This is a genomic window from Brevundimonas vesicularis NBRC 12165 (assembly GCF_001592205.1).
Lineage (GTDB): Bacteria > Pseudomonadota > Alphaproteobacteria > Caulobacterales > Caulobacteraceae > Brevundimonas > Brevundimonas vesicularis.
In genome coordinates this window covers 1-54956 of sequence record NZ_BCWM01000017.1, presented here as the reverse complement: position 1 = coordinate 54956, position 54956 = coordinate 1, and the positions used below count along the sequence as shown (strand labels likewise).

The window sequence follows — 54956 nt, the reverse complement described above, 5'->3', positions numbered from 1 at the left end:
GCTATCCGGGATCGAACTATCTGACGCTGGGCGCGCCGCGGACCTTGCGTCTGTCGGTCTCGACCGAGTTCTGATCCGCGCCGGCCGATGCACGCCCGGACGATCCGCGCCTGGACCTGGACGCACAAGTGGTCGAGCCTGATCTCGACCCTGTTCCTGCTGATGCTGTGCGTCACAGGGCTGCCGCTGGTGTTCAGCCACGAGCTGAACGCGGCGCTGCTGCATGAGCCGTGGGCGCCGAAGAACCCAGACGGCCGACTGCTGACGCTGGACGAGGTGCTGGCCGCGGGTCTGGCCAAACATCCGGGCGAGGTTCCGGCCTTCATGAGCTTCGACGACGAACGGCCGGTGGTGAACGTCACCAGCCGCGCCCCGGACGCCCCGGCCGGCAAATACAGTTTCGAGCCCATCGACCAGACCAGCGGCGATGGCGCGCCGCTGGTCGCCGGTCATCCGGTGATGGAGTTCCTGCTTCAGCTGCACACCGACATGTTCCTGGGTCTGCCGGGAATGCTGTTTCTGGGCGCGATGGGGCTGTTGCTGGTCGTGGCGGTAGTGTCGGGCGTGGTGCTGTATGCGCCCTTCATGCGTCGGCTGCCGTTCGGGACGGTGCGGGTCAAAAAGGCGGCGCGGACGCGGTGGCTCGACTACCACAATCTGCTGGGCGTGGTGACAGCGGCCTGGGTGCTGGTGGTGGGGCTGACAGGGGTCGTGAACACCCTGGCCACGCCCATACTGGCCTATTGGAAAGAGACGGCGCTGAAGGAGTTGACGGTCGCCTATGATGCGCCGGCCCCCGCCCAAGGCCGGGCCTCGCTGGATGCGGCGGTGGAACGGGCCAAGGCGGCGCTGCCGGGCATGAAGCTGCAGTTCGTGGCGTTTCCGGGAACCGACTATTCGACCGACCACCACTATGCCGTCTTCTTCCACGGCGACACGCCGCTGACGACGCACATGACGACGCCGGCCCTGATCGACGCGCGGACGGGCGAACTGGCGGCGGTGGCGCCGATGCCCTGGTATGTGAAGACTCTGTCGCTGTCGCAGCCGCTGCATTTCGGCGACTATGGCGGGCTGGCGCTGAAGATCCTGTGGGCGCTCCTGGACATCGCCACCATCGTGATCCTGGGGTCCGGTCTTTATCTGTGGCTGGGCAAGGGGAGGCGGAAGGCGTGAGCCGTCGCCGTCACAACCCGAGGGATTTGACCCTGTGGGCCATCTTCCGCGCGCCCATCGTCCTGTTTGCGCTCAGCCTGATCGGGCTGGTGGGCGCGCTGTTGCAGGATGGGGTTTGGGACTGGGTGTTTGCGACCTTACTGGCCTCGCCGATCTTGGCGACCGGCTGGGCCGTCGTCAGATCGAGAAGCTGACGCCGCAGCCGCAGCTGGAGGCGGCGTTGGGGTTCCTGACCACGAACTGGGCGCCGGCCAGTTCATCGACGTAAGCGATCTCGGAGTTCTTCAGGAAGGGAATCGAGACGGGGTCGATGAGGGCGGTCTGGCCGTCGGCCAGGATGCGCAGATCGTCGTCCTCGGCCGTCTCGACCAGTTCGAACCGATACTGGAAGCCCGAGCAGCCGCCGCCGTCCACCGCGACCCGCAGCATCAGGGTCTTGCCCTCGGCCGCCCCCAGTTTCGCCAGCCGCTTGGCGGCGCTGGCGGCTAGGACGATGCCTTCCGGCGCGCGCGTGGCGACGGTGAAGGCGGGTGTGGACGGTTCTGTGGATTGGACGGTGCTCACGGCTGTCTATATGAGGCGGGCAGGGCCGTTCGCAAAGGCCCCCCGCATCAAAGCAGCCTCAAAGTTGATGACTTGAGCCACACAGACCTCGCTTCCTATGCCGAACGGGCCGACCTGACCCAGGGCCGCCGCGTTTTCGAGCCCGCCAGCCGCACGCGCACCGCCTTTGCGCGGGACCGTGATCGCATCATCCATGCGACGGCGTTCCGGCGGCTGAAGGAAAAGACCCAGGTCTTCGTGGCGCATGAGGGCGATCACTACCGCACCCGCCTGACCCATTCGCTGGAGGTGGCGCAGATCGCGCGGTCGCTGGCCCATGCGCTGAGGCTGGACGACGACCTGGCCGAGACCATCGCCCTGGCCCACGACCTGGGCCATCCGCCGTTCGCCCACGCCGGCGAGGACGAGCTGGTGGTGCAGATGCGCGATCACGGCGGGTTCGATCACAACGTCCAGAGCTTCCGCGTCGTGACCGAGCTGGAGAACCGCTATCCGCAGTTCGACGGGCTGAACCTCAGCTGGGAGACCGTCGAGGGCGTCATCAAGCACAACGGCCCGGTGTCGCATCGGCTGGACGAGCCGGCCTGGTCGGTCGTGCGCCCCTATGCGGCAGGCGGCGAGGCGGGGTGGGACCTGCGGCTGGGGACATTCGCCTCGCTGGAGGCCCAATGCGCGGCGATCGCTGACGACATCGCCTATAACAATCACGACGTGGACGACGGGGTGCAGGCGGGTCTGATCACCCTGCGCGATCTGGATCAGGTGCCGCTGATCGGGCCGATGTTGGCCGAGGTGCGCCGCGACTGGCCCACGATCGACGACCGGATGCTGCGGATCGAGGCGGTGCGGCGAATGATCGGCGTCATGGTCGAGGACGTGCTGGCCGAAACGGCGCGGCGGCTTGAGGAAGACCGGATCGTCACGACCGAGGACGTGCGGATGGCCAAGCGCACGATGGTGGATTTCTCGCAGGCCATGCACGTCGATCTGGCGGTGCTGAGAAAGTTCCTGTTCGAGCGGATGTATCGCCACTACCGCGTCAACCGCACCCGCAGCCAGGCGCGGCGCGTGCTGTCGCAGCTGTTCGAACTGTTCATGGCCGAGCCGGAGGTGATGCCGCCGGAATGGGGAGAGCCGGCGATGACCCCGGACAAGACGCAGCGGGCGCGCGCCGTGTGCGACTACATCGCCGGCATGACCGACCGTTACGCCATAGAAGTGCACCAGAAGCTATTCAGCCTCGACCTCGCCCTCGATCTGTGATTCGAAAGATGCACGCGGGGGCGTAGAGTGATCGTTCGGCGCGCCGATTCGCGCCGACAGACGGCGGAGCGCGACCATGTCCTTTGAAGACGACAACAAACCCGGCCGGGGCGCCTATACGCCGCCGACCGACGACGACCTGCCGTTCCGCCGCAACAGCTATGACCCGCGCAGCGGCCGCAATGTCGGCGCGGGCGGGGGCAAGGCGCCGCCGGTGACGTTGATCATCAGCGCGGTGGTCCTGCTGCTGCTGATCGTGGCGGTGATCTTCTTCTATCGTTCCGGCATGCGCGCCTCGACCGACGCGCCGCCGGCCGTGGGTCAGCCCGTCGGCGAGATGAAGACCGCCGCGCCCATCGACGCCCAGCCGATCGACCCGGCCGCAGGCGTTCGCGTCTATCGCGACGAGACCGAGACGACCGATGCGCCGGTGACCTTCACCCCGCCGCCCGAGGCGCCCCAGCCGCGTCCGGCCGCGCCGCCGACCGCCGCACCGACCGGACAGGGCCTGCCGCCCGCCAAGACGGCGACGCCGGCCGCGCCTGCGCCGCGTCCGACAACCCCGGCGCCCGCGCCCGTCGCTGCGCCGGCGACAAAGGCTCCGGCCGCGACCGGCGGATCAGCCTCGGTGCAGATCGGCGCCTTCTCCTCGACCGAGATCGCGGACCGCGAGTACGCTGCGGTGGCCGGCCGGTTCGGCGCGTTCGCCTCGGGCGCTGAAAAGCGCGTGACCGAAGTGACCTCGTCCAGCGGATCGACCCTGTACCGCACGGCCTTCTCGGGCCTGTCGCGCGAACGGGCGGTCGCCTTCTGCAACGCGCTGAAGGCGGCGGGCCGGGACTGCATCGTCCGGTGACGTCCGCCGCCATCTATGGCTGCCTGGGACATCGGCTGACGGAGGCCGAAAAGGCCTTCTTCGCCGAGGTCCGACCCTGGGGCTTCATCCTGTTTCGGCGCAACATCGACACGCCGGAACAGGTGCGGGCCCTGACCGACGAGCTGCGGGCGTGCATCGGCGATCCCGAGGCGCCGATCCTGATCGACCAGGAAGGCGGTCGGGTCCAGCGCATGGGGCCGCCCCACTGGCCCAAATATCCGCCGGGTAACGCCTATCTGAAGGCGACGAACGAGCTGGCTCAGGCGCGTGAGCTGACGCGGCTGGGCGCACGTCTGATGGCGCACGATCTGCGCGAGGTCGGCGTGACCGTCGATCTGCTGCCGGTGCTGGACGTGCCGGTTCCCGGCGCCCACGACATCATCGGCGACCGCGCCTATGGCGTCGATCCCGAGACGGTCGCCGTGCTGGGCCGGGCGGCGGCGGAGGGGCTGCTGGCGGGCGGGGTTCTACCCTGCATCAAGCACATGCCGGGCCACGGCCGGGCCTTTGCGGACACGCACAAGGACCTGCCCACGGTTCATGCCGATCTGGACACGCTGGACGCCTGGGACTTTGCCCCGTTCAAGGCCCTGTCGGACATGCCGATCGGCATGACGGCGCACATCGTCTTCACCGCGATCGATCGCAAACATCCGGCGACGCAATCCAAGAAGGCCATTCGCCTGATCCGCGAGCGCTTGGGATTCGGCGGTCTGCTGCTGTCCGACGATCTGGTGATGAACGCCCTGTCCGGCTCGCTGACCCAGCGGGCGTACAAGGCCCTGAAGGCGGGGTGCGATCTCGTCGTCCACTGGAACGGCGACATGGACGAAATGCGCCAGGTCGCCGAGGGCGTCGGACCGCTGAAGGGCGGGGCGCGCCGCCGGGCGGAAGCCGCGCTGGCCCGAATTGTGCGGACGCCCGAACCGCTGGATCCCGTCGCGGGGCACGATCGCTTCTTCAAGGCCATGGGCGGTCGGATGGACGCCGCCAAGGGGCCGGACGTTGGTGAGGCGCAGGCCTGAAGACCTATGACGGAGTCTTTCCAGCCCAATCTGGATTTCAACGCCGAGGAGGTCGAGGAGCGCGAGGCCTTCGTCGTCGATCTGGAAGGCTATGAGGGACCGCTGCATGTCCTGCTGGCCCTGGCGCGAAACCAGAAGGTCGATCTGCTGAAGCTGTCGATCACCCAACTGGCGGAACAGTATCTGGCCTTCGTGCACGAGGCGCGCAGGCGCAACTTCGCCCTTGCGGCGGACTATCTGGTGATGGCGTCGTGGCTGGCCTATCTGAAGTCGCGTCTGCTGTTGCCGCGCACCGACAAGGGCAAGGCCGAAGAGCCGCCGGCTGAGGAAATGGCCGCCGCCCTGGCGTTCCGGCTGCAGAAGCTGGAAGCGATGCGAAAGGCCGTCGAACAGCTGATGGCGCGGCCCCAGCTGAAGCGCGACGTCTTCACGCGCGGCGATCCCGAGGCGACGGTGATCGTGCCGTCGGATCGCATCGACGCCAGCCTGTATGAACTGATGAGCGCCTATGTGGTGCAGCGCCGGCGTGAGGAGGCCCGGCGCTATGCCCCCGGCCAGCGGGTCGAAGCCTTTCCATTGGAAGCCGCCCGCGACTGGCTGCGCGAGATCATGCCGAAGTTGGCCGACTGGACGCCGCTGGAACAGGTCGCGCCCCATCGTGAGGACGAGGAGGGGCCCAGCCAGGCCAGCTTTACGGCCTCGACCCTGTCGGCCAGTCTGGAGCTGGTGAAGGAGGGGGCGATGGACATTCGGCAAAGCGAGGCGTTCGCGGACCTGTATCTGAAGCGGCGCGGACCGGGCCAGCCGCTGGAGCTGACGCCGTGAGCGACCTGTCGTTCCAGCCCGACGAGGCCGAGATCGAGCGGCGGGTTGAGGCCCTGTTGTTCGCCGCCGCCGGGCCGTTGACGGCGGCCGAGATCGCCGCGCGCCTGCCCGAGAACTGCAATGTCGCCCGCGCCATATCGGGTCTGCGCGCCCGCTACGAGGGGCGGGGGGTCGAGCTGGAGTGCGTCGCCGACCGCTGGCGCTTCCGCACCGCGCCGGACCTGGCCTTCATGATGACGCGGGAGCGCGAGGAGCCGCGCCGTCTGTCCAAGGCCGCGCTGGAGACCCTGGCCATCATCGCCTATCACCAGCCCATCACCCGCGCCGAGATCGAGAGCGTGCGCGGCGTCAGCATCTCCAAGGGCACGCTGGACCTGTTGCTAGAGATGGGGTTCGTGCGGCTGCGCGGACGCCGGCGCACGCCGGGGCGGCCCGTAACCTATGCGACCACCGACCGGTTCCTGGAGCATTTCGGCCTTGCGACCCTGTACGATCTGCCGGGCGTGCAGGAGATGAAAGCGGCGGGCCTGCTGGACCTGTCGCTGCCGGTCGGATTCGAGGTGCCCGACCCAAGCCGCGCCTCCGAGGCGGACGACGAGGACGGCACATTGCCGCTGGACGACGAGGCGCCCGAGTTCGCCCAGGATTTCGTCGGCGAACGCAGCTGAGCTGGATGATGTTCACGACGTCTTAGTCTGCGCACCCTAAGCCAGACCGTATGAGTGGCGTGACATCGAAGACGGGTTGGCGGGCGTGGAGCACGTTCAGGATCGCGTTGATCCTGATGCTATCGTCCATCATCGGCATGGCTGGGGTTCTGGCGATCGTCAGTCGCGGCATCGACGCCCACCAGGCGCGCAAGGAAGAAGGTCTGGTGCGGCTGCGTCTGACGCGCGCGCTGGAAACCATCGGCGAAAACCTGACCACCGCCTCGGTCTGGGACGAGGCCGTCGATCGGATGACGGCGGGCGATGTAGCCTGGTACGACCGCAACTTCGGCGCCTTCTACGCCGCGCAACACAAGCATCAGTTCACACTGGGTTATGACGGGACCGGGCGGCTGTTTCGCATCAGCACGCTGGGCCGACCGGCCGAGACGCAGGTCGGCGAGCCATTCGGCCAGGCGGCCCGGCCGCTGATCGACGCGCTCCGGGCCGAGGCCGCCGGGCGCGACCGATCGGTCACCGCTGATGCCGGGGTGCGGCTGAAGGCGGCGTTTGTTCGCGTCGGCGACGACGTCTATGTGCTGGGGGCCTCCACCGTCGTGCGGCATACGGCAGGCGGATCGACGCCGGCGTCCGATCCGATCGTCGCGTCGTTCAAACCGTTCGCCGGCGAGCTCAATCTCTTGCGAACGCGGCTGGCGCTGGACCGAATTCACTTCCAGCCCGGCGATACAGAGCCGCCCAAGGGCATGATCGGCGTCGATGTTCGCGACGTCGGCGGCGCCCTGTTGGGGCGTGTCGTCTGGGCGCCGGAGCAGCCCGGCTATCAGATCCTGACCAAGGCCGGGCCGCTGCTGCTGCTGCTCTTCATCGTGCTGCTGATCGGCACGGGGTCGCTCCTGTGGAACACGACGGCCGACGTTCGGCGCCTCAAAGCCTCGGAGGTCGCCCTGTCCGCGGCGCTGGAGCGGGCCGAGGCGGCGAACCGGGCCAAGACGCGGTTCTTGTCCAACGTCAGTCACGAACTGCGCACACCCCTGAACGGGGTTCTGGGCATGGCCGAGATCATCGGGGCCGATCTGGTAACGCCACAGCAGCGCGAGCGGCTTGAAATCCTGAAGGCGTCGGGGCGTCAGCAACTGAGGCTGGTCGAGGAGCTGCTAGACGTGGTGCGGCTGCGCGACGGGGCCGTGGCGCTGGAAACCCGGCCGTTCCGGCCCGATAACCTGCTGCAGCGGGTCGCCAACGACTTCCGGGGCGCGGCCGAGGCCAAGGGGCTGAAGATTTCGGTCGAGGCGGCCGAAGGCGAGTGGCTGGGCGACCCGGTTCATGTCGAAAAGCTGATGGCGGCGCTGACGGACAATGCGGTGCGGTTCACACGCACCGGCGGCGTGATGCTGCGCGCCGTTGCCGGCGCGGGCTTGGCCTTGGAAGTCGAGGATACGGGGCCGGGCATGGAGCCGGCGGAAGCGGCGCGCCTGTTCGAGGCTTTCACACAGGGCGATGAAAGCGCGACGCGCACCGCCGAAGGGCTGGGACTGGGATTGACGGCGGCGCACGGTCTGGCGGCCCTGATGGGCGGCAAGATCGAAATCGTCACAGCGCCCGGCGCCGGCAGCACCTTCCGCGTCGTTCTGCCGTTAAAAGCGGTCGCCTAGGCCGTCAGCAGGCGCGGCAGTTTGAAGGTGACGGTTTCGCGCGCGCCGTCGTCTTCGGTCACGGTGGCGTCAAAGCGCGCCCGGATGGCGTCGACCAGTGCCTCGATCAGCGGCTCGGGCGCCGAGGCGCCGGCGGTGACGCCGACGGTGTTCACGCCGTCAAACCAGGACCAGTCCACCTGGGACGCATCGTCCACCAGATAGGCGGCTGGGGCGCCGGCGCGCATCGCGACCTCGACCAGGCGCACTGAATTGGACGAGTTCTTGGACCCCACGACCAGTACGAGGTCGCAACCCTCGCCCAGCGCCTTGACGGCGTCCTGGCGATTGGTCGTGGCGTAGCAGATGTCTTCCTTGTGCGGATCGGGCAGTTCGGGGAAGCGGCGCTTTAGCACCTTCAGGATGCCCGCCGTGTCGTCCACCGACAGGGTGGTCTGGGTCGCATAGGCGAGGGGCGCGTCGCCGGGGCGTTCGAACGATTCGGCGTCGGCCTCGGTCTCGACCAGGGTGATGGCGCCGGGCGCCAACTGGCCCAGGGTGCCGACGACCTCGGGGTGGCCTGCGTGGCCGATCAGGATGATGTGCCGGCCGGCCGCATGGTGACGTTCGGCCTCGACGTGGACCTTGGACACCAGGGGGCAGGTCGCGTCCAGGAAGACCAGTTCGCGCGCCCGCGCCGTCGCCGGCACGGACTTGGGCACCCCGTGGGCCGAGAAGACGACCGGCCGGTCGTCGGGGCATTCGTCCAGTTCCTTGACGAAGACGGCGCCCATGGCCTTCAGCCGCTCGACCACATGTTTGTTGTGGACGATCTCGTGGCGCACATAGACGGGGGCGCCGAACTTTTCGATCGCGCGCTCGACGATCTGGATCGCCCGGTCGACCCCGGCGCAAAAGCCCCGCGGGGTGGCCAACCTCACCGAAAGCGGGCGAAGCGGAGCGTTGGGGGCAGGAACATGCGCATTCATGGCGGCGAACCTAGTCGTTTGCGGCGCTGACCGCCATCGGAGCCGAAGGGCGGATGCGACGGATTCTGTCGCCCGCAGCAGCGGCGCATCGTCACGGCGGGCGGGCGTGAATGGAAAGTCGATATTCTACAATGCGTTAGCGCATGGTCACGACGCCTTGACCTGTAGGCCGCTCACGATTAGTTTCCGCGCCGAATTCAGACCCGTCCGGACGCACTGTCTGGACGCCGAACGCACAGGTCCTATCCCCCATGTCGGAATCGCGCGAAGAGGCGATCAAACGCCTCCAAGACAGCGCATCCGCATTGGAGGCGCGGACCACGGCGGAGAAATCCGCCGAACTGACCGGCCATCAGGTGTCGGGTCAGGCCTACAAGATCATCGCCGAACTTCTCGGCGGCGTCTTCGTGGGGCTGGCGTTCGGAGCGATCGCAGACTGGGCCCTCGGGACCCGTCCGTGGGGTTTGATCGGCGGGGTCCTTCTGGGCTTCGCCTTGTCGATTTACATGGCGCGTCGCACAGCCAACCGGCTGATGGCGCAGGCCAAGGCGCAAGGGACGACGGCTCCGGCCGAACCCTACGTCGAGGCCGACGAAGACGGGGAACGATAGGGCTTCATGGCCGATCCGATTCATCAGTTTGCGATTCAGAAGGTCGTCGACCTTGGCGACGTCACCCTGCCTGTGCTGGGGACGGTCGATCTGGCGATCACCAACTCGCACATCGCCATGACGGTCGCCTTCGTGCTGATCGTCGGCTTCCTGGCCGCCGTAACCGCGAACGCCCAGGTCGTGCCCGGCCGGCTGCAAGCCGCCGGCGAGGGCCTGTTCGGCCTGATCGACAATCTGGCCGATTCCATCATCGGTCACGAAGGCCGCAAGTATTTCCCGTTCATCTTCACCCTGTTCATCCTGATCCTGGGCATGAACATTCTGGGTCTGTTCCTGACCTTCACGGCGACCTCGCAGCTGGCGATCACCGCCACCTTCGCCCTGATCACCTTCGGTCTGGTGCTGGTCGTCGGCTTCGCCAAGAACGGCCTGGGCTTCTTCAAGCTGTTCTGGCCGATGGGCGCGCCGCTGGCGCTGCGCCCGGTGGTGGGCCTGATCGAGTTCGTCTCCTTCCTTCTGCGTCCCGTCACCCTGGCGCTTCGCCTGTTCGGCAACATGCTGGGCGGCCACGTCGCGCTGAAGATCTTCGCCGGCTTCGTGGTGTCCCTGGGCATCGTCGGACTGGGCGGCGGCGTCGGCCTGCTGGCCTTCCCGGTGGCGGCCCTGTCGCTGGGCATGGTCGTGGCCCTGACTGCGCTGGAGTTCCTCGTGGCCTTCCTTCAAGCCTTCGTTTTCGCTGTTCTGGCCTGCATCTATCTCAATGATGTGGTCAACCTGGACCACGCCCACTAAGGGCCGGACCAGTCTCTTCACCCCAACCACCAACGACTTTAATCTAGGAATACAATCATGGACGCTGAAGCCGCGAAGTACATCGGCGCTGGTCTCGCCACCCTGGGCATGATCGGTTCGGCCCTGGGCGTGGGCAACATCTTCGGCAACTTCCTTGCCGGCGCCCTGCGCAACCCGTCGGCCGCCGCCGGCCAAGTCGGCAACCTGTTCGTCGGCGCCGCTCTGGCCGAAGCCCTGGGCATCCTGGCCTTCGTGCTCGGCATCCTGATGATCTTCGGCTGATTTCAGTCGATCACGGCGCGCGGGGTTCGCCCGCGCGCCGCTTCATCTGATCCTGCAGTAGACGGTTCATGGCCAGCACCCACACCATCGACGCGGTCCCGCCTTCGGTCGAAGCGGACCTGCACGCCGAGACGGCGACCCCCGCCGAGCACGGCTCGGGCGGCCTGCCGCAATTCCAGTTCGAACACTGGGCGGGCCAGATCGGCTATCTGCTGATCCTGTTCGTCATCCTGTATGTTCTGGTTTCCAAGGTCTTCGCGCCACGCCTTCGCAAGGTGATGGACGAACGGGCCGACACCATTTCCACCGCCGTCGCGACCGCGCGCCAGGTTCAGGCCGAAGCCGCCGAACAGGCCGCCCAGGCTCAAGCCGAAGTCGCCAAGGCTCGCGCTGACGCCCGCGCCACGGCCGCCGCCGCCAAGGCGCGCGTGACCGAAGAAGCGAACGCCCGTCAGGCCGCCGAAGAAGCCGTGGTCAACGCCCGCATCGCCGAGGCGGAAGCCTCGATCGGCAAGACCCGCGACGCCGCCATGGCCAATGTCTCCACCATCGCCTCCGACACGACCGCCGCCATGGTCGAACGTCTGACCGGCAAGGCCGCGACCGCCGCCGAGCTGGCCGCCGTCAAGGGAGCCGCCTGATGAACCTGATCTTCGAACACGGCATCTGGAGCTTCGCCAATGCGGAGATCTGGGTCGGCATCGGCCTGATCATCTTCTTCGGCATCCTGATCGCCGCCGGCGTGCCCAAGATGGCCGGCAAGGCGCTGGACGCCAAGGCCGTCAAGATCCAGGCCGACCTGGACGAGGCCGCGCGCCTGCGCGCCGAGGCCGAAGCCCTGCTGGGCCAGATACGCAAGGAGAAGGCCGAGGCTGAAGCCCAAGCCGCCGAGATGATGGCTCAGGCCGAGGCCGACGCCCGTCGCCTGGAAGTCGAAACCAAGGCCAAGCTGGAAGAAACTCTGGCCCGTCGTCAGAAGATGGCCGAAACCCGCATCGCCCAAGCCGAAGCCCAGGCCTCGGCCGAGGTGAAGGCCGCCGCCGCCGATCTGGCCGCCAAGTCGGCGGAACAGGTTCTGGCCGCACGGCTCGCCAGCGGCGCCAAGGATCCGCTGCTCGACAGCGCCATCGCCCAGATCGGCGATCGCCTGAACTGATCAGGGCTGATCCTGAATGAAACAAGGCCCCCGACGTCGCCGTCGGGGGCCTTTTTCTTGGGCGATCAAGCCGTGATCAGTGGGCGTGGGCGCCGCCGATGATGGTCGCGCCCATCCGTTTGTCGCGCGCCACCAGACGAGCATAGACGTTGCCCAGCACGATGCCGAAGACCGCGTGGGTGATCAGCAGCCAGGCGAAGGTCCCGAACCCCGCGCCGGCCGTGAATGTCCGATAGTTCCCGAACATCACGATGGCCGCCATCATGAGGATCCAGGCGCCGACGGCGAAGACGATGCCCTTGGTCTCGGGCGTGTCCGTCGGCAGGCGGGGACACAGGATGGCGAACAGCGGCCCCAGGATAAAGACGCCGCTGATGACATGGACGACCCAGCCGACGGCCAGATTGCCGGGCATGCCCATCATGCTGGCGATGACCCCCTGGAAGGGATCGAACCAGTTCAGGAACATATTGGGGATTTCGAGCAGTGAGACGGCCACGGTCGCCGCAACTCCGGCGATCAGACCTTTTTGTACGCGTGACATCATGACCTTAGCGCCTCCCAACGCCTAAGTGGTTCTCTGATAACGCGCAGACAGGATACGCCTGACTTGGGAGAGCGGTGTTCACGATACTGTGGTTAGCGGTTGCAGCAACGCAACCGCGAAATCAGGCGCCAACTAGCGGAAAAGCTTGCGGAAATAGCGCCGAACGCTCTTGCGGCCGCGCGAGAGGCGACGGCTGGAGCGTTTGGTCACGATCTTCTCGGCGCGGAGCGCCTGTTGCCAGAAGACGGGCGCGAACTCGGGCTTCTTCCGCATCAGGCGACGGAAGGGATAGACCCATTTCGGCCGCGCATATTGGGCGCGAATGAACTGTCGCTTGGCCCAGAATGAGCTTTTTAGGATCAGCATCAGGCCGACGGCGATGACGGGAATGCCGCCGGGCCCAGGCAGGGGGGCGATCAGAATGCCCAGCAGCACGACGAACAGACCCCCGATCATCAGCGCCCAGCGCTTGACGACCCGCAGCGTCGAGGCGCGCGGTTTGTCTGAACGGACGAAGGGAACGGGGAGAGAGGTCACGAATACGCCAGATGGGGAGGAGGATCGTCATGACAACGATCGCCACGGACGCGCGATCCCTCGTCGGGAAAGGAAAAGGCGACCGTGACGACCTTGCCACAAGACCTCTTAACGCCCTGCGTCCATGGCGGATGGATGTCCGGCGGGTGAAGCTTTGGTCATGAAGAGACGATCGCTCCGCACCGTGGCGCGACGGACACGTCTCGCGACATCAGCCGTAGGCGACCCCCGTCAGACGCTCTGATTCCGTCCAGAGACGCTTGGCCACGTCTGCGTCCCTGGCCTGGCGCTTGATCACCGCAACGCCGGGCGGCCCCTTCATCTCCTGAAAGCCGGTGGGGCCGTAATAGCCGCCGGGCGTCGGATCCGGCAGGGTTGCGGCCATCAGGATGGGCAGGGCGCCGTCCGCGGCCGAATGGCTGAGCACGGCCTCCAGGAGCCGGGCGCCGCGCGCGAACAGGCCGGGCTTGCCGGCATGGCCGTTGGCGATCAGGTCGGTGCGGGCGAAGCCGGGATGGGCCGCCACGCTGGTCAGGCCCCAGCCGTTGGCGTCGTTGCGGCGCTGAAGCTCCAAGGCGAACATCAGCATAGCCAGTTTGGACTGCTGATAGACAGGCCACGGGCTGTAGTGGGTCTGATAGTTCAGGTCGCCCAAGCGGATATGGCCGCTGCGGTGGGCGACGCTGGACAGCTGCACCACGCGGGCCTTTGCCCCAATCAGCAAAGGCAGCAGGCGGCCGACCAGGGCGAAGTGGGAGAGGTAGTTGGTCCCGAACTGCATCTCGAAGCCATCGACGGTCGTCTGGCGTGTCGGCAGGGCCATGACGCCCGCGTTGTCGATCAGGATGTCGATGGGGCGTCCCGTCGCCAGATACCGCTCGGCGAAGGCCTGGACAGAGGCTAGGCTGGCGAGGTCCAGCAGCTCGAACCGCACGGCCGCGTTCGGATGACGAGACCGGATCAGCCGTTCGGCCTCGGCCCCCTTGTCGGGATTGCGGGCCGCCAGCACGACCTCGGCGCCCTTGCCGGCCAGCACGATGGCGGTTTCCAGCCCCAGCCCGCCGGTCGCGCCGGTGATGATGGCCAATCGGCCGGAAAGGTCGGGGATGTCGTTTGTCGTCCAGGTCATGGCCATGACCTAGCGATGGATCAGCCCCGCGTCAGCCCCTTCCCGCAGGAAGGGGCGACTAAGGGGTCAGGCCGCTTTGTTGGAGCCTTCCGGCGCGGTCCAGCGCAGAACCGGCGAACGGGCGGCGCGGGTTTCGTCGAGGCGCTTCAGAGGCGCGTGGAAGGGCGCGCCTTTGAAGCGATCGACGTCGCCGGCCTTGGCCGCCTCGGCCAGGGCACGCATCGCCTCGATGAAGCGGTCCAACTCGGCCTTGGACTCGGTTTCCGTCGGCTCGATCAGCATGGCGCCGTGGACGACCAGAGGGAAATACATGGTCATCGGGTGGAAGCCCTCGTCGATCATCGCCTTGGCGAAGTCGAGCGTGGTGATGTCCGTGCCCTTCAGCCATTCGTCGTCGAACAGGGCCTCGTGCATGCAGGGGCCGTCGGGGAAGGCGGCCGACATCAAATCACCGAGCCGGGCCTTGATGTAGTTGGCGTTCAGTACGGCGTCCTCGGCGACCTGACGCAGGCCGTCGGCGCCGTGCGACATCATGTAGGACAGGGCGCGGGTGTACATGCCCATCTGGCCCTGGAAGGCGCACAGACGGCCGAAGGCTTGCTCGGCCTCGTCCTCCTCGCGCTCGATCAGGCGATAGCCGCCGTCGTCATGCACGACCCAGGGGGCCGGGGCGAAGGGCGCCAGGGCTTCGGAGAGGACCACCGGACCCGCGCCCGGACCGCCGCCGCCATGCGGCGTCGAGAAGGTCTTGTGCAGGTTGATGTGCATCGCATCGACGCCCAGGTCGCCCGGACGAACCCGGCCGACGATGGCGTTGAAGTTGGCGCCGTCGCAGTAGAAATAGGCGCCGGCCTCATGCGTCAGGCGGCTGATCTCCAGGATGTCGCGCTCGAACAGGCCGCAGGTGTTGGGGTTGGTCACCATGATGGCGGCGACGTCGTCGCCCAGCTTTGCGGCCAGATCGGCCACATCGACGCGGCCGTCTTCGGTCTGGGCCACTTCGACCACCGAATAGCCGACGAAGGCGGCGGTGGCGGGGTTGGTGCCGTGGGCGCTAGTTGGCACCAGAACCTTGCGACGCTTCTCATGCTGGCCCGAGGCCTCGTGGGCGGCGCGGATGGCCATCAGGCCGCACAGTTCGCCGTGGGCGCCGGCCTTGGGCGACAGAGCGACGGCGGGCATGCCGGTCAGGGTCTTCAGCCAATGGGCCAGGGTGTCCATCAGCTCCAGCGCGCCCTGAACGGTCGAGATCGGCTGCAGCGGGTGAATGTCCGAGAAGCCGGGCAGGCGGGCCATCTTCTCGTTCAGGCGCGGGTTGTGCTTCATCGTGCACGATCCCAGCGGATAGATGGCCAGGTCGATGGCGTGGTTCTTTTGGCTCAGGCGCACATAGTGGCGCATGGTTTCCGGCTCGGACAGGCCGGGCAGGCCGATCGGATCCTTGCGGACCAAGTCGCCCAGGTCGGAGCCGTCCGTCTTGGGTTCCGGCAGATCGACGCCGGTCTTGCCCCAGCCGTCGCCCTCGAAGATCAGGGCTTCGTTCTGCAACAGGCCGCGGCCGCCAGTCAGAGTGGCGGGCTTGGTCTGGACCTGGTTCGGGGCGGTCGGGCGGCCGACGGTGTTCATGGTGCTCATGGTCAGTATCCCTTACGCGCCGAGGACTTTGGAGAGCGACTTGGCGAGAATCTGGATGTCGGCATCCAGGGTCGTCTCGGTCGCAGCGACCAGCAGGACATCGTCCATGCCGGCGTCGGGGGCCAGGCGGCTGTAGGGCACGCCAGCCAGGACGTGATGGGCGGCCAACTGATCCACAACCTCGGCCGCGTTCTTGGGCAGGCGCACCGCGAACTCATTGAAGAAGCGGTCGGTCAGGACTTCGACGCCTGGAATGGTGGCCAGGGCGTCGCGCGTGGCGACGGCCTTTTCGTGGTTCAGCAGGGCCAGTTTGCGCAGGCCCGTCTCGCCGAGCAGGCTCATGTGGATGGTGAAGGCCAGGGTGCACAGGCCCGAGTTGGTGCAGATGTTCGAGGTCGCCTTGTCTCGGCGGATGTGCTGCTCGCGCGTGGACAGGGTCAGGACGAAGCCGCGTTCGCCGTCGGCGTCCACGGTTTCGCCGGTCAGGCGGCCGGGCATCTGGCGGATCAGCTTCTCGCGCGTGGCGAACAGGCCGACATAGGGACCGCCGAAGTTCAGGGCGTTGCCGATCGACTGGCCCTCGGCCGCGACGATGTCGGCGCCCATTTCGCCGGGCGACTTCAACAGGCCCATCGACACGGCCTCGGTGACCACGACGATCAGCAGGGCGCCGGCGGCGTGGGCGGCCTCGGCGATCTTGGTCACGTCGGTGGCCGTGCCGAAGACGTTTGGGGTCTGGACGACGACGCAGGCGGTGTCGGGACCGATCTGGTCGATCACGGCGGCCTCGGCGTCCACGGCGGCGGGCAGGGCCAGGGTTTCGACGCCGACGGCGTGAACCACGGTCTCGGTCGCCTTGATGTAGTGCGGGTGCACGCCGCCCGAGATCACCGCCTTGTTGCGGCGGGTCACGCGGGTCGCCATCAGCACGCCCTCGGCCATGGCGGTCGATCCGTCATAGAGGCTGGCGTTGGCGACCGGCATGCCGGTCAGGTTCGCGACCTGAGTCTGGAACTCGTACAGGTACTGCAGCGTGCCCTGCGCGATTTCCGGCTGGTAGGGGGTGTAGCTGGTCAGGAACTCCGAGCGCTGGATCACGTGGTCCACCGTCGCCGGGACGTGGTGCTTATAGGCCCCTGCGCCGCAGAAGAAGGGCACGGCGCCGGCGGTGGCGTTCTTTGCCGCCATGGCGGACAGGGCGCGCTCGACCTCCAACTCGCCTGCGACGCGCGGCAGATCGACGGGGCCGTCCAGACGGGCGGCCTGGGGCACGTCCACGAACAGATCATTGATGGATTTCGCGCCGATGGCGGCGAGCATCGCCGTGCGGTCGTCGGGCGTCAGGGGGAGGTAACGCATTGCCGGTTTCCTTCACCCGTCATCCTCGGGCTTGACCCGAGGACCGGATGTTGTGCGGCTCGTGCGTCAAAGGCTTCGCACGAGTGGTTGATCGTCCGGCCCTCGGGTCAAGCCCGAGGGTGACGGAGTTTGAGATTAGAGGGTGGCGAGGAAGGCGTCGTAGGCGGCCTGGTCCATCAGGGCGTCCAGTTGCGAGGCGTCCGAGACCTTGATCTTGGCGAACCAGCCGTCGGCCTCGGCGCCCGAGTTGACGGTTTCCGGGGCGGTCGACAGGGCGTCGTTCGCCTCGACCACTTCGCCCGAGACGGGGGCGTAGACGTCCGACGCCGCCTTGACGCTTTCGACCACGGCGAAGCTGTCGCCCTTGGAGACGGTCTTGCCGACTTCAGGCACTTCGACGAACACCACGTCGCCCAGGGCGTCGGCGGCGTGTTTGGAGATGCCGACGGTGGCGATGTCGCCGTCCAGGCTGACCCACTCGTGATCCTTGGTGAACTTCATGGTCTGATCTCTCAGGCTTTGGGTTTGCGGTAATAGCGTTGAGCCACGAAGGGCATGGCGACGACTTCGGCGGAGGCGGTCTTGCCGCGCACAATGACCTTCAGCGCCGTGCCCAGGGCGGCATGGGCCGGCGGGACGTAGCCCATGGCGATGTTCTTGCCCAAGGTGGGGGAGGGGCCGCCCGAGGTGACCTTGCCGATCACGGCGCCGTCGGCGTCGGCGATCTCGGCGCCCTCACGGGCCGGGGCGCCTTCCTTGACGATCAGACCGACGCGAACGCGGGCGGGGCCGTCGGACAGTTCCTTGAGGATACGGTCGGCGCCGGCGAAGTCCCCGCGTTCCTTGCGCGACTTGGACAGGGCGAAGGTCAGGGCGCCTTCGACCGGCGAGGTGGACGGGTCGATGTCGTGGCCGTGCAGCGGCAGGCCGGCTTCCAGACGCAAGCTGTCGCGGGCGCCCAGGCCGATCGGCTTGACGCGAGCGTCTTCCAGAATGGTGTTCCAGATGCGCTCGGCCTGGTCCGCCGGGACCGAAATCTCATAGCCGTCTTCGCCGGTGTAGCCCGAGCGAGACACATAGCAGTCGGCGCCGAACAGCATCAGACGGGCGCATTCCATGAAGCCCATTTCGGCCAGGATCGGCTCGTGCGCGGCCATGACCTCGGCGGCTTCCGGCCCCTGGATGGCGATCAGCGCGCGGTCCAGCACCGTCAGCTTGGCGTCGCCTTCGAGGTTGGCCTTCCAGAAGGCGAAGTCCTCGTCCTTGTTGCCGGCGTTGACGACGACGAACAGGCCGTCGTGATCCGGCCGTCCGGCCATCAGGTCGTCGATGACGCCGCCGTCCTTGTTCAGCAGCAGCGAATATTTCTGTTTGCCGGCCTTCAGGATCGCGTAGTCGCCGGGCACGAACCGCTCGAACTGGGCGGTCGCGTCCTCGCCGGTGATCTTGCACTGGCCCATATGGGAGACGTCGAAGAGACCGGCGTGTTCCCGCGTCCAGCGATGCTCGGCCAGAACGCCTTCGTACTGGACCGGCATGTCATAGCCGCCGAACCCCACCATGCGGGCCCCCAGCGCGCGGTGCGCGGCGTTCAGGGGCGTGGTCTTCAGGGTCTGGTCGGTCATGGTTCAGGCTTTCACGGTCGCGTGTTGTGGCGGAGCTCCGCCGTCCTCGCGCCCCCGCTGTCCTGAAGCCTGAGAGATTCCGGCGACCAAATCATGTCGCCTTGCTCCGTCGGCGCGCCCGAATGGGCGACTTTCCAGCGTCCGTGTGCTTCGCGGTCCGTTTGCCTGAGCGTTTCCGGGGCGGTTGCGCCTTCGGCGTCGAACCCTGTTTCCAGCGCCCGATCTCTCCCGCGAGAGCGTGCGACCTAAGGCATCGACTCAAGCGCCAAGTCAAGCGGGCCGGGAACAAGGTTGCGTGCGGCGGGTTGTCGTTCCGGACCCCGAAACCAGACCCAGGAATGCGAAAATGTCCATTATTGACAAGCTGTTCGGCGACGACGACAAGCCGCGCGACACCCCCGCCAAGGCCGACGGCCCGATGCAGAAGGTGTTGGACGAACTGGCGTCTCTCGGCGGCAAGCCGATTGAGACCCTGTCGCCCGAGGAGGCTCGTCAGCAACCGACCCCGACTGACGCGGTGAAATCGCTGTTGCGCAAGGACGGCAAGGACCCCAGCGACGACATGGGCGTCAAAACCAGCGACATCACCATCCCCGGCGCCGCCGGCCCGATCCAGGCGCGCATCTACAAGCCGCACGACCATTCCGAAGACAAGCTGCACCCGGTCGTCGTCTATTTCCACGGCGGCGGCTTCGTGATCGCGGATCTGGACGTCTATGACGGCGGCCCGCGCGGCGTGTCCAAAATGGCCGATGTGATCGTGGTCTCGGTCCATTATCGCCAGGCCCCGGAACACCATTTCCCCGCCGCGCACGACGACGCCCTGGCCGCTTATCGCTGGGTGCTGGAGAATGCGCAGACCTTCCGCGGAGACCCGCAGAAGGTGGCGGTGATGGGCGAAAGCGCAGGCGGCAACCTGGCCATCGGCGTGTCGATGATGGCGCGCGACGCCGGCCTGGCCGCGCCCAAACATCAGGTGCTGGTCTATCCCGTCGCCGGCGTGGACATGGACAATGAGTCGTACGTCGAGAACGCCGACGCCAAGCCGCTGAACAAGCCGATGATGAAGTGGTTCGTGAAACACATCTTCGCCAACGAGGCCGATGCTCAGGACCCGCGCATCAATATCGTCGAGAAGGCGAACCTGGCGGGCCTGCCCTCGACGACGGTGATCTGCGCCGAGATCGATCCGCTGCGCACCGAGGGCGAGCTGCTGGCCGAGAAGCTGGAGCAGGCGGGCGTCGATGTGCGTCACAAGACCTTCCACGGCTCAACGCACGAGTTCTTCGGCATGGCGGCGGTCGTGCCGGATGCGGCGGCGGCCCAAACCTTCGCCGCCCATGAATTGAAGCGGGCGTTCGGTACGGCGATCCTGCCGATCTGATCGACAACGCCGAAGGATAAGGAAACGCCCCGGTTTCGCCGGGGCGTTTTTGTTGTCGCCTCGCCCTGCCGCCTTGCCCTAGGGCCTGTCCCCCGCCAAAACGGCGCAACGCCCAGAACCGGACCGACCGCATGACCCGCACACGCCTCGACGCCCATATCGCCGCCCTGGATGCGCCCGAGGGGCTGAAGACGGTTCTGACCGTGGTCGCCGCCACCTGCGCGGACATCAGCAAGGTCGTTGCGGGCGGCGCCCTGGCCGGGGCGCTGGGCGCATCGGGACAGATCAATGTGCAGGACGAGGAGCAGAAGAAGCTCGACGTCATGACCAATGACATGCTGACCGAGGCCCTGCTGGCCAGCCCGGCCGTCGCCGGCGTCGCGTCCGAAGAGATGGACGAGGTCCAGCCGGCCTCTAATCCGGCCGGCGAATATCTGGTGCTGTTCGACCCGCTGGACGGCTCGTCCAACATCGACATCAACGCGCCTGTGGGCACCATCGTCTCGGTGCTGAAGTCCGCGACGGCGACCCCGACCGAGGCCGATTTCATGCAGTCTGGCCGCCATCAGGTCGCCGCCCTCTACGCCGTCTATGGGCCGCAAACCATGCTTGTGCTGACGACCGGCGCGGGCGTGAAGGGGTTCACCCTGTCGAACGACGGCGACTGGATCCTGACCCACGACGAGATCGCCATTTCGCCGGACACCAAGGAGTTCGCCATCAACATGTCGAACCTGCGCCACTGGGCCGAGCCGGTGCAGACCTATGTCGGCGACCTGCTGAAGGGCGAAGAGGGGCCTCGGGCCAAGAACTTCAACATGCGCTGGGTCGCGGCCATGGTCGCGGATGTTCACCGCATCCTGATGCGCGGCGGGGTCTTCCTCTATCCCTGGGATCGGCGCGAGCCGAACAAGCCGGGCAAGCTGCGGCTGATGTACGAAGGCAATCCGATGGCCTTCCTGGTCGAGCAAGCGGGCGGCAAGGCGACGACGGACGGACGCCAGGCCATTCTGGACGTGCAGCCCGAGCATCTGCACCAGCGCATCCCCGTCGCGCTCGGTTCGGCCAACGAGATCGACGCCTACGCAGGCGTCTGATGAGCGACGCCCTTCTGGTCATCGATCCGCAGAACGACTTCTGTGAAGGCGGCCGTCTGGCGGTAGCCGGCGGCGCGGGGATCATGCCGCTGATCAACCGGCTGTCGGCTCGGTTCGACCGGGTGATCGTGACCCAGGACTGGCATACGTCGGACCAGATCAGCTTCGCCTCCAACCACCCCGGCACGGCGCCCTTTACTGAGATCGAGGTCGCCTATGGTCGCCAGATGCTGTGGCCGGATCATTGTCTTCAGGGCACGCCTGGCGCCGACTTTCATCCTGATGCAGCGCCGACGGTCGAGAAGGCCATGGCCGTGATCCGCAAGGGTTATAATCCGGCGGTCGACAGCTATTCCGGCTTTTTCGAGAACGATCGCCGCACCCCGACGGGGCTGTCCGGCCTGTTGCGTGAACTCGGCGTGACGCGCGTTTTCCTGTGCGGTCTGGCTTTCGACTACTGCGTCCGCTTCACCGCCGAAGACGCGGTTCGCGAGGGGTTCGAAGCCGTGGTGATCGCCGACGCCAGCCGGGCCATCGCGTCGCAGACCGAGACGGCGGCCCAAGACAGTTTCCGGGCCTTGGGCGTGGCGGAAATCGCGGCGGCGTCCCTGCTGAGCTAGGTGGGCCTCACTCCCAGAAATCCTCGGCCTCGGGGATGCGGGTGAAGGCGATCTTGGCGCCGATATAGTCGGGCAGGCCGGCCTTGGGGCCGATGCTGACGGTGTCCTTGCCGTAGCGGCGGTTCAGCGCATCCAGCGCCTGGGACAGGCGCAGGGACGGAGCCTCGCCATCCTGATCCGGACCGGCGGCGAACAGGTCCGTCTCGAAGGCGTCGCGGGCTTTCAGGCCGTGTACACCGACTCCGACATAGCTCAGGCGTCCCGCCTCCAGCTCCGGCTCGACCTTGCGCCACAGACTGTCGAGCGCGGCCAGAAGGGCGAAGGTGTCCTGCGTCGGCGCGATGGGACAACTCATCGCCGCCGTTTCCCAGCCGCGTCGACCGCTTCGGGGCGTCGCCTTCGGCCCCATGTCCAGATGCAGGGTCAGGCTGGCGCCGGTCAGGCCCATGCGCCGCAGGCGGGCTCCGCACTTGACCACCAGCCGCCGCGCCACGGCCCGCGCCTTGTCCGGGGTCCGCATGGCCTGGGCCAGGACGTGGCTGTGGCTGATCGAGGCGGGCGGTTTTTCCGGCGTCGGCTCGCTGTCCAGACCGTGCAGGCCGCGCCAGATGCGTTCGCCCTCGATGCTGTTCCAGACCGCCCGGGCCTGTTTCGCGCTCATGTTCCAAAGGCCGGCCGTGTCGGTGACCCCCGCCGCCTGCAACCGGACCTGCATGCGCGAGCCGATGCCCGGATATTTCGACAGCGGCACGTCCAGCAAGGGACCGGGCAGCTCGTTGGCGCGCAGCACCGTCAGTCCGGCGGGCTTCTGCATGCCGCAGGCGGTCTTGGCCAGGAACCGCGATGGCGCCAGCCCGACGGACGACCGCAGACAGTCGCCGACGTTTTGCAGGATGCCCGCCTGAATCCGGCGGGCCAGGGCGACGGCGTTCGCCTCCAGCCGTTCTGGACCCAGCAACTCGCAGGAACATTCGTCGATCGAGCCGACCTTCCACACCGGCACATGGCGGTCGATCTCGGCCATGATCTGCTGATGGATTTTGACGTAAAGGTCGGGGCGCGCCTCGGCGACGATCAGGTCGGGGCACAGTTTGCGCGCCTCGGACACCCGCATCCCGGTCTGAACGCCCCAGGCCTTGCTCTCATAGCTGGCGGCGATGGCGCCGGTGTATTCGCTCATCGCCGGCCGCACGATGACCGGCTTGCCCCGCCAGTCGGGGTTCATCTGCTGTTCGACGCTGGCGAAGAAGGCGTTCAGATCGACGAACAGCCAGCGGAGGTTCGCGCTGTATTCAGCCTTGATGCCAGCCTGGTCCATCGGCAGAACATACCAGGAACATCTGGTTCGAGGAAGCGATCACCTCTTCCTTTCGTCATTCTGGGCGAAGCGTAGCGAAGACCCGGAACCCAGCGGCGCGCGGGAGCGCGAACCTGTCGCGGACTCCAGTGTTTCAAATGGCATGCGGCGGACGCATTTCGCCTTCGGCGCCGCTGGGTTCCGGGTCTTCGGGCCAAGCGGCCCTTCGCCCGGAATGACGAAAGGAGAGGGCGTCAGGTCGCCGCGTAAGCATCAACCTCAGCCAGGTAGGCCGCCTTCTCCGCTTCGCCCAGGAACGAGCCTTCGAAACTGTTCTTCGCCAACTGCGTCACCTGATCGCGCGTAAGGCCGATGGCCTCAGCCAGCCGGCTGTAGTTATCGTTCACATATCCCCCAAAATAGGACGGGTCGTCCGAGTTCAGGGTGACGTGCAGGCCCCGGCGCAGCATCTCGGGCACGGGATGGTCCTTCAGGTCATCGACCACGCACAGCTTCAGGTTCGACAGAGGGCAGACGGTCAGGGTCATCTGCTCGGCGGCCAGCCGCTGCACCAGCGCCTCGTCCTCCATCGACCGATTGCCGTGATCCATCCGGTCGATGTTCAGCAGGTCCAGCGCCTCATGGACATAGGCGGGCGGCCCTTCTTCGCCGGCGTGGGCGCACAGTTTCAGGCCCAGCTCACGCGCGGCGGCGAAGACGCGCTGGAACTTGGACGGCGGATGGCCGACCTCCGACGAATCCAGACCCACCCCGATGAAATGGTGCAGATAGGGTTTGGCCGCCTCCAGCGTCGCGAAGGCTTCGTCCTCGGTCAGGTGGCGCAGGAAGCTGAGGATCAGGCCGCTTGAGACGCCCAGCTCCGCCTTGGCCCGGTCCATGCCTGCGATCAGCCCCTCGACCACCACGCCGAAGGGCACGCCTCGGTCGGTATGGGTCTGGGGATCGAAGAAGATTTCGGCGTGGCGCACATTATCCGCCGCCGCGCGCTGGAAATAGGCGAAGGCCAGATCCTCGAAATCCTGCCGCATCAGCAGGACGGCGGCCCCCGCATAGTAGATGTTTAGGAAGTCCTGCAGGTTCGAGAAATCATAGGCCGCCCGCACCGCCTCGACGCTGTCATAGGGAATGGACACGCCGTTCCGCTGCGCCAGCTCAAACATCAGCTCGGGCTCCAGCGAGCCCTCGATATGCAGGTGCAGTTCGGCCTTGGGCAGGCCGGCGATATAGGCGTCGAGCGACATGGGCGATCTCCGGGAGGATGTCGCCCCGTCTATACCCTACATCCGCTCCGGCGTGTCGATGCCCAGCAGGTTCAGCGCGATTTCCAGCTGGCGCAGAGCCGCAGCGGACAGGGCCAGACGCGAGCGTTTGGTCGCTTCGTCCGGCGCGATCAGCACGGGGCAGGCGGCGTAGAATTTCGAGAAGGACTGGGCCACGCGATAGGCGTGTTCGGCGACCAGATGCGGCATCCGCTTGTCGTAGGCGTCCGACACGGCCGTCGAGAAGGCGTCCAGCGTCAGGGCCAGATCGCGCTCCGCCGGTTCGGCGATGACGATGGCGCCGGGCGTCAGTCCCTGTTCGGCGCCCTTGCGCAGCAGGGATTTGATGCGGACCGACTGGTAAAGCAGATACGGTCCGGTCTTGCCCTCGAAGCTCATGAAGCGGTCGAGATCGAAGACGTAGCTGGTGGTGCGCGCGTTCGACAGGTCGGCGAACTTCAAGGCCGCGATGGCCACCTTGTGCGCGATGGCCTCGAACTCTTCCGGCGACAGGTCGTCGCCCAGCTTGGCTTCGCGCAAACGCTCGCGCGCCTTGTCCGTCGCCTGGTCGATCAGGTCGCGCAGCTTCAGCACGCCGCCGGCGCGCGTCTTGAAGGGCTTGCCGTCCTGTCCGTTCATCGTGCCGAAGCCGAGATGCTCCAGCGCGCCCTGCTCGGCGTAACCAGCCAGATAGGCGGCGCGGAAGACCTGTTCGAAATGCTCGGCCTGGCGTTCGTCGACAACGTAGAGGGCCAGGTCGGGCGCCAGAGCCTTCTTGCGGTCCAGGATGGTGGCCAGGTCGGTCGTGCCGTACATGGCCGAGCCTTCCGAGCTGATGACCAGCAGGGGCGGGGGCGAGGGGGCCTCGATCACCGAGCCGTCGGCCAGCTTCTTCTTGCGCGTCTCGCCGGGCTTGGCGACGTGAACCACCTGGGCGCCGTCGTCCTCGACCAGCAGGCCGGTCTCTTTCAGGTGCGCCAGCATTTCCGGCATCTGCGGATCGGCGTCGCTCTCGCCGTTCCACAGGTCGAAATCGACCGACAGGTCGCCGTATTCGCGCTTCAGCGCCTCACGGCTGACCGCCACGAAATGCTGCCAGAGCGCGCGATAGCCGGAACGTCCGTTTTGGAGTTCCGCCGTCGCCTTGCGGGCGCGATCGCGGAAGACCGGATCCTCCTTGGCCTTGCCGGCGGCCTGCGGATAAAGGCGGTCCAGGTCGGCCAAGGTCACGGGGCTGTCGACCGGGAAGGGGCCGTCGCCCTCGGCCATGAAGGCGTCGGCCAGCTTTTCGTCACCGCAGGCGACGATCAGCAGACCCATCTGGAAGCCCCAGTCGCCGAAGTGGGCGTCGCCGGTGACGTGGTCGCCGCGGAAGCGGAACAGCCGCTTCAGGCTTTCGCCGATGATGGCGCTGCGCAAATGACCGACGTGCATCGGCTTGGCGACATTGGGACCACCGTAGTCGATGACCACCTGGCGCGGTTCGGCCACGGTCGCGGCGCCCGCGTGGGCGGCGTCGTTCGCCACCTCGGTGGCCCGTTCGGCCAGCAGCGCGTCGGAGAGCTTCAGATTGATGAAGCCCGGTCCCGCGACCTCCACCGAGGCGAAGCGTGCATCCGCGCTTAGGCGCTCGGCGATCTTGCCGGCCAGATCGCGTGGATTGGCCTTCAGCGCCTTGGCGGCGGCGAGCGCGCCATTGGACTGGAAATCGGCCAGGTCGGGGCGGTCCGACGGGGTTACGCGGGCCAGGGCCGGGTCCACGCCTTCGGCGGCGAAGGCGGCGGCGACCGCTTCGCTGAGGACGGTCTTCAGATCAGACATTATTGGCTCGGTGCGGAGGCAGGCGCTGGCGCGGCGGGCGTCGTGCCGGCGTTAACGCGGAAGCGGCTGCCCGAGCGGTTGAACTCGGCCATTTCCGGCGTCACGTCGAAACCGACCAGGATTTCGAAGTTGCTGCCGCTGGTCTCGATGCCGGCGCGCGGAATGACGATGGTGCGCTTTTCAGTGACCGAGGCGGTGCGCTGGCCCTCGAAGTTCACCGGCAGATCGAAGTATTCCTTGGACAGGATGGCGTTGTTCCGCTCGGTCACCGCGATCCAGTAGCGGTAGGTGCGCTGCTCGCCCGCCGCCTGCGGGCCGCGGCCCAGGTTGAACAGCACGTCCATGTCGACGCGAATCGGATCGGCCTCGCGATATTCGCAGTCCGAGGCGATGCCCTCGATCTCGCCGGTGTAGCCGACGTTGGCCACGGCGGCGCGGCCGCCTTCCAGCTCGACGTAGCGGGCGGCGTCGTAGAGGATCTTCACATAGGGGCAGGGGCCGGCGTTGGCGCGGCGACGCAGGGGTGCGATGCGCGGCGCGCGCGACGGCGCGGCGTCTTCACCCGAGGCCTGCTGCTGTTGGCCGCCGCGCTCGCGTTGACGTTGGGAGGTCTGGGCCTCGGCGGCGACGGGCAGGACGGAGGCCGCGATGGAGAGGGCGGCCAGGGCGGTGAACACGCGACGCATCAGCTTATTTTTCCGACAGCGAGAGAGGGCGCACGACGATCGGCGGCCGATCATCAACGCTCGCCGCTGATAGCGGCTAAAGCGAGGCGCGGCAAACGCTTGCTGCCCTCAGCGCTCCATCACCAGGCAGGTCGAGGTCGCGGTCGCATAGAGCTTGCCGTCCAGGCCGCGCAGATCGGCCTCCGAGAAGGCCGCGCGGCGACCGGCCTGAACGATCCGGCCCTCGGCACGAACCGGCGTGCCGGCCGTCAGCGCCTTGTGAAAAACCGTCTTCAGTTCCAGCGTCGTATAGGTCTGGCCCGGCCGGAGCGTCGAATGCACGACGCAGCCGCAGGCCGAGTCGAGCACCGTCGCGATCCAACCGCCATGGACCGTGCCCAGCGGATTATAGACGGCGGTGGTGGGGATGGCCTCGAACACCACCCGGCCTTCTTCAACTTCGGTCAGTTCGAAGCCGACGGTGCGGGCGATGGGCGCGATGAAGCCGCCCGTCATGCCCAGACGCAGTTGGTCGATCCCAGACAGGGCGGCGATATCGACGGTTTCGGTCATGCAAACGGCTCCTGATCAGGTCCGTTTACAATAAAGACGGACGCTGCCGTGGCAAGCGCCCGTCGTATCGGTCTTTACAGGCCCGGCAGTTTGAATCCGCTGCTGCGACGCGGCTGGATCGTGATGGCCTGCTGGCCGCCGGTCAGAGCCTGAAGACGGGCGGCCTCGGTCGAGGCGTCGATGGTCTTCTGGCCTTCGGCGGTCTGGCGAACCGTCGGGGCCTGGGTCGAGGCGTCGTCCTTGCGCCAGAACATCAGCCGGTCGGCGAAGCTCTGGTCCTTGTGCGCCAGATCGCCGAACTCGTCATCGACGACATAGCGGGCCAGGGGGTCGGCCTGTTCGCCGCCGGCCTGAGCCACCAGGACCTGTTCGCCCGGCGTGCGGGTGACGGCCTGACGCTGACCCAGAAGAATCTGACGCGCGGCGCTTTCGGGGGCCAGTTCCTGCGGGCGCGGCTGGCCCGGCGCGGGCGGACGCAGGCCGTACTCCGGCGGAATGCTGAGCGGGGCGGTCGAGACGGTGACGAACTCGTCCGGCACCACCTTTGTCAGGCCGATGCCCTGTTTGATGCTTCCGCAGGCCGAGACGGCGAGCGCGGAGGAGGCGACGAGGGTCAGGACGGCGACACTGCGGATACGCATGGTTTCAGGCTCTGGTCGGCTGATGCACGAAACGCCGCTCGGGCGTTGTTGGCATAGTGAAGACGGGGTGATTACGACTTTTCGGGGGCCGCGCCAACCTTCACAGGCTTGTCGGAGATCAGGCTGTCGATAATCAGCAGCACGACACCGATGGTGATGGCGCTGTCGGCGACGTTGAACACCCAGGGAAAGACGCCGGTGCCCGAGAAGTCGATGAAGTCGACCACATAGCCGAAGCGGATCCGGTCGATCACATTGCCCAGCGCCCCGCCCATGACGAAACCGATTGCGGTGATCAGCAGGCGTCGGTTCGATTGCGTCGCCCACCAGGCCAGGCCGGCCGAGACGACGATGGAGAAGATGGCCAGGCCCCAGCGCGCTTCGCCGCCGCCGAACAGGCCGAAGCTGACGCCGGTGTTCTCGACCCAGCTGAAGTTGAGGATCGGCGGGAAGACCGGGATGCGGCCGACTTCCTGCAGCGACAGGCCGCTGATGATCCAGGCCTTGGTCAGCTGATCCAGAATGATGATCAGGAGGGCGAACACATAGGCGGTGACGGCAAGGCGCGTGATCTTCATGCGGCGCCGTTAGCAGGAAGCGGCGCCGGGGCGAAGCGGAAAACGCGGATCATATCCGCCGCCGTCAGAACAGGCTGCCCTGATCGGCGGCGGACGGCTTCGGCTTGGCCGCCGGACGCGGCGGGAACGGACGGGGTTCGCCGCCGTCGATTGTCGCGGGCTGAACGCCGTCGCCGAACACCAGCCGGACCGCCTGACCCGCCTCCAGCGCCTTGGCCGAGGTGATCCAGGCGCCGTCTGAATCTTCCACGCGGGCGAAGCCGGGCTTGGGCCGTCCGGGGTCCAGGGTCGTCAGCGCGCGCGACAGCGCCGCCAGGCGATCGGCGTCCCGCTCCAGTCGGCGCGGCAGGACCCCATCCAGCCGCGCCCCGACGGCTTCAAGCCGGGCCTGACGCTGGTCCAGTCGTCGATGCAGCGGTTCGGGCGACAGCCGCCCGGAGACCTGCAACAACCGCCGTTCGCCGCGCGCCACGCCGGCCTGAAGCGCTGCGCCCAACCGGTCGCCCGCGCCGCGCAGCCGGTCCTGCCCCCGCTCGATCCGCTGGCGCAGCAGGGCTGGGCTCAGCTTGCCGCCCGTCACCGCCAGATGCCGCTCGTGCAGGGCGACGTTGCGTTGCAGGCCCGATCCCAGCCGGCTCGAAACATGGTCCAGTCGTTGTTGCGCCAGAGCCAGTAGGTCCTCCGGTCGCGCCGGCAGGCCGCGCGCCACGGCCCTTAGGCGCGTGCGTCGATCCTCGATCAGCCGTCCGCCTGCCTGCACCATGCGCCGGTCCATGTCGGCGACGGTATAGCGCAGGTCCGCCAGCACCGGCGTCGCCATTTCGGCCGCGCCCGTCGGGGTCGGCGCCCGGCGATCCGAGACGAAGTCGATCAGGGTCGTATCCGTCTCGTGCCCCACGGCCGAGATGATCGGAATGCGCGCCGCCACCACGGTCCGCGCCAGACCTTCGTCGTTGAAGCACCACAGGTCCTCGACCGACCCGCCGCCGCGCGCGACGATCAGAAGGTCCGGGCGGGGGATCGGCCCGTCGGCGGTCATCGCATCAAAGCCGCGAATGGCGTTCGACACCTGACCGCAGGCCGATTCGCCCTGAACGACCACGGGCCAGACGATGACACGACAGGGCCAGCGTTCGGCAATCCGGTGCAGCACGTCGCGAATCACCGCGCCGGTCGGGCTGGTGATCACGCCGATGGTCGCGGGAAAGGCGGGCAGGGGCTTCTTGCGCCCCGGCTCGAACAGCCCTTCCTCACGCAAGCGGACCTTCAGCCGTTCCAACTGGGCCAGCAGGGCGCCCGCCCCGGCCGCTTCCATGCTCTCGATTACGATCTGATAGGACGACCGCGCCGGATAGGAGGTGATCTTGCCGGTGACGATGACCTCCAGCCCCGCCTCGGGCTGGACGCCGAGGCCGCGCACCGACCCCTTCCACACCACGCCGTCGATGGCCGACTTGTCGTCCTTCAGTGTCAGATAGATGTGGCCCGAGGCGTGGCGATTGACCTTGGAGACCTCGCCGCGCAGCCGCACGTGGCCGAACCGGTCTTCCAGCGTGCGCTTCAGCGCGAACGACAGCTCCGAGATCGACAGGGGCGGATTGTTGTCGCGCGGGGCGGGGACCTCGGCCGGGCCTTCGAATACGTAGGAGTCGTCGCTCATGGAAGCATCCTAGCCTGCGTCGATCCGCCCGGGAACGCCGCACGCGCCCTGTCGTTCGACTTTCATGGCCGCCGACCCGCCCGGAACCGATCCTTCTGACCGTGACCCGCACGAGCGCGATCTGTCGCGCCGCGCCGGGGGCGGCGGCGCCATGAGCCCGTGGCTGATCATCGGCTGCATCATTCTGCTGGGCCTGGGCGTCTACGTCGTCTCGGCCCTGCTCTAATGTCTAAGGAGGCCGTATGAACCGCTTCGTCCCGCTCGCCGCCATTCTTTGCCTGACTGGCGGCGTCGTCGCCTGCTCGGATCGCGACGACGATGTGGTCCAGGCCCCAGCGCCGGGCGCGGCGCCCGTGGCCTTGCCGGATCAACAGGCGGATGCCGCCGCCTCGAACGCCGCCTTGGCCTTCAACATGACCCGCGATCAGCTGGAGGATGCAGACCTGTATTCGCGCGCCAACGTCGATCTGGGCGATGTCGAAACCCTGGTGCTGGACGCTTCGGGCGCCCTGACCCATCTGGTCGTCGAACTGGAGGGACCTGGCGACATGAAGGTGTTGGTTCCGGTCGCGGACGTGTCTCCGATCGACCGCAACGGCGACCGGGATCTGGTCACCGATCTGACGCCCGGCCAGCTGCAGGCCCTGCCGGCGTGGACCCCGCCAGCGCGCTGATTGGAGGCTGAATGCGGCGTTAAGTCTGACGGGCGCTTGACCGGCCGGCGCCGGCCGGTCATTGCCCGATCTCATGAACATTCTTCTCGTCGGATCGGGCGGCCGCGAACACGCCCTGGCCTGGAAGATCGCCCAGTCTCCGCTGGTCACGCGCCTGGTCGCCGCACCGGGCAACCCTGGCATCGAGAAGCTGTGCGAGCTGCGCGCCGTCAAGGCGGACGACGCCGACGGCCTGGCCGCCCTGGCCAGAGAGATTAAGGCCGATCTGGTCGTTGTGGGGCCGGAGGTGGCGCTGGCCGCTGGTCTCGCCGACCGCCTCGCCTCGGCCGGCATTCCCTGCTTCGGGCCGACCGCGAAGGCGGCGCAGCTGGAAACGTCAAAGGCCTTTTCGAAGGGCTTCCTTGAACGGCACGAAATCCCCACCGCCGGCTACGGCGTCTATGACACGGTCAAGGACGCCAAGGCGGCGCTGGACGTGTTCCGGCCGCCCTATGTGATCAAGGCCGATGGCCTGGCCGCCGGCAAGGGCGTGGCCATCAGCCCCGACCGCCCCGACGCCGAGGCCGAAATCGAACGGATGCTGGGCGGCCGGTTCGGCGCGGCCGGCGCCCGCGTCGTCATCGAGGAGTTCATGGACGGCGAGGAAGGCTCGCTGTTCGCCCTGTGCGACGGTCAACGCGCCCTGCTGTTCGGCGGCGCCCAGGACCACAAGCGCGCCTTCGACGGCGACCTTGGTCCCAACACCGGCGGCATGGGCGCCTACTCCCCCGCCCCCGTCTTCACGCCCGAACTGGTGCAGCAGGCCGATGCGCTGATCGTCCAGCCGACGATCCGCAAGATGGCCGAAGAGGGCGCGCCCTATCGCGGCGTCCTCTACGCCGGTCTGATGGCGACCGAGGACGGCCCCAAGGTGGTCGAGTTCAACGCCCGTTTCGGCGACCCGGAATGCCAGGTGCTGATGATGCGGATGGCGGGCGACATCGTCCCCTATCTGCTGGGCTGCGCGCGCGGCGACGTCTCGGGTCTGGCTTCGCCCGCCTTCAAGCCTCAGACGGTGATCTGCGTGGTCATGGCCGCCAAGGGCTATCCCGACAGCCCGCTGGAAGGCTCGATCATCCGTGGCGCCGATCAGGACTTCGGCCCCCATGTCCAGGTCTTTCACGCCGGAACCAAGCGCCGCGACGACGGCTTGCTGGCCGCCTCGGGCGGGCGCGTCCTGAACGTCTGCGCCGAGGGCGACGACATCGCCCAGGCCCGCGAACGCGCCTATGCCGCCATCCGCAAGATCGACTGGCCGGGCGGCTTCAACCGCTCCGACATCGGCTGGCGCGCGCTGGAGCGGGGCTGAAGCCTAGGCCGCCGCGAACAGCAGTCGGCCTTCGCCCATGCGCTCGCGCAAGGCCGGAAGGTCGGTGTGGGCGACCGAGAAACAGCCATAGCTGCGACCCAGCTTGCCTTCGCGCGCCAGGAAGTCGGGATCGGCGTAATCGGCGCCGTGGATGATGATGGCGCGCTCGCGCGCCTTGTCGTTGGTGTATTCCAGCCCGTCCAGCAGCACGTTCGGCCCCTGCTGCGCGCCCCAGTTGGCGCCCGCCGTCGCATAGGCGCCGATCGAGGACATGTTGGAATCGGGCGTGTTGGAAAAGCGCTGGGCATAGCCGGTGTGGCTGGGGTCCGATCCCCGACCGTGGCAGGTGCGCAGCACCTTCACTTCACCCGCGATCAAGTCGACTTCGTACAGCCGCTCCTCGCCCGAAAACTTCTGGAAATCGACCAGATACATCCGGTCGCGCAAAGGCAGGCGATGATGATGGGTGTCCAGCGCGGTCATGGCGCGCTCCATCAGGTCCTTGCGAACGTGACCGCGCGGATCCAGCGGCGGAGGCGTCAGGGCGGAGGTCTGGACCGTGGGCAAACCGACCTGCGGCATCGCGATCGGGGCTGCGGTCTGAGCCGTGGTCAGCGGCGCCCTGGCGCTTGCGCTGGCGCATCCCGCCAGCATGGCCGATCCGCCCAGAATAAGTCCTCGTCTCGATAGCCGCATGCGACGCCCTCGTTGCGGTTGGTCTTGAGGCGTGTTTGTTTCAGTTGGTTACGGGCGAGGCAACCTGAGCCTTGTGGGGCATTTTTGCGGCCGACGCGTCGCGGGGAGATATCGATGAAACGTTTTGGAATCGCGCTGGCGGCGCTGATTGCGTCGGCGGTAAGCGCTCACGCGCAGCAAACCCCCGTGGCCACAGGCGTTTCGACGCAACAGAACACAACGTTCGTTGAGGCCGGAAGGTTGCTTGCGGATCCGTCGAACGGCGTTGTGCAACGCGATAAAACTCTCGTGATCAGAGGGAACCAGGTCGTTGAAATGCGCGACGGCTTCGTCGGCGACCCTTCTCAGGGCAAGGTCGTGGACCTGCGCCAGGCCTTTGTTCTGCCCGGCCTGATCGACAGCCACGTCCATTTGACCGGCCAGCAAAACCCTAACGCACGCCTCGAAGAGGTGACCCTTTCGGACGCGGACCAGGCGATGGTCGGCGCCCGCTATGCGCGTCGGACCCTGATGGCCGGCTTTACAACGGTGGCGGATCTGGGCGCCTCGAACCAAGCCATCTTCGCCCTGCGAAACGCCGTTCGGAACGGCGACGTGCCGGGACCGCGCATCATTGCGGCGGGGTCGTCGGTGTCGATTCACGGCGGGCATGGCGACATCAACGGCTATCGCGAGGACGTCATGCACCTGCTGTCGTCCGAAAGCATCTGCTCGGGACCTGAGGACTGCATGCGGGCTGTGCGCACCCAGGTTCGCGCCGGCGCCGACATCATCAAGATCACCGCGACGGGCGGCGTGCTGTCCAATACCGCCGCCGGCCTGAACCAGCAGTTCAGCGACGACGAACTGGCCGCCATCGTCGGCAGCGCCCACCGCATGGGCCGCCAGGTGACGGCGCACGCCCACGGCGTGGACGGCATCAACGCCTTCCTGCGGGCCGGCGGCGATTCCATCGAGCACGGGACCTATCTGGACGATCAGTCGATCCGCCTGTTCAAGTCGAACGGCGCTTGGCTGATCCCGACCCTGCTGGCTGGGGATTTTGTGGCGCGCATCGCCTCGGGACCCGACAACTTCTTCACCCCCGCCCAGACGGCCAAGGCGCTGGAAGCCGGGCCCAAGATGCTGGACATGGCGCGCCGCGCGCACGAGGGCGGGGTCAAGATCGCCTTCGGCACCGACTCGGGCGTTTCGGCCCACGGCGACAACGCCCAGGAGTTCGCCCTTCTGGTCCGCGCCGGCCTGAGCCCGCTCGAGGCCATCCAGGCCGCCACCGTCGGCGCCGCCGAACACCTGCGTATCGCCAATGAGGCCGGGAAGATCGCCGTGGGCATGCCCGCCGACATCGTGGCCGTTTTGGGCGATCCGCTGACGGATGTGACTGAGCTGGAGCGGATGAGGTTCGTGATGAAGTCCGGCGTCGTCTATCGCGCCGACTGAATCCGGTCGTTCAGGAAGGCGGCGAAAGCCGCCTCGTCCTCGAACCGGGCGACGACCGGCCAGGCGACGACGTCCTTGCGCTGCTCGGGCGTCAGCCGAACCCAGTCCTTTTCCGTCGTGACCAGGCCGGCGTCGAACACCGCCGCCCGGTCGGTCAGGAACGTCATGTCGGCGTCGCTATAGGCCGCGTGGTCGGGAAAGGGGACGAAGTCGACCAGGTCGCAGCCCGCCGCCGTCAGCGACCGCTCGACCTTCCAGGGCTTGGCGATGCCGGCGAACCCGACTTGCGGCCCTGACGGCGGCGGTCCCTCCGACGTCAGGCGCGCGACAAAGACGGGCAGGGCGCCGAACACCGCCAGCAGTTCGGGATCGGCGTCTTCGACATCGGTCGGCAGCATGACCACCACGGCGTCGGCGCGCGCCAGGCCGGCCTTCAGCGGCTCGCGCATGGGGCCGGACGGAAAGACCGAACCGTCTCCGAACGGCCATTCGTCGCCGCGCGTCTCGCCGTCCACGACGATCAGGCTGACGGTCTTTTTCAGCGCCGGATTCTGATGGCCGTCGTCCAGCACTAGAGCCAGCGCCCCCTCCGCGACGGCGGCCTTGGCGCCCGCCACGCGATCGCGCGCGATCCAGACCGGCGATCCCTGCGCCAGCATCAGGGGCTCGTCACCGACATCGTCGGCCGTATGGATTTGAGGATCGACCTGGACCGGCCCTTCGAGCCGCCCGCCATAGCCGCGCGACAGACCTTGCGCCTCCACCCCCGCCGCCCGCAGCAGCCGCAGGGTTTCGCGCGCGACCGGCGTCTTGCCCGATCCGCCGACCGTCAGATTGCCGACCGAGATGACCGCGCAGCCGGGGTCGACCGGGACCGTTTTCGCGATCCGGCGCGCGGTCACGGCGGCCCAAACCAAGCCGAGCGGTTTCAGCGCCGTGCGCGTCATTCGGGCGTGGTTGCTGTCGCGCACATACCACCAGCGCGGCGTGTTCAGCTTCATCGCCGGCCCTGCCTCTGCGGCATCAGCGGCGACAGCAGCGCCCACAGTCGCTCCAGCCCGCCTCCAGCCTCGACCGCCGCGCGACGCCCGCGTTCGCCCATGGCCCTGGCCGCGTTCAGGTCTTCCAGCAGCGGCTCGATGATGCCGGGCAGGTCGGACGGCGCCTGAACCAGGGCCAGGCCTCCCGCCTCGACCAGGGCCGCCGTCACCGGCGCCCAGTTGGACGCATCCGGCCCTGTAATCGTCGGCTTGCCCAGCCGCGCGGGCTCCAGCGGATTATGCCCACCGACCGGCGGCAGGCCGATGGCGGGCGCGAAAGACCCGCCCATTACCACGACATCGGCCAGCCGCAGGAACAGGCCCATCTCGTTCAGCGTATCGGCCAGATAGATGTCGGTGTCCGGCCCGATCGTCTCACCCCGCGAGCGCATGGCGAAGGCGTATCCGTCGTGTTGCAGCGCCTGGGCGATGTGCGCCCCCCGCTCAGGATGGCGTGGCGTCAGGATCAGGCAGACCCGTTCATTCAGATGGTCCAGCGCGCGCACGATGGCGACTTCTTCGCCCTCATGGGTGCTTGCGGCGACGATCACCGGCCGGTCGCCGATGGCGGCGCTCAAACGGCTGAAGGCGGCGGGATCGTGGGGCAGGACCTCGCCGGAGAGTTTCAGGTTCACAAGCCCGTCGATCCGCGCGCCCATGCCCTCCAGCCGCTGGGCAGAGACCGCATCCTGCGGCAGGACCAGATCAAAGGCGCCGGTCAGCACCCGCGCCGAGGCCGGAAACCGCGCCCAGCCCTCGACCGTGTTTTCAGTGATCCGCGCGCTGACCAGGGCCAGTTTCACGCCACGACGTTTCGCCTCAAGCAGCAGGTTCGGCCACAGTTCGCTTTCGACGAAGACCGCAAGGCTTGGCCGCCAATGATCCAGGAACCGCTCGACCACGCCCGGCGCATCGACCGGCGCATATTGGTGGATCACGCCCGCCGGCAGCCGTTCGGTCAGAATCTGCGCCGAGGTCACGGTGCTGGAGGTGACCAGAACGGTCAGGTCGGGACGCGCCTTCGTCAGCCGCTCGACCACGGGCAGCAGCGACAGGCTCTCGCCCACGCTGACGCCGTGCAGCCAGACCAGATCGCCCACGGGGCGCTCGGTGCGGGTGAAGCCCATCCGCTCGTCCACCCGCACCGGGTCTTCTTTGCCCCGCCTGGCGCGCGCATCCAGCAGGCGCGGGGCCAGCGGCTCCAGCGCACGCGTCGCCAGCCGATAGGCGATCAGCGGCAAGGGCGTCACGGCTGCTTCCTCACGGCTTCAGACCCGTGATCGCATCGGCCCGCGCCTCGACGTCGTTCAGCCGCGCGGCCCAGTCCTGGCGGACGTGATCCAGGTCGTCGCCGGTCGGATAATCGGCGATGTCCCACACGATGGCGCCTTTGGCGAAGGGCAGGGGCAGAATTGCGCGATCCCAGCTGTTCAGCCGGATGGCCGGATTGCACGACATGCCGATGAACAGCGTCGGCGCCTTTGAGATCTTGGCCATCATCGGCAGACCCTCGGCCATCTGGCGCGCCGGGCCGCGCGGACCGTCCGGCGTGATGGCCAGGGCGCCGATCTTCAACTGACGCAGGCCCGCCCGTAGCGCCTGCGACCCTCCCTTGTCCCGATCCGCCTTGTCCTTGTTCGAAGACGAACCGCGAATGGCGGGAAAGCCCTGGCGGGCCACGGCCTTTGCGATGAACTGACCGTCCGCCGACAGGGAAATCAACGCCTTGGCCGGCTGCGCGCGGTTTAGCGGCCAGCACGCCGGCGACAGGCCGATGCGCGAATGCCAGAAGGCGCACAGCACCCCGCCGCCCCGGGCCCAGACCCCCTCGGCCACCGCCTGGTTTTCATGGGTCCAGCGCATGGTGGCGAAGCAAAACTGCATCCAGTGCGCCAGGATGAAGGACAGGCTGGCCTGGACGGCCGGAATGCGCAGCGGCCTCAAGCGACGGTCTCGACGGTGGGCTGAACGCCGTCCAGCGACTGCTGGCGGGCCAGGCGGGAATAGAGGCCGCCTTGGGCGACCAGAGCGTCGTGCGAGCCTTCCTCGACCACCCGGCCGGCCTCGATCACATAGATGCGGTCGGCGTTTCTGACGGTGGACAGGCGGTGGGCGATCATCAGGGTGGCGCGGCCCTGCATCAGCCGCTCCAGCGCCGCCTGGACCAGGGCCTCGCTTTCGGTGTCCAGGGCGCTGGTGGCCTCATCCAGCAGCAGTATGGGCGCATCCTTGACGAAGGCGCGGGCGATGGCGATCCGCTGGCGCTGACCGCCGGACAGGCGCAGGCCCGCCTCGCCCGCGCGGGTGTCGTAACCTTGCGGCAGGGCCGTGATGAAGTCATGGGCGGCGGCGGATCGCGCGGCGTCCTCGATCTGCGCCTGCGTCGCGCCCGGCCGGCCATAGGCGATGTTGGCGGCGATGGTGTCGTCGAACAGGAAGGGCTCCTGCGTCACCAGGGCGATGTGATCGCGCAGATCATGGATGCGAAGCGCACGGACGTCCGCGCCGTTGATCGTCACCGCCCCGCCCGTCACGTCATAGAAGCGCGGCAGCAGGCTCAGGATCGTGCTCTTGCCGCCGCCCGACGGCCCGACCAGGGCCACCGTCTCGCCCGGCGCGACCCGCAGGGATACCTGATCCAGCGTCGGCGCATCGGTCCCGGCGTAGGCGAAGGACACCTTGTCCAGCACGACCTCCACCGGCCCGGGGGCCAGGGGCGCGGCGTCGGCCGCCTCACGGATTTCGGGCTGGATGTCCAAGGCGCCGAACAGGCGGCGCGCGGCGGTGAAGCCCTCGCTCATCACCGTGGCCAGATTGGTCACCTGGCGCAGGGCTTGCCCGGCGGCCAGCAGCATGCCGATGAAGGCGGCGAACCCGCCCACCGTCATGTCGCCCGACTGCGCCCGCCATCCGGCGTAGGCCATGACGGCGGCGACGACGATATAGGCGACCAGATCGCTGGACGGACCGGCGAAGGCGCGGGCGTTGGCGCCCTTGATCACGTGGCGCTGGCGACGGGCGACCACCTCGGCGACGCGGTCCTGTTCGGCGGCCTCGCGGTTCTCGATCTTGATCAGGCGAACCCCGTCCAGATTCTCCATCAGGGCGGTGGACAGGTTCTCGGTCTCGGCCATGGCGCCGACGGCGGCCTTGCGCGTCTTGCGCCCGAACCGGCGCAGCACCAGCGCCACCAGCGGCACGCCCAGCAGCACGACGATCGTCAGCTGCCAGTCGATGAACCCCATGTAGATCAGGACCGCGATCAGGGTCAGCAGGTTCTGGGTGTAGTTGACCACGCCCGAGGTGAAGGCCTCGCGCACCATATTGGCGTCGAACAGCACCGAGGAGACGAAGCCGCCCGAGTGCTGGCTGCGTAAGCGCGCCAGATCGGCGCGGATCATGGCCCCGAACAGGCGAATCTGGATGTCGCCGACGATGGTGTGGCCCAGCCGGTTGACCAGAGCCGCCTGACCCAGCGCCGCCAGGGTCCGCGCAATGGCGACGGTCAGGATGGCGACCGGGATCCAGACGACGGCTTTGTCCGCCGGAAAGGTCACCAGGCCGAACAGGCTGATCGGCCTGGTCCCGCCAAGGAACAGACCGTTGACGGCCGGCTCCAGCAGCTTCAGCAGCGCCGCCGTCAGCAGGCCCGTCGTCGCCGCGCACAAGACCGACAGGATCAGCGATCCCTTGTGCTTGGACAGATAGTCGCGCCAAATCCGCGCCAACAGGGCGCGCAGCGGCATGGTTTCGGAGGCGGCGACGGTCATCGGCTCTCGGTCGTCCGAGCCGCCGTTCAAGTCAAGGCTTGTCCGGCGAAGGTTCCAGCGCACGGCCCGGCTCGTCGGCGCGGATCAGGGTTTCGCCGGGCGCTTCCTGGATCCTTACGGCGGGCGGAACCGTCGGATTGGACGCGTATCGACGCCCGTCGAACGGCACGGCGACCTCATAGCCTTCGGTGATTCCGCCGCCCGCGACATAGACGCCCAGATCCCGTCGGCCATGGGTCTGTCGCTCCAGCAGCCGGATCGGCGCGCGCGCGACGCTGATCTCGCCGACCGAGCGATAGGTCGCGCCGGTGCGGTCCAGCACCAGCAGCCGACATCCGCCCGAGCCGCACCAATTGGGGCCGGTCAGATACACCAGGGTCATCGCCCCGTCCGGTGTGATCGCGGCCGTATAGCGGGTGGTGTCCAGCGCCTCCTTGGCCCGGTCGCGCAGATAGGCGATCAGGGCGGGGTCTTCGGGCGGTGGTGTTTGTGCGGCGGCCGCGCCGGCCCACAGGCTGGCGGCGACGACGGCGGTTGCGGCGAGGGTTCTCATCGGGCTGTTCTCCGGTCTCGACAAACATTCCAACGCATCAGGATCGAGATCGGATGACGCGGCGGCGTCGGATCGCTATCTGGCGGGCATGGCGCGCTTCGACCTCTCGACCGCGATGGGCCGTTTTCGGGCGCATTGGCATTATTTCTGGGCCGACCACGCGTTTCTGCGCGTGGCGTTTTCCAACGCCCACTGGCTGGGCCCGGATCTGGTGCGCACCAATCAGCCGTCGCCGCGCCAGCTAGCTTATTGGAAGTCTAAGGGCGTCAAGACGGTCATCAATCTGCGCGGCGAGCGGGATGAGGGCTATTACTGGCTGGAGAAGGACGCTTGCGAGCGGCTGGGCCTGACACTGATCGACGCGCCGCTGGACTCGCGCGATCCGCCCGAGACGGTGCGCATCCACCGCGCGCGCGAGCTGTTCAGGACGATCCAGTATCCGGTGCTGATCCACTGCAAGTCCGGCGCGGATCGGGCGGGGATGATGGCGGTCTTCTATCGCCACTTTCACCTCGGCGAGCCGATCTCGGTCGCCAGGAAGCAGCTCTCGAAGAAATATCTGCACTCGCGCGAGGGGCTGACCGGCGTGCTGGACTATACGCTGGAAAAATACGTCAACGAAATCGAGCCGAAGGGCGTCAGCTTCATCGATTGGGTCGACAGCCCCGACTACGACCCCAAGGCCATCCGCGCCGAGTTCAAGGCCGGCTGGTGGGGCACGCTGCTGACCGACAAGCTGCTGCAGCGGGAGTAGGGGGCTTCAGCCCCAGGGGCCGGTTTTCGGCTGGTCGCCGGCCTCGCCGTTTGCGCGGGCCACGGCGGCCAGTTCAGCGTCGCGACGGGCCTTGCGATCGGCCTCCCACCGCTTGAACCAGCGGGCGTAGTTGATGTGGCCGCGCAGCGAAAAGCTGAACAGCGCCAGCACGGCCAGCAGGCTGACCAGTTGAAAGATCTGTTGCGGTTCCAGGTTCATCGTCGTCCTCGCCTACAGATCGAAACGTCGGATCGAGGAGCCGGTTCGGCCCCTCGATGTCGCACTCAGTCCTCGGCTCAGGCCGCGTCGCCGCGAGGATCGATCAGCTTGTGGGCGTGCAGGATGAAATAGCGCATGTGGGCGTTGTCCACGGTCGCCTGGGCGCGCGCCTTCCAGGCCTTCTTGGCTTCGTCATAGCTGCCGAAGGCGCCGACGAACTCGACCTGCGACAGGTCGCGGAAGGTCGGCTCGCCCAGGTGACGAAGCTCGCCGCCGATCACGATGTGCAGCAGCTGCGGCGGGACGGCATTCTGATCGGTCATCGGAAATCCTGAAGGCTGGGCCGGAAGGCTTGGGGGGAGGAGGTTTGCGCGCGGCATAGGCCGAGAACGCCCTCGGATCAATGTTGGCGGGGGTTTTTCCGTCCCCGCCTTCAGGTCGAAAGCGGCACGTTTTTACAGCGCCGCACGATCATCGGCTGGATGACCGGCGCCGCGCAGACCAGGCTGGCCTGACGCGGATCCGGCCGGTTGAAGGCCCACGGCCGCCCGTGGTGATCGCTGACCCTCGCGCCGGCTTCGGTCGCGATCAGCCAGCCCGCAGCGACGTCCCAGTCCCATTTCGGCGTCAGGGCCAGGGCGGCGTCAAAGGCGCCGGCGGCGACCAGCGCCATCCGATAGGCCAGGGCGTTGCGTTTCTCGAAACGCATCGCCGGCCACGGCTCGTCGTCGAAATAGGGCGCTTCGATCAGTCTCGCATCGCCCAAGATCGAGGCGTCCTCCAACGTATCGACATCCGAGGCGTGGATGGGTTTGCCGTTACGTCGCGCCCCGCCGCCGCGCGTCGCCACATAGGTCTCGTCCACCTCGGGCGCATGGATGACGGCGGCGACGACTTCGCCGTCCTCGACCACAGCGATGGGCACACACCACCACGGCGTCCGCTTCATGTAGGCGACGGTGCCGTCGATGGGATCGACCACGAAGATGCGTCGTTTCGACAGACGCTCGGCCGTATCCGCCGTCTCTTCCGACAGCCAGCCATAGTCGGGCCGCGCCGACAGCAGCCTGTCCTTCAGCATGGCGTCGACCTTCAGGTCGCCGCTGGTGACGGGCGAGCCGCCGACCTTGGACTCGATCTTCAGCCCCGCTTCGCGCTCGGCGATGGCCAGCGAACCCGCATCGATGGCGGCCTGGCGGATCAAGTCGAGGTCAGCGTTCAGGTCCATCATTTGCCCGCGATGGCCACCGCGTCGAACATCAGACTGGGCACGTTGAACCCGCCCCGGAACTCCAGGTCCGATCCGCGCTGGAGGCGCAGATACAGGTCGGTCAGCTTGCCGGCCACCGTGACCTCGTTGACCGGATAGGCGATCACGCCGTTCTCGAACCAGAAGCCCGACACCCCGGCGGACCAGTCGCCGGTGTTGCCGTTCAGCGACGGGCCGAACATCGACGTCACCAGAAGGCCGGTCCCGGCGTCCGCCATCAGGCCCGCCAAGTCCCGCTCGCCCGGCTCCATATGCAGATTGTGGGTCGAAACCCCGGATGGCCCGGCCAGCCCCCTTGAAGCATGGCCGGTGGTTTCCAGGCCCAGTTGTCGGGCCGATGCGCTGTTCAGCAACCAGGTGGTCAGGACGCCGTCGTCGAACAGGGCGCGCTTCTGGACGGCCACGCCTTCGTCGTCGAACGGCGTCGATCCCATGCCTCGCGGGCGGAACGGATCGTCGATCAGGGTGACGCCCTCGGCGAACACGCGCTGGCCCATGCGGTCCTTCAGGAAGGAGGTGCCGCGCGCGATCGACGGGCCGGAAATGGCGCCGATGGCCGGCGACACGATCTGGCCCGCCATCCGGTTGTCGAAGATCACGGGCGCGGTGGTGGAGGCGATCTTGCGCGGCCCGACGCGGGCGACCGCGCGCTCGCCGGCGGTGCGGCCGATCAGGTCGGCGCCCGGCAGGTCGGACAGGTGTCGGGTCGAACGACTCTCGCCGCCGCGCTCCATCGCCCCGTCCTTTTCGGCGATGACGCCGACGCCCAGCGAGAAGGCCGAACCCTCATAGGCGCCGTCGAAACCGTGAGAGGTCACCAGCCGCCAGCGGGTGGACGACCAGCCGGCATGGCCGCCTTCCGACCGCGCCACGCCGGGGACCGCCAGGGCCGCCGCCTCGGCCTCGGCCGAGACCTGTTCCAGAGTTTGGGCGGTGCGTTCGCTGGGATCGAACAGGTCCAGATCGATGAACAGTCCGCGCGCCAGCCGATCCTCGGGCGCGAAACCGGCGTAGGGGTCTTCCGGCGCCAGCCGCGCCATGGCCACCGCCCGCTCGACCAAGCGCGCCTGGGTGGCGGGCGAAAGGTCCGAGGCCGAGACCGACGCCTGCCTTTGGCCCACGAACACGCGCAGGCCTAGGTCGCGCGATTCCTCGCGTTCGACGTCTTCCAGCTTGCCGTTGCGCACCCCGACCGACAGGGATCGGCGATCGGCGCTGACCGCCTCTGCGGCGTCGGCGCCGGCCTTCAGCGCGGCCTTGACGATGTCGTTGAGAAGATCGGTGGAAACGGGTGCAGCCAGGGTTTCAGTCATGCCTTGATATGGCGGACGCCCCGCTGCACCGCAACCGCGTCAGACGACGGCGAAGGCGATCAGGCCGACAGCAGCCGTCAGCAGCGCCACCCAGGTCAGCAGCATGCCGACGACGCGACCCAGCGACGGCCCGGTCTGCAGCAAAAGGCCCAGGGCATGGGCGACCCGACCGACGAACAGCGTCGCGCCGACCCCGTGAACCATCCAGGCCGGTGCCCCGACGGCAGCCAGCAGCAGCATGGCGATCATGCCCGGCGTCGCATATTCCACCAGATTTCCGAAGGCGCGGCTGGCGGCCATCAGATCCGCGTTTCCACCGTCGCCGAACGACACCATGTGTTTGCGCCGCCCGCTGACCACGATGCCCGACAAGACCAGCATCATCAGGATCAGCAGGCCGCTCCACAGGGCGGCGGCCTGAACGGCGTACATCAGCGGCGTGGTCATCGATCAGTCCTCGCGCCCGACGGGGTAGAGCAGATAGTGGTCGTCGTAGAAGGGCGTGCGTTCATAGAACCAGGCCAGACGCGCCTGCGGATCGGCGGCGAACGTGGCGTCGGCCGCCACCTTGGCCTCGAACTCGGCCTTCAACGCCGGGTCCGCCGCCATCATCTTGTCCGCCAGCGGCGCGATGGCGTAGGCCTCGATATATTCGACGCGGCTCATCACCTCGGGGAACATGCCCCAGGCAAAGAAGCTCTCGCTGGATTGCGGCTCCAGCAGCAGCACGACGATGTCGCCCAGCGGCTGATCCGTCGGCACGCGCACCGAGCCGGTCGGATACGTCCAGTCGCGCTTTTCGACCTCCACCGTCTTCACCGAAGCCTGCACGTGACCTTCGCTGGCGCGGGTCGCCAGCTTGGGCTCGACCAGGCGCAGCATCGAAAGGTTTACGATGCGCGCAGCCTCGACCGTTTCCATTTCGATCCCGTGCGTTTTCAGCCGCTCGATGATGTCGGTGCGATAGCCCGGCACCCAATAGGCCGTCGGCCGCGTCAGGGTCAGCGTCGGCTTGGAGCCATAGAAGGGCATTTGCCACAGGTCGGGATCAGGTTGGCCCAGCCAGCGGATCTCCTTCCGACCTGAGGCGGGACTGTCATACGTCTCGTACAGCATGCCCTTGAAGGGCCGCGTGGACGACGCCGCCTCGTCGGCCTCGAAGTTGGCGGGGATCTGCGCTGGACGCAGGGCCTTGTCCTGATCGGTCGCGGCGCGAAGACCGGCGCCCTGATCGGCCAGCAGACGCATCGCCTCCTCGATGAAGACGTAGGCGCCCAAGACCCGCTGTTCGTGCGGTTTCAGGCTGTGGTTCTCGATCAGGATCGTCGGCACATGCGCCGCCGCGCCCCAGCCGTTGGAGAACCGCTCGCCCAGGCCGCCGTCCGACAGGCCCTTCTTCGGCTCGTCGTCGTCGATGCCGAACACCAGTTCGCCGGGGATATGGCCTTCGCGTTCCAGCGCGGCGTTCATCGCCGGCTTGAACACCGAATCCAGCCAGGCCGAGCCGTTCGGCGAACGGCTGAAGCTCCCGTCCTCGCCGTTGAAGCCGTAGGTGACGTCGTACTGGTAATCCATGCCGTCGGTGACGTGGACATCCACATACAGGTCCGGCCGGTATTTCAGGATCAGGCCGCGCACGGCCCGCATCTCGGGCTGGTCCAGCTTCAGATAGTCGCGGTTCAGGTTCTGGTTGGTCGCCGTATTGCGCCAGCCCTGGATGCGCGGCCCCCGCTGGTTAGGCCGGGAATAGGGGCCGGAACGCTCGTGGCCGTCCACGCTCAGGATGGGGATCAGGATCAGATTGACCCGGTCCAGCAGGGCGTCCTTCCCATAGAAGGCGATGTCGCGCAGCAGCATCATGCCCGCATCCTTGCCGTCGATCTCGCCAGGGTGGATGCCGGCCTGGATCATCAGCACCGGCTTGGCGGGATCGAAGGCGGCCCCATCCTTGGAGGCGATCACCGCATAGATGGGCCGACCCTCGGGCGAGACGCCGAACTGCTCGATGCGGATCAGATCGCTGGCCTGATCCAGACGATCGAACCAGGCGCGGGTGTCGACATAGTTGGGGCTGAAGTCGTGGTCCGGATCGGCCTCAAACGCCGTGGCCCAAGGATCAGACACATCGCGCAGCAGCGCCTTGGACGCACCGTCCCAGGCGGGGGCGGGCGGCAGGAAGGCCTGATCCCAAGGTGCGGTGTTGGGAAGCGTTTGGGACATGGCGGGGCTCACGCTACAGGCAAGGGCGGCGACCAGCGCCGAAACCAGAAGAGGGGACTGCATGGCCTTTCGTGAGCCGATTGCGTCGCCCTGACAAGGTTTCAACCGCCGCCGCCCAGGACGGGCGCCCAGCCGCCGGCCTTGAGCAGCAGGGCCGCCGAGTTCCCCATCTGCCAAAGACTGTAGAGCAGAACGACGACCAGGGCGCCGACCGCAACCCGGCGCGATGGCGCAAACGCCGCCGTCGCGGTGCCGATCACGAAGATGGAGACCCCGACCCACAACCGCACCGAGCCGGCGATCTTGGCGAAGCCGGGATTGAGCTGGGCCAGGATAATCACGACCACCGCCACGATCAGATTGGCCGCCAGGATGCAGCCGAACACCAGTCGCCGATGCGACCAGAAGTGGTCGTCCAGATCGATCCGCTCGTCGCCGCCCTCGGCCGAAACGCGGGGGAACGTCACGCTGGCGGCGACGTAGAAGGTCGCGGCGATGGCCAGTGAAATCAGCAGCACGAAGGTGTTGAACGGCGCGCCGCGGAAGATGACCCAGGCCTGGTTCCAGAAGGTGGCGATGTCGATCGCCACGAACAGGGCCAACATCGGCGTCAGCCAGCCGAAGCGGATCCGCTGCTTCTCATGCAGCACCCGCGCGAACCCGCCGACCAGTTCGGCCACGGACAGGCCCAAGAGCAGGCCGTAGAAGCTGAAGAAGAACTCGAATGCGCTCACATCGCCCCCCGGCGTAACCAAAAGCCAAGCTTATTTCCAGATCGGCGTTCCGTCACCCGGCAGGCCGAGACGGCCCCATAGGTCGTTGACCCGTTCGACGACCGCCTCGTCCATGCGAATTTCCTCGCCCCATTCGCGCTTGGTCTCGGGCGGCCATTTGTCGGTGGCGTCCAGCCCGATCTTGGAGCCCAGGCCGCTCTCGGGGCTGGCGAAGTCCAGATAGTCGATGGGCGTCGACTCGATCACGGTGATGTCGCGCGCCGGGTCCATCTTGGTCGAGATGGCCCACATGACGTCCTTCCAGTCGCGAGCGTTGATGTCGTCGTCCACGACGATGACCCATTTGGTGTACATGAACTGGCGCAGATAGCTCCAGACGCCCAGCATCACCCGTTTGGCGTGGCCCGGATAGGCCTTCTTCATCGACACCACCGCGATCCGGTAGCTGCAGCCCTCGGGCGGCAGCCAGAAGTCCGTGATCTCGGGAAACTGCTGGCGCAGCAGGGGAATGAACACCTCGTTCAGCGCCTCGCCCAGCACGCTCGGCTCGTCCGGCGGCCGGCCGGTGAAGGTGGTCAGATAGATGGGGTCGCGGCGCATGGTGATGGCGCTGACCTTGAAGACAGGGAACTTCTCGACCGAGTTGTAATAGCCGGTGTGGTCGCCGTATGGGCCCTCGTCCTCGAACTCGTCCAGCAGGACATGGCCCTCCAGCACGATTTCGGCCTGGGCCGGGACCATCAGCGGCACGGTCTTGCACGGGACCAACTCGGCCTTGGCGCCCCGCATCAGGCCGGCGAACTGATATTCCGACAGGGTGTCCGGCACCGGCGTCACCGCCGCCAGGATCGTGCCGGGATCGGCGCCCAGCACCACGGCGCAGGGCAGCGGCTCCTTGGGCCGCGCCTTCTTGTGCCGGGCATAGTGTTGCGCCCCGCCGCGGTGGGCGAGCCAACGCATGATGGCCTTGTCCTTGCCCAGTACCTGCATCCGGTAGATGCCCAGGTTGAAGTCGTCCTCGCGGTCGTCGCTCGGCCCCTTGGTCACGACCAAGCCCCAGGTGATCAAGGGCGCCGGCTCGCCGGGCCAGCATGATTGGACGGGCAGGGCGGTCAGGTCGATCTGATCGCCTTTCAGCACCACCTCCTGCACCGGCGCCTTCTTCACCGTCTTGGGCCGCATCGACAGGACGGTCTGCATCAGCGGCAGCATCTCCATCGCGTCGCCCAGACCGCGCGGCGGCGTCGGATTGCGCAGGAAGGCCAGCAGTTCGCCGACCTCGCGCAGTTCGCCCGCCGTGGTTCGGTCCTTGCCCTCCAGCGTAACCCCCATGGCGACCCGTTTCACCGTGCCGAACAGATTGGCCAGACAGGGGATGGGACTGATCGTGCCGTCCGGCATGACCGGCTTTTCGAACAGCACCGCCGGACCGCCATTCCTCAGCAGCCGGGTCTGGATCTCGGTCATCTCCAAGACGGTGGAGACGGGTTCGGACACCCGCACCAGCTCGCCCTGAGCTTCCAGCTGGTCGATGAAGTCACGCAGGGATTTGTAGGCCATGCCGCGACGCTTAGGCGGGAGTGGCCCCTGTGTCACGCGTCGCGCGACCGAACAGCCGGTCCAGCCCGACGAGGCCGAGCCCGACGATCAGGAAAAACACCAGCAGCATGCCGAAGATCACCACGACCCGGACCAGTCCCAGCTGATCCACATTGACGAAGCCATAGGGCCACCAGCGCGTCGCCAGCCCATGAACGAGCGTCCAGCCGCCGTAGACAAGTGGAAACGCCAGCCATTTCGCCGGATCGATCCAGCGCAGCCGGCCCTTGGGGCTGAACCACAGCCAGTCCAGCACGAAGACGGCCGGCATGACGTAGTGCAGCACCAGATTGACCACCAGCGACCAGCCGGTCGGGTTCCAATAGGGGTGCAGCAGGAAGTGGTACACCACCCCGACCACCAAGATATACATGGCGACGGCCGCCCTGACGCCTTCGCTGGCGGACCAGCGGGCCAGCCGGGATCCTTCACCCAGCAGCGGCCCGGTAAAGGCCAGGGCGACCAGGATGTTGGTCAGGATGGTGAAGAAGCTGAAGTAGTTGATCGTCCGTTCCAGCACGGTCCAGCCTTGGGCCGGCGCGATCATCAGCAGATATTGAAGCGCCAGCGCGGTCCACCCCACGACGGCGAACGTCGCACGCCACAGCCTGGGCTGGTCCCGCTTGCGAAACACCGGCGCCTCCCTTGTCGGTCAGGCGGCAGTCTTGTCCCATTCGAACGCCGGGTCCAGCCAGTCGCCCAGTCGTTCGCCGCGATCCAGCGCGTCCATCCGCTGCATCTCCTCGTCCGTCAGGGCGAAGTCGAAGATGTCGAAGTTTTCGCGCGCGCGGCTTTCCTTGGTCGTGCGCGGGATGGCGATAATCCCGTGCTGGATCAGCCAGCGCAGGGTGATCTGGCCGTTCGTCTTGCCGTGCGCGCCGGCGATCTCGCTGATCGTGGCGTCGTCGGCGATCTTGCCTTGCGCCAGCGGCGACCAGGCGGTGATCGACGACCCCAACTCGGCCGCCGTCGCCACCAGCTGATCGACGCCCAGATAGGGGTGATGCTCGACCTGATCGGTCAGCAGCCGCGCCTTGGACAGGCTCTGCGCCTGGCGGAATTCCTTGGAGGGGAAGTTGGACAGGCCGATCGACTTGGTCAGGCCTTGGTCCTTGGCCTCGTTCAGGGCGCCCAGCGTCTCTTCGAACGTCGGCGTCGTCTTGGGCCAGTGCAGCAGCAGCAGGTCCGGCGTCGTGCCTAGGCTGTCGGCCGATTCCCTGGCCTGTTTCAGCAGGGCGTCGTGGGTGAAATGTTCGACCCAGATCTTGGTGGTCAGGAAGATATCCTCGCGCGCCACGCCGGAATCCCGGATGCCTTCGCCGACAGCCTTCTCGTTCTTGTAGATCCAGGCCGTATCGATGTGGCGGTATCCGATCCGCAGGGCCTCGGCGACCATGCGCCGCGCATCGTCCGGCTCCAGCTGCCAGGTGCCGAAACCGAGCAGGGGGATTTCGATACCGTCAACGGTGATCGTGGGTTGGTCGCCATAGGCCATGGGGCGCTCCTTGGGCTGGGTCCGCTTGAGGGGCGTAGTTAGGCGCCCGACCCCGCTCCGATAAGGTCTGGATGCGCCTTGGACAGCCTTTTCGGCGCGATCCGACGCCATCGCTTCTCAAGCGCCGCCCTCAGCCAGACGGGATCGACGCTGGCGATGCGCGCCAGGACCATGGGATAGTCGCGATAGTGGTCGGTGAAGTGAAAGGTCGCCGGGTCCATCTCGATCAGCAGTTCGCGCTCATCCAGATTGTCCAGATGCACCACGATGCTGTCGTCCAGCGCCGGGCGCATCCAGGTGAAGAACTTGCCCGCGACCTTGAACGACGGCTCGCCATAAGACACGCCATCCTCCACGCCGGGAAACGACAGCAGAAGCGCGCGGACCTCGTCGTGGGTCATCGGGCGGCCAATCTCCGTAGACCAATCTCAATAAGCCAGGGCGATCCCGTCCTTGCGCATCTCGGTCGCCGCGCCATAGGTCCAGCGTCCGCCGGGGTTCATCTGTTTCATGACGTTCTGATAGCCGCCGAAACCGCCGTCGGGTTCACCCAGCGTCCAGCCCATCGCGCGCAGCTGGGCCTTGGTCGCCTCGGGCACGCCGCTTTCCAGATGCAGCACGCCGGTTCCTTCCTGCGGCTGGCCCGTCGGTTCGGACGAGCCATAGTGTTGCCAGCGCGGGGCGTCGCCCGCCGCCTGGGGCTCCAGCCCGTAATCGACCATGTTGATGATGATCTGGGCCTGGCCCTGGGGCTGCATGGCGCCGCCCATGACGCCGAACGCCATCCACGGCTCGCCGTCCTTGACCGCAAAGCCGGGAATGATCGTCTGGAACGGACGCTTGCCGGGCGCATAGATGTTGGGGTGGCCGTCGCTCAGGGCGAACAGCTCGCCCCGGTCCTGGAACATGAAGCCCAGCGGTTCGGAGCCGTTGTCGGGCGCCAAGCCCGAGCCCATGCCGCGATAGTTGGACTGAATCCAGCTGACCATCATCCCGTCCGCGTCGGCGACGCTGAAATAGGTGGTGTCGCCGTGGTGCGGCGCATCGCCCGGCATGACGCGGTCCATGACCCGATCGGGCCGGATCAGTTTGGCCCGCTCGGCCGCGTAGGCCTTTGAGTTCAGCCATTCGACCGGCGTTTTGGAGAATCGGTCGTCGGCGAACCAGCGCGCCCGGTCCTCGAACGCCAGCCGCTTGGCCTCGGCCTGAACGTGCAGCGAGGCGGCGGACTGGAAGCCCATGGATTTCAGGTCGAACTGTTCGCAGATGTTCAGGATCTGGTTGGTGCTAAGCCCCTGGGTGTTCGGACCCAGGCCGAACACGTCCACGCCGCGATAGTTGGTTCGGATCGGCTCGACCCATTCGGTATGATGGGCGGCCAGATCGGCGCGGGTCATCCAGCCGCCGATCCGCTTGAAATAGGCCTCGATCTGATCGGCGATGGGGCCGTTGTAGAAGGCGTCGCGCCCACCCTCTGCGATCATCCGCAGGGTCTTGCCCAGATAGGGATTGGCGAAGACCTCGCCCACCTTCGGCGTCGCGCCGCTCGCGGCCCAGATGCGCTTCCGGTTCTCGTTTTCCTCGATCGGGATCTGGCCCCGATCAAACGACGCCATGTTGCGTTCCAGATAGTAGGCGATGACCTGGGGCACGGGCACGCCCTGTTCGCAAAGTTCGGCGACGGGCAGCAGCACCTCTTTCCACGGCAGTTTCCCGTACCGCTGGTGCGCGCTCCACCAGGCGTCCACCGTGCCCGGCACATTGACCGTCACCGCGCCATAGCGGGGCAGATAGCCGTCGATGGCCTTGGATCGCGCGATCTCCAGGCTGAGTCCCCGGGGACTGGCGCCCGAGCCGTTCAGGCCGACGACCTTCTTCTGTTTGGGGTCCCACAGCATGCAATAGGCGTCGCCGCCGATGCCGTTGGCGACCGGCTCCAGAAAGCCCAGGGCCGCATTGATTGCGATGGCCGCATCGATGGCCGATCCGCCGCGCCGCAGGGTGTCGATGCCGATCAGACTGGCCGCGGGATGTGCCGTCGCCGCCGCCCCGTTCGCACCCCAGACGGTCGAGCGCCCCATGAACTTCGGTCCCGAAATCCGGTCGCCGATGCCGACGCCGGCATAGGGGTCGGCCGGGCGAGCCGGCGCAGGGGCCGCCTCGGTCGGCCGGGCGGCGGGAGAGGCCTGCTGGGCCTGGGCTGCGGTCGCCGCCAGCGCACCGGCGGGCAGGGCGGACAGGAAGGTGCGACGACGCATGGGCGGGCTCCTCGAACAATCGATGCGGCATCAAGGGTGCAGTCGATCGATCCGGCAAGTCTTTCGGCAAAGAAAAAGGCCGCGTCCCTTTCGGAACGCGGCCCCAATCCTGGAAAGGACCAAGGTCCTATTCGATGTCTTCGTTCAGCAGGCCGACCTTGAAGAAACCGTTCTCCTGCATCTTGTTCATGACTTCCATGAATTGCGAGTACTTCACTTCCGGCTGGGCGCGGACGAAGACGCGCTCTTCCTGGCAGGCGCCGCCGCCCAAGGCGGTGCAGACGTCAGTGGCAAGGTTGTCGATCGAGGTTTGCTTGTCCGAAAGGAACAGCTGACCGTTTTCCTGGATGGTGATGTACACCGGCTCCTTCTCTTCGGTCGGATTGGTGGGCGGCTGTGCGGGCGGCAGGTCCAGACGGATCGAGACGGTCGCCATCGGCGCGGCGACCATGAAGATGATCATGAGCACCAGCAGAATGTCGATGAACGGCGTGATGTTGATATCCGCCGTCTGTTCGATCGTGTGCTTGTCCCCACCGGAACCGCCGATCTTCGCAGCCATGCTCGTCTCCGTTACTCGCCGGCTGCGTTCCGCGCCGACATTTCCCTATGGATCGCCCGAAGGCTTGATCGGTTCTTGGCGTCCCGATGCGGGCTTGTAAAGCGGTTCTAAACGATCTGCCGTTCCCGAACGTCAATTATACACGACAGAGGCACGACGGTTCGGCCTTCAGGCCTTGGCCAGCTTCAAAAAGCGGTCCGCCAGGGCAGGATCGTCCTTGAAGGCGCCGGTGAAGCGGGTCGTGATGGTCGAAACGTGCCGATGATGCACGCCGCGCGTGGTCATGCACTGATGCTCGGCGTCCACTAGCACCGCCACGCCGCGCGGCTGCAGGTGCGATTCGATGGCCTCGATGATGTCGTTGGTCAGGGTTTCCTGGTTCTGCAGGCGCCGCGCATAAATCTCGACAACCCGCGCCAGCTTGGAGATGCCGACCACCTTCTCACCGGGCAGATAGGCGACATAGGCCTTGCCCAGGAACGGGGCCAGGTGGTGTTCGCAGTGGCTCTCGACCTCGATGTCGCGCAGGATGACCATGTCGTCATAGCCGGTCACGTCCTCGAAGGTGCGGCTCAGCTCCTTGCCCGCATCGGCGTCATAGCCGTCGAACCATTCGCCATAGGCGTCGACCACCCGCTTGGGCGTGTCGATCAGGCCGGGACGGTCGGGATTGTCGCCGGCCCAGGCGATCAGGGTGCGCACGGCCTCCAGCGCCTGCTCGCGCGACGGGCGTTGAACACTGTCGTCGCTGACGAGGACGGGCTTGGCGGGGGTGACGCTCATGAACTCGATTTCCGGCCGGAGCGGGCGGGTCGCCCGGTTTACCTTCTACAATCCGTCGGGACTGTATATCAGGCCGCTATATGGGACAGACCGTCCGTCCCGCAAGAAAACCCGCTAAAGACTGATCCATGCCGCTGCACATCCACGACACCCTGCGCCGTGAAAAGCGCCTGTTCGAGCCCCGGAACAAGGATCGTGTGACCCTCTATGTCTGCGGCCCCACGGTCTATGACTACGCCCATATCGGCAATGCGCGCCCGCCGGTGGTGTTCGACGTCCTGGTGCGGCTGCTGCGCCGGACCTATGGCGCGGACCATGTGATCTACGCCCGCAACGTCACCGACGTGGACGACAAGATCAATCAGAAGGCTGCGCGCGAGGGCGTGCCGATCCGAGAGGTCACGGCCCGCTATGAAGCCGCCTATCTCGCCGATATGGGCCTGCTGAACGTCTCGCCGCCCGATATCGCGCCCCACGTCACCGACTACATCCCAGCCATCGTCGATCAGATCCAGGCCATCGTCGACGCGGGCTGCGCCTATGCGGCCGAAGGGCACGTGCTGTTCGATGTCTCGTCCTACAAGGCCTACGGCGCCCTGTCGGGTCGGAACCTGGACGACATGATCGCCGGCGCCCGCGTCGAGGTCGCGCCCTACAAGAAGAACCCCCACGATTTCGTTCTGTGGAAGCCGTCCAAGGCAGACGAGCCGTCCTGGCCGTCGCCATGGGGCGAGGGGCGTCCTGGCTGGCACATCGAATGCTCGGCCATGATTGAAAAGACCCTGGGCCTGCCCATCGACATTCACGGCGGCGGCATCGACCTGGTCTTCCCCCACCATGAGAACGAGATCGCCCAAGGCGTCTGCGCCCACGGCCATGCGCATGGCGATCAGGCCCACGACGAATACGCACGCTACTGGATGCACAACGGCTTTCTGACCGTGGACGCCGAGAAGATGTCCAAGTCGATTGGCAACGTCCTGCTGCTCCACGATCTGGTGCAGGCCATGCCGGGCGAGGTCGTCCGCTGGGCGCTTCTGTCGGCCCACTATCGCCAGCCGCTGGACTGGAACCAGGGGCTGCTGGAGCAGAGCCGCAAGAACCTGGACCGGCTGTATGGCGTCCTGCGTGACGCCGATGCGGCTCTGGGCGACTTCGATGAGGCCACGCTGGACGAGGCCGAGATGGAGCTGGCCGAGAACGCTCTGGATCCGGTGCTGGACGCGCTTGAGGACGATCTCAACACGCCGGGCGCGATCGCCCAGCTGTTCGGGCTGGGCAACGCCCTGCGCGAGCTGCTGAACGACGCCGAGGCCGATATCAACGATGTCGCCATGGCGCGCTGGAGCCTGAAGGAAGCGGCCGGGCTGCTCGGCGTCCTGTCGCTGACGCCGGACGCCTGGTTCGAGGGCGGCGATCCCGCGCTGAAGACCGAGGTCGAGGCCCTGCTGGACCAACGCGCCAAGGCCCGCGCCGCAAAGGACTGGCCCGAGGCCGACCGCATCCGCGACCGCCTGAACGCCCTGAACGTCGTCGTCATGGACGGCCCCGACGGCCCCACCTGGCGCGTGAAGGGCTGAGATCAATCGTCTCCTCCCCACCTGTGGGGAGGGGGACCGCGAAGCAGTGGAGGGGTTCTTTCAGTCCCACAGAGGTCAGGGATGCGCTGAAGAGCCCCTCCGTCTCTCCGCTGCGCGTCAAGCCACCTCCCCATGACATGGGGAGGAGACGATGCTCAGCCATCGCAATGACGCTGGTCCATCCGCTGCGATTTCAACCACTTGCCGATTTATGTCCCCCGTCTCCCATCCAAGGGGTCAAACGGGCCCATAATACATCCGTCTCGTCGCATGGAGGGCTCGCCTGGCCTGCGACCTTGCGGCGGCGAGAGCGGAGGGAACGGGAGCGATAGTGAGAT

Annotated in this window: 59 protein-coding genes, 1 pseudogene and 2 riboswitches (2 of these 62 only partly in view); of the genes and pseudogenes, 23 read left to right on the top strand and 37 right to left on the bottom strand. The window is 67.1% G+C overall.

Going from position 1 to position 54956, the window contains the following annotated elements; genetic code table 11:
* A protein-coding gene (locus BVE01S_RS13500; RefSeq protein WP_370667723.1) for a TonB-dependent receptor crosses the window boundary here: on the top strand, positions 1 to 74 show its 3' end. The gene continues 2179 nt to the left of window position 1, outside the view; the window shows 74 of its 2253 coding nt (coding positions 2180-2253); its start codon lies off the left edge, out of view; the stop codon is at positions 72 to 74.
* Positions 1 to 1176, top strand: a pseudogene (locus BVE01S_RS13495) (PepSY-associated TM helix domain-containing protein) (it extends 17 nt beyond the left edge of the window). The gene BVE01S_RS13500 and the pseudogene BVE01S_RS13495 overlap by 91 nt, the downstream one beginning before the upstream one ends.
* Positions 1173 to 1370, top strand: a complete 198-nt coding sequence (locus BVE01S_RS13490) for a hypothetical protein (protein WP_205678482.1) — start codon at positions 1173 to 1175, stop codon at positions 1368 to 1370. Before BVE01S_RS13495 ends, BVE01S_RS13490 begins: the two are co-directional and overlap by 4 nt.
* Here the strand turns inward: BVE01S_RS13490 and erpA are convergent.
* On the bottom strand, positions 1354 to 1671 hold the full coding sequence (gene erpA / locus BVE01S_RS13485; protein WP_066628623.1) for an iron-sulfur cluster insertion protein ErpA: 318 nt from the start codon (positions 1669 to 1671) through the stop codon (positions 1354 to 1356). The two genes, BVE01S_RS13490 and erpA, sit on opposite strands and share 17 nt — an antisense overlap.
* Before the next feature lie 141 nt (positions 1672 to 1812).
* On the opposite strand from erpA, the gene BVE01S_RS13480 reads away from it, so the two are divergent.
* From BVE01S_RS13480 to BVE01S_RS13455, 6 genes are all read left to right on the top strand, one after another.
* Positions 1813 to 3003 carry a deoxyguanosinetriphosphate triphosphohydrolase gene (locus BVE01S_RS13480; protein ID WP_066628547.1) on the top strand — a complete coding sequence of 397 codons (1191 nt, stop codon included), beginning with the start codon at positions 1813 to 1815 and terminating at the stop codon, positions 3001 to 3003.
* 76 nt (positions 3004 to 3079) lie between these two features.
* Complete coding sequence (locus BVE01S_RS13475) at positions 3080 to 3859, top strand: SPOR domain-containing protein (protein WP_066628543.1); 780 nt, start codon at positions 3080 to 3082, stop codon at positions 3857 to 3859.
* Positions 3856 to 4905 carry a beta-N-acetylhexosaminidase gene (gene nagZ, locus BVE01S_RS13470; RefSeq protein WP_066628541.1) on the top strand — a complete coding sequence of 350 codons (1050 nt, stop codon included), beginning with the start codon at positions 3856 to 3858 and terminating at the stop codon, positions 4903 to 4905. The genes BVE01S_RS13475 and nagZ overlap by 4 nt, the downstream gene beginning before the upstream one ends.
* 6 nt (positions 4906 to 4911) lie before the next feature.
* Positions 4912 to 5730: a segregation and condensation protein A gene (locus tag BVE01S_RS13465; protein ID WP_045810344.1), complete on the top strand. Its 819-nt coding sequence runs from the start codon at positions 4912 to 4914 to the stop codon at positions 5728 to 5730.
* A complete protein-coding gene (gene scpB / locus BVE01S_RS13460; protein ID WP_066628539.1) occupies positions 5727 to 6398 on the top strand; it encodes an SMC-Scp complex subunit ScpB in 672 nt (223 codons plus the stop codon). Before BVE01S_RS13465 ends, scpB begins: the two co-directional genes overlap by 4 nt.
* Before the next feature lie 116 nt (positions 6399 to 6514).
* A complete protein-coding gene (locus BVE01S_RS13455; RefSeq protein WP_167544813.1) occupies positions 6515 to 8053 on the top strand; it encodes a sensor histidine kinase in 1539 nt (512 codons plus the stop codon).
* On the opposite strand, the gene ispH is transcribed toward BVE01S_RS13455, so the two are convergent.
* Positions 8050 to 9021 carry a 4-hydroxy-3-methylbut-2-enyl diphosphate reductase gene (gene ispH, locus BVE01S_RS13450; RefSeq protein ID WP_066628535.1) on the bottom strand — a complete coding sequence of 324 codons (972 nt, stop codon included), beginning with the start codon at positions 9019 to 9021 and terminating at the stop codon, positions 8050 to 8052. The two genes, BVE01S_RS13455 and ispH, sit on opposite strands and share 4 nt — an antisense overlap.
* A gap of 251 nt (positions 9022 to 9272) precedes the next feature.
* On the opposite strand from ispH, the gene BVE01S_RS13445 reads away from it, so the two are divergent.
* The 5 genes from BVE01S_RS13445 to BVE01S_RS13425 all read left to right on the top strand — a co-directional run bounded on the left by BVE01S_RS13445 (position 9273) and on the right by BVE01S_RS13425 (position 11862).
* Positions 9273 to 9632 carry an AtpZ/AtpI family protein gene (locus tag BVE01S_RS13445; RefSeq protein ID WP_017505296.1) on the top strand — a complete coding sequence of 120 codons (360 nt, stop codon included), beginning with the start codon at positions 9273 to 9275 and terminating at the stop codon, positions 9630 to 9632.
* A gap of 6 nt (positions 9633 to 9638) precedes the next feature.
* Positions 9639 to 10424, top strand: coding sequence for a F0F1 ATP synthase subunit A (locus BVE01S_RS13440; protein WP_066628533.1), 786 nt, complete (start codon positions 9639 to 9641; stop codon positions 10422 to 10424).
* 57 nt (positions 10425 to 10481) lie between these two features.
* Entirely contained in the window at positions 10482 to 10706 is a 225-nt protein-coding gene (locus BVE01S_RS13435; RefSeq protein ID WP_017505298.1) for a F0F1 ATP synthase subunit C, read from the top strand.
* Between the two features lie 68 nt (positions 10707 to 10774).
* Positions 10775 to 11347: a F0F1 ATP synthase subunit B family protein gene (locus tag BVE01S_RS13430; protein ID WP_017505299.1), complete on the top strand. Its 573-nt coding sequence runs from the start codon at positions 10775 to 10777 to the stop codon at positions 11345 to 11347.
* The gene (locus BVE01S_RS13425) at positions 11347 to 11862 is read left to right on the top strand and encodes a F0F1 ATP synthase subunit B (RefSeq protein WP_066628530.1); all 516 of its coding nucleotides are present in this window, start codon (positions 11347 to 11349) and stop codon (positions 11860 to 11862) included. Before BVE01S_RS13430 ends, BVE01S_RS13425 begins: the two co-directional genes overlap by 1 nt.
* 76 nt (positions 11863 to 11938) lie before the next feature.
* Here the strand turns inward: BVE01S_RS13425 and BVE01S_RS13420 are convergent, their stop codons facing one another.
* The 7 genes from BVE01S_RS13420 to gcvT form a co-directional block, all read right to left on the bottom strand.
* Complete coding sequence (locus BVE01S_RS13420) at positions 11939 to 12406, bottom strand: DUF6789 family protein (RefSeq protein ID WP_370667717.1); 468 nt, start codon at positions 12404 to 12406, stop codon at positions 11939 to 11941.
* A gap of 135 nt (positions 12407 to 12541) precedes the next feature.
* Entirely contained in the window at positions 12542 to 12946 is a 405-nt protein-coding gene (locus tag BVE01S_RS13415; protein ID WP_017505302.1) for a PGPGW domain-containing protein, read from the bottom strand.
* Between the two features lie 211 nt (positions 12947 to 13157).
* Positions 13158 to 14075, bottom strand: a complete 918-nt coding sequence (locus BVE01S_RS13410; RefSeq protein ID WP_066628620.1) for an SDR family oxidoreductase — start codon at positions 14073 to 14075, stop codon at positions 13158 to 13160.
* A 66-nt stretch (positions 14076 to 14141) separates the two neighbouring features.
* Positions 14142 to 15710, bottom strand: coding sequence for an aminomethyl-transferring glycine dehydrogenase subunit GcvPB (gene gcvPB, locus BVE01S_RS13405; RefSeq protein WP_066628524.1), 1569 nt, complete (start codon positions 15708 to 15710; stop codon positions 14142 to 14144).
* Between the two features lie 12 nt (positions 15711 to 15722).
* Entirely contained in the window at positions 15723 to 17069 is a 1347-nt protein-coding gene (gene gcvPA / locus BVE01S_RS13400; protein ID WP_066628521.1) for an aminomethyl-transferring glycine dehydrogenase subunit GcvPA, read from the bottom strand.
* A 135-nt stretch (positions 17070 to 17204) separates the two neighbouring features.
* Positions 17205 to 17570, bottom strand: a complete 366-nt coding sequence (gene gcvH / locus BVE01S_RS13395; protein ID WP_045810337.1) for a glycine cleavage system protein GcvH — start codon at positions 17568 to 17570, stop codon at positions 17205 to 17207.
* An 11-nt stretch (positions 17571 to 17581) separates the two neighbouring features.
* Positions 17582 to 18694, bottom strand: a complete 1113-nt coding sequence (gene gcvT / locus BVE01S_RS13390; protein WP_066628518.1) for a glycine cleavage system aminomethyltransferase GcvT — start codon at positions 18692 to 18694, stop codon at positions 17582 to 17584.
* A 55-nt stretch (positions 18695 to 18749) separates the two neighbouring features.
* Positions 18750 to 18834, bottom strand: a riboswitch (glycine riboswitch).
* A 3-nt stretch (positions 18835 to 18837) separates the two neighbouring features.
* Positions 18838 to 18935, bottom strand: a riboswitch (glycine riboswitch).
* 105 nt (positions 18936 to 19040) lie between these two features.
* Between gcvT and BVE01S_RS13385 the strand changes: the two genes are divergently transcribed.
* The 3 genes from BVE01S_RS13385 (at position 19041) to pncA (ending at position 21795) form a co-directional block, all read left to right on the top strand.
* On the top strand, positions 19041 to 20078 hold the full coding sequence (locus BVE01S_RS13385; protein ID WP_066628515.1) for an alpha/beta hydrolase: 1038 nt from the start codon (positions 19041 to 19043) through the stop codon (positions 20076 to 20078).
* A 131-nt stretch (positions 20079 to 20209) separates the two neighbouring features.
* On the top strand, positions 20210 to 21175 hold the full coding sequence (locus tag BVE01S_RS13380) for a class 1 fructose-bisphosphatase (RefSeq protein WP_066628512.1): 966 nt from the start codon (positions 20210 to 20212) through the stop codon (positions 21173 to 21175).
* Complete coding sequence (pncA, locus tag BVE01S_RS13375) at positions 21175 to 21795, top strand: bifunctional nicotinamidase/pyrazinamidase (protein ID WP_066628511.1); 621 nt, start codon at positions 21175 to 21177, stop codon at positions 21793 to 21795. Before BVE01S_RS13380 ends, pncA begins: the two co-directional genes overlap by 1 nt.
* 7 nt (positions 21796 to 21802) lie before the next feature.
* Here the strand turns inward: pncA and BVE01S_RS13370 are convergent, their stop codons facing one another.
* From BVE01S_RS13370 to xseA, 8 genes are all read right to left on the bottom strand, one after another.
* Positions 21803 to 23113: a Y-family DNA polymerase gene (locus tag BVE01S_RS13370; RefSeq protein WP_066628509.1), complete on the bottom strand. Its 1311-nt coding sequence runs from the start codon at positions 23111 to 23113 to the stop codon at positions 21803 to 21805.
* A 233-nt stretch (positions 23114 to 23346) separates the two neighbouring features.
* Entirely contained in the window at positions 23347 to 24354 is a 1008-nt protein-coding gene (locus BVE01S_RS13365; protein WP_066628507.1) for an adenosine deaminase, read from the bottom strand.
* Positions 24355 to 24390: 36 nt separating this feature from the next.
* Entirely contained in the window at positions 24391 to 26193 is a 1803-nt protein-coding gene (gene argS, locus BVE01S_RS13360) for an arginine--tRNA ligase (RefSeq protein ID WP_066628505.1), read from the bottom strand.
* Positions 26193 to 26879, bottom strand: coding sequence for a Tat pathway signal sequence domain protein (locus tag BVE01S_RS13355; RefSeq protein WP_066628503.1), 687 nt, complete (start codon positions 26877 to 26879; stop codon positions 26193 to 26195). The genes argS and BVE01S_RS13355 overlap by 1 nt, the downstream gene beginning before the upstream one ends.
* A 108-nt stretch (positions 26880 to 26987) precedes the next feature.
* Complete coding sequence (locus BVE01S_RS13350; RefSeq protein ID WP_055804066.1) at positions 26988 to 27431, bottom strand: PaaI family thioesterase; 444 nt, start codon at positions 27429 to 27431, stop codon at positions 26988 to 26990.
* A 74-nt stretch (positions 27432 to 27505) separates the two neighbouring features.
* A complete protein-coding gene (locus BVE01S_RS13345) occupies positions 27506 to 28072 on the bottom strand; it encodes a DUF3035 domain-containing protein (protein ID WP_066628500.1) in 567 nt (188 codons plus the stop codon).
* Between the two features lie 71 nt (positions 28073 to 28143).
* Positions 28144 to 28650 (bottom strand): signal peptidase II, encoded by a 507-nt coding sequence (gene lspA / locus BVE01S_RS13340; protein WP_066628498.1) that lies wholly within the window; start codon positions 28648 to 28650, stop codon positions 28144 to 28146.
* A 64-nt stretch (positions 28651 to 28714) separates the two neighbouring features.
* On the bottom strand, positions 28715 to 30310 hold the full coding sequence (gene xseA, locus BVE01S_RS13335; protein WP_066628496.1) for an exodeoxyribonuclease VII large subunit: 1596 nt from the start codon (positions 30308 to 30310) through the stop codon (positions 28715 to 28717).
* A gap of 64 nt (positions 30311 to 30374) precedes the next feature.
* Between xseA and BVE01S_RS17060 the strand changes: the two genes are divergently transcribed.
* The 3 genes from BVE01S_RS17060 (at position 30375) to purD (ending at position 32332) form a co-directional block, all read left to right on the top strand.
* On the top strand, positions 30375 to 30536 hold the full coding sequence (locus BVE01S_RS17060; RefSeq protein WP_165115848.1) for a hypothetical protein: 162 nt from the start codon (positions 30375 to 30377) through the stop codon (positions 30534 to 30536).
* Between the two features lie 16 nt (positions 30537 to 30552).
* On the top strand, positions 30553 to 30984 hold the full coding sequence (locus BVE01S_RS13330) for a PRC-barrel domain-containing protein (RefSeq protein WP_066628494.1): 432 nt from the start codon (positions 30553 to 30555) through the stop codon (positions 30982 to 30984).
* A 73-nt stretch (positions 30985 to 31057) separates the two neighbouring features.
* A complete protein-coding gene (gene purD, locus BVE01S_RS13325) occupies positions 31058 to 32332 on the top strand; it encodes a phosphoribosylamine--glycine ligase (RefSeq protein ID WP_066628491.1) in 1275 nt (424 codons plus the stop codon).
* Between the two features lie 3 nt (positions 32333 to 32335).
* Here the strand turns inward: purD and BVE01S_RS13320 are convergent, their stop codons facing one another.
* The gene (locus tag BVE01S_RS13320; protein ID WP_066628488.1) at positions 32336 to 33028 is read right to left on the bottom strand and encodes a murein L,D-transpeptidase catalytic domain family protein; all 693 of its coding nucleotides are present in this window, start codon (positions 33026 to 33028) and stop codon (positions 32336 to 32338) included.
* A gap of 114 nt (positions 33029 to 33142) precedes the next feature.
* Between BVE01S_RS13320 and BVE01S_RS13315 the strand changes: the two genes are divergently transcribed.
* On the top strand, positions 33143 to 34468 hold the full coding sequence (locus BVE01S_RS13315) for a metal-dependent hydrolase family protein (protein ID WP_066628484.1): 1326 nt from the start codon (positions 33143 to 33145) through the stop codon (positions 34466 to 34468).
* On the opposite strand, the gene lpxK is transcribed toward BVE01S_RS13315, so the two are convergent.
* The 5 genes from lpxK to BVE01S_RS13290 are packed head-to-tail and all read right to left on the bottom strand — an operon-like array spanning position 34453 to position 39831.
* A complete protein-coding gene (lpxK, locus tag BVE01S_RS13310) occupies positions 34453 to 35469 on the bottom strand; it encodes a tetraacyldisaccharide 4'-kinase (RefSeq protein WP_066628613.1) in 1017 nt (338 codons plus the stop codon). The genes BVE01S_RS13315 and lpxK overlap by 16 nt on opposite strands.
* Entirely contained in the window at positions 35466 to 36758 is a 1293-nt protein-coding gene (locus BVE01S_RS13305) for a 3-deoxy-D-manno-octulosonic acid transferase (RefSeq protein ID WP_066628482.1), read from the bottom strand. The genes lpxK and BVE01S_RS13305 overlap by 4 nt, the downstream gene beginning before the upstream one ends.
* Before the next feature lie 10 nt (positions 36759 to 36768).
* Positions 36769 to 37452 (bottom strand): lysophospholipid acyltransferase family protein, encoded by a 684-nt coding sequence (locus BVE01S_RS13300; protein WP_066628475.1) that lies wholly within the window; start codon positions 37450 to 37452, stop codon positions 36769 to 36771.
* Positions 37449 to 39278, bottom strand: a complete 1830-nt coding sequence (locus BVE01S_RS13295; protein WP_066628610.1) for an ABC transporter ATP-binding protein — start codon at positions 39276 to 39278, stop codon at positions 37449 to 37451. The genes BVE01S_RS13300 and BVE01S_RS13295 overlap by 4 nt, the downstream gene beginning before the upstream one ends.
* A 31-nt stretch (positions 39279 to 39309) precedes the next feature.
* Complete coding sequence (locus tag BVE01S_RS13290; protein ID WP_066628473.1) at positions 39310 to 39831, bottom strand: COG3650 family protein; 522 nt, start codon at positions 39829 to 39831, stop codon at positions 39310 to 39312.
* Between the two features lie 88 nt (positions 39832 to 39919).
* Here BVE01S_RS13290 and BVE01S_RS13285 point away from each other — a divergent pair, with 88 nt between their 5' ends.
* Positions 39920 to 40585: a fused DSP-PTPase phosphatase/NAD kinase-like protein gene (locus BVE01S_RS13285; RefSeq protein WP_066628465.1), complete on the top strand. Its 666-nt coding sequence runs from the start codon at positions 39920 to 39922 to the stop codon at positions 40583 to 40585.
* 6 nt (positions 40586 to 40591) lie between these two features.
* Here BVE01S_RS13285 and BVE01S_RS13280 read toward each other — a convergent pair whose 3' ends face one another.
* From BVE01S_RS13280 to folE, 14 genes are all read right to left on the bottom strand, one after another.
* Positions 40592 to 40804 (bottom strand): hypothetical protein, encoded by a 213-nt coding sequence (locus BVE01S_RS13280; RefSeq protein WP_066628462.1) that lies wholly within the window; start codon positions 40802 to 40804, stop codon positions 40592 to 40594.
* A 77-nt stretch (positions 40805 to 40881) separates the two neighbouring features.
* Positions 40882 to 41127, bottom strand: a complete 246-nt coding sequence (locus BVE01S_RS13275) for a DUF4170 domain-containing protein (RefSeq protein WP_017505336.1) — start codon at positions 41125 to 41127, stop codon at positions 40882 to 40884.
* Positions 41128 to 41237: 110 nt separating this feature from the next.
* Positions 41238 to 42035 (bottom strand): 3'(2'),5'-bisphosphate nucleotidase CysQ, encoded by a 798-nt coding sequence (locus BVE01S_RS13270; RefSeq protein ID WP_088582736.1) that lies wholly within the window; start codon positions 42033 to 42035, stop codon positions 41238 to 41240.
* Positions 42032 to 43387, bottom strand: coding sequence for a TldD/PmbA family protein (locus BVE01S_RS13265; RefSeq protein ID WP_066628460.1), 1356 nt, complete (start codon positions 43385 to 43387; stop codon positions 42032 to 42034). The genes BVE01S_RS13270 and BVE01S_RS13265 overlap by 4 nt, the downstream gene beginning before the upstream one ends.
* A gap of 39 nt (positions 43388 to 43426) precedes the next feature.
* Positions 43427 to 43834, bottom strand: a complete 408-nt coding sequence (locus BVE01S_RS13260) for an MAPEG family protein (protein WP_017505339.1) — start codon at positions 43832 to 43834, stop codon at positions 43427 to 43429.
* Between the two features lie 3 nt (positions 43835 to 43837).
* Positions 43838 to 45607 carry a M14 family metallopeptidase gene (locus BVE01S_RS13255; protein WP_240612073.1) on the bottom strand — a complete coding sequence of 590 codons (1770 nt, stop codon included), beginning with the start codon at positions 45605 to 45607 and terminating at the stop codon, positions 43838 to 43840.
* A gap of 101 nt (positions 45608 to 45708) precedes the next feature.
* Positions 45709 to 46341, bottom strand: a complete 633-nt coding sequence (locus tag BVE01S_RS13250) for a hypothetical protein (protein WP_066628606.1) — start codon at positions 46339 to 46341, stop codon at positions 45709 to 45711.
* 30 nt (positions 46342 to 46371) lie between these two features.
* Entirely contained in the window at positions 46372 to 47901 is a 1530-nt protein-coding gene (locus BVE01S_RS13245; RefSeq protein WP_066628456.1) for a UbiD family decarboxylase, read from the bottom strand.
* A gap of 10 nt (positions 47902 to 47911) precedes the next feature.
* On the bottom strand, positions 47912 to 48574 hold the full coding sequence (locus tag BVE01S_RS13240) for a Pr6Pr family membrane protein (RefSeq protein ID WP_066628455.1): 663 nt from the start codon (positions 48572 to 48574) through the stop codon (positions 47912 to 47914).
* 18 nt (positions 48575 to 48592) lie between these two features.
* Positions 48593 to 49435: an aldo/keto reductase gene (locus BVE01S_RS13235; protein ID WP_066628453.1), complete on the bottom strand. Its 843-nt coding sequence runs from the start codon at positions 49433 to 49435 to the stop codon at positions 48593 to 48595.
* 38 nt (positions 49436 to 49473) lie between these two features.
* The gene (locus BVE01S_RS13230; protein ID WP_066628451.1) at positions 49474 to 49836 is read right to left on the bottom strand and encodes an MmcQ/YjbR family DNA-binding protein; all 363 of its coding nucleotides are present in this window, start codon (positions 49834 to 49836) and stop codon (positions 49474 to 49476) included.
* A 27-nt stretch (positions 49837 to 49863) separates the two neighbouring features.
* Positions 49864 to 51693 carry a gamma-glutamyltransferase family protein gene (locus BVE01S_RS13225; protein ID WP_066628449.1) on the bottom strand — a complete coding sequence of 610 codons (1830 nt, stop codon included), beginning with the start codon at positions 51691 to 51693 and terminating at the stop codon, positions 49864 to 49866.
* A 127-nt stretch (positions 51694 to 51820) separates the two neighbouring features.
* Positions 51821 to 52255 carry a biopolymer transporter ExbD gene (locus tag BVE01S_RS13220; RefSeq protein ID WP_055753310.1) on the bottom strand — a complete coding sequence of 145 codons (435 nt, stop codon included), beginning with the start codon at positions 52253 to 52255 and terminating at the stop codon, positions 51821 to 51823.
* A 168-nt stretch (positions 52256 to 52423) separates the two neighbouring features.
* Entirely contained in the window at positions 52424 to 53038 is a 615-nt protein-coding gene (gene folE, locus BVE01S_RS13215; protein ID WP_066628447.1) for a GTP cyclohydrolase I FolE, read from the bottom strand.
* Between the two features lie 128 nt (positions 53039 to 53166).
* On the opposite strand from folE, the gene cysS reads away from it, so the two are divergent.
* Positions 53167 to 54618, top strand: a complete 1452-nt coding sequence (gene cysS, locus BVE01S_RS13210) for a cysteine--tRNA ligase (protein ID WP_066628444.1) — start codon at positions 53167 to 53169, stop codon at positions 54616 to 54618.
* The last annotated feature ends 338 nt before the right edge of the window (positions 54619 to 54956 follow it).

Bases quoted from the DNA above. Each gene is read 5' to 3' on its own strand.
- BVE01S_RS13475 (WP_066628543.1), top strand. From the start codon at position 3,080: ATGTCCTTTGAAGACGACAACAAACCCGGCCGGGGCGCCTATACGCCG.
- BVE01S_RS13465 (WP_045810344.1), top strand. From the start codon at position 4,912: ATGACGGAGTCTTTCCAGCCCAATCTGGATTTCAACGCCGAGGAGGTC.
- BVE01S_RS13455 (WP_167544813.1), top strand. From the start codon at position 6,515: ATGCTATCGTCCATCATCGGCATGGCTGGGGTTCTGGCGATCGTCAGT.
- ispH (WP_066628535.1), bottom strand. From the start codon at position 9,021: ATGAATGCGCATGTTCCTGCCCCCAACGCTCCGCTTCGCCCGCTTTCG.
- BVE01S_RS13445 (WP_017505296.1), top strand. From the start codon at position 9,273: ATGTCGGAATCGCGCGAAGAGGCGATCAAACGCCTCCAAGACAGCGCA.
- BVE01S_RS13440 (WP_066628533.1), top strand. From the start codon at position 9,639: ATGGCCGATCCGATTCATCAGTTTGCGATTCAGAAGGTCGTCGACCTT.
- BVE01S_RS13435 (WP_017505298.1), top strand. From the start codon at position 10,482: ATGGACGCTGAAGCCGCGAAGTACATCGGCGCTGGTCTCGCCACCCTG.
- BVE01S_RS13430 (WP_017505299.1), top strand. From the start codon at position 10,775: ATGGCCAGCACCCACACCATCGACGCGGTCCCGCCTTCGGTCGAAGCG.
- BVE01S_RS13425 (WP_066628530.1), top strand. From the start codon at position 11,347: ATGAACCTGATCTTCGAACACGGCATCTGGAGCTTCGCCAATGCGGAG.
- BVE01S_RS13420 (WP_370667717.1), bottom strand. From the start codon at position 12,406: ATGTCACGCGTACAAAAAGGTCTGATCGCCGGAGTTGCGGCGACCGTG.
- BVE01S_RS13410 (WP_066628620.1), bottom strand. From the start codon at position 14,075: ATGACCTGGACGACAAACGACATCCCCGACCTTTCCGGCCGATTGGCC.
- gcvPB (WP_066628524.1), bottom strand. From the start codon at position 15,710: ATGAGCACCATGAACACCGTCGGCCGCCCGACCGCCCCGAACCAGGTC.
- gcvPA (WP_066628521.1), bottom strand. From the start codon at position 17,069: ATGCGTTACCTCCCCCTGACGCCCGACGACCGCACGGCGATGCTCGCC.
- gcvH (WP_045810337.1), bottom strand. From the start codon at position 17,570: ATGAAGTTCACCAAGGATCACGAGTGGGTCAGCCTGGACGGCGACATC.
- gcvT (WP_066628518.1), bottom strand. From the start codon at position 18,694: ATGACCGACCAGACCCTGAAGACCACGCCCCTGAACGCCGCGCACCGC.
- BVE01S_RS13385 (WP_066628515.1), top strand. From the start codon at position 19,041: ATGTCCATTATTGACAAGCTGTTCGGCGACGACGACAAGCCGCGCGAC.
- BVE01S_RS13380 (WP_066628512.1), top strand. From the start codon at position 20,210: ATGACCCGCACACGCCTCGACGCCCATATCGCCGCCCTGGATGCGCCC.
- pncA (WP_066628511.1), top strand. From the start codon at position 21,175: ATGAGCGACGCCCTTCTGGTCATCGATCCGCAGAACGACTTCTGTGAA.
- BVE01S_RS13370 (WP_066628509.1), bottom strand. From the start codon at position 23,113: ATGGACCAGGCTGGCATCAAGGCTGAATACAGCGCGAACCTCCGCTGG.
- BVE01S_RS13365 (WP_066628507.1), bottom strand. From the start codon at position 24,354: ATGTCGCTCGACGCCTATATCGCCGGCCTGCCCAAGGCCGAACTGCAC.
- argS (WP_066628505.1), bottom strand. From the start codon at position 26,193: ATGTCTGATCTGAAGACCGTCCTCAGCGAAGCGGTCGCCGCCGCCTTC.
- BVE01S_RS13355 (WP_066628503.1), bottom strand. From the start codon at position 26,879: ATGCGTCGCGTGTTCACCGCCCTGGCCGCCCTCTCCATCGCGGCCTCC.
- BVE01S_RS13350 (WP_055804066.1), bottom strand. From the start codon at position 27,431: ATGACCGAAACCGTCGATATCGCCGCCCTGTCTGGGATCGACCAACTG.
- BVE01S_RS13345 (WP_066628500.1), bottom strand. From the start codon at position 28,072: ATGCGTATCCGCAGTGTCGCCGTCCTGACCCTCGTCGCCTCCTCCGCG.
- lspA (WP_066628498.1), bottom strand. From the start codon at position 28,650: ATGAAGATCACGCGCCTTGCCGTCACCGCCTATGTGTTCGCCCTCCTG.
- xseA (WP_066628496.1), bottom strand. From the start codon at position 30,310: ATGAGCGACGACTCCTACGTATTCGAAGGCCCGGCCGAGGTCCCCGCC.
- BVE01S_RS17060 (WP_165115848.1), top strand. From the start codon at position 30,375: ATGGCCGCCGACCCGCCCGGAACCGATCCTTCTGACCGTGACCCGCAC.
- BVE01S_RS13330 (WP_066628494.1), top strand. From the start codon at position 30,553: ATGAACCGCTTCGTCCCGCTCGCCGCCATTCTTTGCCTGACTGGCGGC.
- purD (WP_066628491.1), top strand. From the start codon at position 31,058: ATGAACATTCTTCTCGTCGGATCGGGCGGCCGCGAACACGCCCTGGCC.
- BVE01S_RS13320 (WP_066628488.1), bottom strand. From the start codon at position 33,028: ATGCGGCTATCGAGACGAGGACTTATTCTGGGCGGATCGGCCATGCTG.
- BVE01S_RS13315 (WP_066628484.1), top strand. From the start codon at position 33,143: ATGAAACGTTTTGGAATCGCGCTGGCGGCGCTGATTGCGTCGGCGGTA.
- lpxK (WP_066628613.1), bottom strand. From the start codon at position 35,469: ATGAAGCTGAACACGCCGCGCTGGTGGTATGTGCGCGACAGCAACCAC.
- BVE01S_RS13295 (WP_066628610.1), bottom strand. From the start codon at position 39,278: ATGACCGTCGCCGCCTCCGAAACCATGCCGCTGCGCGCCCTGTTGGCG.
- BVE01S_RS13290 (WP_066628473.1), bottom strand. From the start codon at position 39,831: ATGAGAACCCTCGCCGCAACCGCCGTCGTCGCCGCCAGCCTGTGGGCC.
- BVE01S_RS13285 (WP_066628465.1), top strand. From the start codon at position 39,920: ATGGCGCGCTTCGACCTCTCGACCGCGATGGGCCGTTTTCGGGCGCAT.
- BVE01S_RS13280 (WP_066628462.1), bottom strand. From the start codon at position 40,804: ATGAACCTGGAACCGCAACAGATCTTTCAACTGGTCAGCCTGCTGGCC.
- BVE01S_RS13275 (WP_017505336.1), bottom strand. From the start codon at position 41,127: ATGACCGATCAGAATGCCGTCCCGCCGCAGCTGCTGCACATCGTGATC.
- BVE01S_RS13270 (WP_088582736.1), bottom strand. From the start codon at position 42,035: ATGATGGACCTGAACGCTGACCTCGACTTGATCCGCCAGGCCGCCATC.
- BVE01S_RS13265 (WP_066628460.1), bottom strand. From the start codon at position 43,387: ATGACTGAAACCCTGGCTGCACCCGTTTCCACCGATCTTCTCAACGAC.
- BVE01S_RS13260 (WP_017505339.1), bottom strand. From the start codon at position 43,834: ATGACCACGCCGCTGATGTACGCCGTTCAGGCCGCCGCCCTGTGGAGC.
- BVE01S_RS13255 (WP_240612073.1), bottom strand. From the start codon at position 45,607: ATGTCCCAAACGCTTCCCAACACCGCACCTTGGGATCAGGCCTTCCTG.
- BVE01S_RS13245 (WP_066628456.1), bottom strand. From the start codon at position 47,901: ATGGCCTACAAATCCCTGCGTGACTTCATCGACCAGCTGGAAGCTCAG.
- BVE01S_RS13235 (WP_066628453.1), bottom strand. From the start codon at position 49,435: ATGGCCTATGGCGACCAACCCACGATCACCGTTGACGGTATCGAAATC.
- BVE01S_RS13230 (WP_066628451.1), bottom strand. From the start codon at position 49,836: ATGACCCACGACGAGGTCCGCGCGCTTCTGCTGTCGTTTCCCGGCGTG.
- BVE01S_RS13225 (WP_066628449.1), bottom strand. From the start codon at position 51,693: ATGCGTCGTCGCACCTTCCTGTCCGCCCTGCCCGCCGGTGCGCTGGCG.
- BVE01S_RS13220 (WP_055753310.1), bottom strand. From the start codon at position 52,255: ATGGCTGCGAAGATCGGCGGTTCCGGTGGGGACAAGCACACGATCGAA.
- folE (WP_066628447.1), bottom strand. From the start codon at position 53,038: ATGAGCGTCACCCCCGCCAAGCCCGTCCTCGTCAGCGACGACAGTGTT.
- cysS (WP_066628444.1), top strand. From the start codon at position 53,167: ATGCCGCTGCACATCCACGACACCCTGCGCCGTGAAAAGCGCCTGTTC.